This window comes from Erysipelatoclostridium sp. AM42-17 (assembly GCF_003480255.1).
In the GTDB taxonomy this organism is placed as follows: Bacteria; Bacillota_I; Bacilli_A; order Erysipelotrichales; family Coprobacillaceae; genus Faecalibacillus.
On the sequence record NZ_QUIN01000003.1, the window covers coordinates 4,159 to 61,829 of the forward strand.

Here is a 57,671-nt window from a genome sequence, read left to right on the forward strand (position 1 = left end):
GTTTATTCTATAAGGTTTTTATATTTTCTTACAATATGACTTAAACGCCCTACAATAATTAAATTCATTACACCATAAATAACTAATAATCCCCCAATAACATAAGAAACTGACATAATCGTATCAGGTGCCATAAAGAATAATACAATACCACAAATAATAACAATCCAAGATAATAAATAATCTATTTTAAATGTTTCTTGTATAAAGGATCTCATAAATACATAGGCTTCTAAACAATAGATACCATCAATAATAATAAAGAGACTTAACATATATGAAAATAAAATTGTCATCGCTGAAATATGTGTCAAAATAAATATTCCAATTACACATTTTATAATCCCATTTAATAATGTACTTGTAAGAAAGAAAGGTTCTAACCAAGAATGATAATAATAAACTAAATCTATCATTCCTTTTACAACAATATATATACCACAAATCATTGTAATGATTGTAAAAGAGTCATGAGGATTTACAATAAATAATAAACCTATTATCAAAGCAAGAATCGCATTCATTGCAAAACTCATTTTAATTTTATTTAATGTTTTCATTTTAAACATCTCCTTCTACTTTTAATATAGTCTTTTTTATTCAAGATGAAATAGATAATTTTAATGAAATAACTAAAATTTAGACAATCAGTATTAAAATGTCTAATTTTTGGTTATATTCGTTTTTTTGTCTATTGTTGTTATTTTAAATATGACTATAAAATAGTCATGTAAAAAGAAATAATTCATATAATGATGTTTGAGGAGGAGTTAACATGAATGCATCAAATACTATCAAAAAATACGGATTAGAAAAAGCTTTTCAATATATTTATAAAGATCCTGAACATAATATGATGAAAATTATGGATTGGGTTGATCGTTTTGCTGGCAATGAATCTGAATCACAAAGAAAAATGGTACGTGAAGCCATGAATAATCCTGATCATCCTTATTATTCATTTATTAGAAAAATTATTAATGATGTTGATCCTCATGTCATGCAAACACTTGCTAGTAATTTCTTTATTAATGCAGGTATTGATGGTTGGAAAAAACAAGAAGCATGTCGTAAAAAATATCAATGTAATATTCCTTGGACTATTTTATTAGATCCTACTTCTGCTTGTAATTTACATTGTACTGGTTGTTGGGCTGCTGAATATGGAAACAAATTAAATCTCTCTTTTGATGAAATTGATGATATTATCAATCAAGGTAAAAAGCTTGGTATTTATATGTATATTTATACTGGTGGTGAACCCCTGGTTAAAAAGAAAGATATCATTCAATTATGTAAAAAACATGATGATTGTATCTTCTTATGTTTTACTAATGCAACTTTAATTGATGAAGCATTTGCTGATGAAATGTTAGAAGTAGGAAATTTTGTTCCTGCTATTTCTATTGAAGGATTTGAAAAAGCTACAGATGATCGTCGTGGTGCAGGAGTCTATCAAAAAGTTATCAAAGCCATGAAATTACTTCATGATAAAAAATTAGTTTTTGGTATTTCATCTTGTTACACCAGTGCAAACTTTGAATCTATAACATCTGAAGAATTTTATGATAGTTTAATTGAAATGGGAGCCTACTTTATTTGGTATTTCCATTATATGCCAGTAGGTAATGATGCTGCCCCTGAACTTATGCCTACTCCTAAGCAAAGAAAAGAAACATATGAACGTATTCGTCATTACCGTGCTACTAAACCATTGTTTGCTATGGATTTTCAAAATGATGCTGAATATGTAGGTGGATGTATTGCTGGAGGTCGTCGTTATTTACATATTAATGCTCATGGAGATATTGATCCTTGTGTTTTTGTTCATTATTCTGACTCTAATATTCGTGAAAAAACATTACTTGAAGCTTTACAATCACCTATGTTAATGGCTTATCATCAAAATCAACCATTTAATAAAAATATGTTACAACCATGCCCCATGTTAGAAAATCCTCAAATGTTAAGAAAAATGGTACATGATACACATGCTCAGTCAACTGATTTACAATCTCTAGAATCAGTAGACCATTTATGTAGTAAATGTGATGAATATGCTAAAAACTGGGAACCTGTTGCTGAGGAATTATGGAATAATAACAAAGAAGATTCAATTTAAGATGACTCCTTAAATTGAATCTTCTTTGTTTGTATTTAACTATTGCCTAGGAAATCTTTCAAATAATTGACATATATTTTTAACAAATAATGATAAGTCATAATTTGTATCACTTTCTAACCAATCTAAAATAATACCTATTAATAGACATTTATATAGATGAACGATCATTTCCTTTTCTTGATTTGATATGGATATATAATGTGAATCTTGTTTCATGTATAAACGAACAACATGATAAGCCAAATGATCCGTATAACGCATAAAGTCATCTCTTTGAGATGAGAAATAAAGGTGTTTAAATGCTTCTTTACGTTTTATAAATTCTTCTGTTAGCGGAATTAAACATGTCAACGGTGAACCAAATTCATAATGTGTTTCGATGACTTCATCAACCCATCTTTTTACACTTTGTTGAGCTAAAGTAGGGATATCTTGAAAATGGTAATAAAACGTATTGCGATTAACTTCACAGCGTTCCACAATATTTTGAACTGTTATTTTATTAAATGGTTTTTCTTCTAATAATTGCCAAAATGATTCTATGATAGCTTCCTCTGTTCTGTTCATTTATTTACCTCATTCTTTATTAATGACTTCCATATGGGGATAAGGAATTTCAATTCCTGCTTGATTAAACTCATGAATAATTTCTTTTCTTAAATCAGATAACATATTAAAACCGGTAATATTATTTTTAGAATGAATTGTTGCTCTTAAAGCAATACCACTATCTTTAAAATCAATAATATGTACAGCAACTTTAGGTGCTCCCTTTCGTTTTTCTGCCTTTGTTCTACCATCTATTGATAATGGATGGGCTTCAGCTAATTTTTGAATAATAGAAATAGCTTGATCAATATCACTTTCATAAGCAATATCCACAAACAAATGGTTAGCTTTTGTACGTTCTACCTGACTAATATTTTCTATCACTTCTTTATTCATAATTGTATTAGGAATAATGACTTGTGTCTTTTCTAAAGTTTCAATTACTGTATGTCTTAAACTGACATCAATGACTTTACCAGAGATATTTTGTTGTGGTAAATGAACAAAGTCTCCCTCTTTAAATGGTTTATAAGAAATAACCATTAACCCATTAATTAAATTACTTGCTGCTTCTTGACTGGCCAACCCAATCACGACTGCTAAGATTCCTCCTGAAGCAAGTAAAGCTTTAGCTAAAGAACTTAAAGCCTTAATCTCTCCTGAAATAATCGCAATCATAATAAATACAATAATTGTTTTTTTCATTCTCATTTGCGTATTATGATTTTCTGGCCATTTCTTACAAATAAATCGATTACATAATTTATTGATTCCAAAAATAATAACACTTGCAAATAAGATAGCCATTAAACCATTGATCATCCCATTAACAAATAATCCATCAATTTGATTATAAATATTAATCATAACTTCACCTACTTCTTTGATAAATAATATTTAGATAATAAATACAAGACAACACTTTGAAGCGCTGATACAATAAAAATCATCATACATGCATAAGTAATCCAATACAAAATCGTATTTCCTGTATTAATAGCATTAATAATGATAAAAATGATAAAACTCATAATAGCTAGATTTCTTAAATATTTAAAAAATCTTAAAAAGCGATAACCTATTGCTTGATTTGTTTTCATCTTATTTACCTATGCAGAATCTTTTAAAGAGTTCATCTAAAAGATCCTCTTTTGCCTGCTCTCCTAATATTTCTTTTAAGTTTTCCCAACTGTCATATAAATCTTCAACAATTAAATCTGTTGGAATAGATTGATGCATAGCATCAATCGCTATTTGTAAAGATTGTTTTGCTTTTTCTAATAATTGAATTTGTCTAGCATTAGCTAAAATATCTTCAGTACCTGAAGTAATTTTACCTAAAGCAAACATTTCTTTCATTTTATCAATGAGTGGTTGAATATGATTTTGTTTAGCACTGATAGTAATACCATCTAAATCATTATTGGTTCCTTGATCTTCTTTATTTAAAACAATAATTCTTGTTGTATCTTTTGATAATTCTAATAATTCTTCATCCTCCTTAGTTAAAGGCTTTGAACCATCAATCACTAATAAAACAAGATCAGCTCTTTTAATAAGTTCTTTAGACTTATTAACCCCGATACTTTCTACTACATCATTGGTTTCCCTAATTCCTGCAGTATCAATCATATTTAACACAATATTATCTAAACGAATTGATCCTTCTACAATATCTCTTGTTGTTCCAGCAATATCAGTCACAATTGCTTTATCTTCTTGTAATAAAGCATTAAGTAAACTTGATTTCCCTACATTGGGTCTACCAATAATCACGGTAGAAATACCATCTTTTAATAAATGAACATTTTTAGAAGCATCTATAATTTTATCCATCTTAGCTTGTAATTGTTCACTGCGTGGTAAGAGTTTTTGTGCTGTTAATTCTTCAACATCTTCATATTCAGGATAATCAATATTGACTTCTATTTGGGTAATAATTTGAATTAAATCTTCTCTTAAGTCTTCAATAAAATGACTAATATTTCCTTGAATTCCCTTTAAAGCTAACTCACTGGCATAATCATTTTTAGCACTAATCAAATCACTAATTGCTTCAGCCTGTGATAAATCAATTCGCCCATTTAAAAAGGCTCTTTTGGAAAATTCCCCACGCTGGGCTAATCTAGCACCATATTTTAAACATACATTTAATACTTTTTGAGTAATAAAAATACCACCATGACAGTTTATTTCTACCATTTCTTCACCCGTAAAAGTCTTTTTACCACGATAAATATTAACGAGAACTTCATCTACTTTTTTCCCTTGATCTTGAATATAACCATAAGTAATGGTATGACTTTCTTTATTTATTATTTTTCCCGTAAAAAATTGTTGAACAAATTCAATACTTCCTTTACCAGACAATCTTATCAGTGAGATTGCTGCTTCTAAACGTGATGTAGCTATCGCTACAATGATATCTTCATTCATTTAAAAACCGCCTTTCTTCAAAAGATTATAACTTATTTATATATTAATATACAATAAAAAAATACATCTCTTACTTTGGTGTTTAAGTAAGAGATGTAGGATTAATTCAAGGCTTGTTTTAATTTATATTTCTTATTTTTCTTTCTTTTATCTGATGATAAATATCTGACAAGACATGATAGTAAGAAATTAACAATGAAGTATACTAAGACAATAATAGCATAACATGCGATTTTATCTTGTACAGTAATATAATTTGCCATCACTGCTCTTGCTTGATACATAAAATCTGCAATAGCAATGGTACTTAAATAAGATGTATCTTTAATAATAGTAATAAGAGTTGAAAGTAATTGAGGAATCAACATTTTTACTGCTTGAGGAATAATAATATATCTTAATGTTTGTACAAAAGTAAATCCTTGTGATTGAGCTGCTTCAAATTGACCAACGGGAATAGAGTTAATACCGGAACGAATTTGTTCACATAATATGGAAGCAAAGAAACATACAAACATGGCAATAACAGCAGTATAGGGTTGGATCCCAAAGGCTCTTGTAAGAGCAAATCTAGCAAATAACAACCATAATAATAAAGGTGTATTTCTAAATATTTCAACATAAATAATAACTAACGATTTAATGATTTTAGAACCATAATTTCTAGCAATCGCTAATATTAAACCTAAGATAAAACTAAGAAGAATATTGATTATCGAAAATTGTAATGTAAGTAATAAACCTTTAAGTAAATAATTAATATTAGCGGATGTTAAGATATGGGAAAAACTATGAAGCATTCTCAACACCTCCTGGTATTTTTTCTTTTCTTACTTTTTTAACTTTTTTTGTAGCATATCCTTCTTTAACCTTGTTTTCTAAATAACGAGATAAACAAGTTAAAGGATAACAAGCAATAAAGTAAATCATAGCGGCAATAATATAAGCAGGTCCACAATGTCCTGAATAAGATGTCCATACTTCTGCTTGATACATCAAATCAGCTACAGCAATACATTGTAAAATTGATGAATTTTTGACAATCCCTACAATTTGAGTTGTAAGTGATGGCACCATTTTTCTTAAAGCTTGTGGTAAAATAATATAACGCATTGTATCTACATAACTAAATCCTTGTGATAACGCTGCTTCACTTTGTCCTTTAGGTATTGATTCAATACCAGAACGAACAATTTCACACATATAAGCTCCATGATAAACTCCTAAAACAATTGTTCCTATTGTCATAGCGTCAACTGTTTTACCAAAGATATAAGGAGAAAAAGCATATAAGAAGAATAATAATATTAAAATTGGCGTGTTTTGGAACAATTCAACAAAGGCTCTTGATATTCCTTTTAATAGAATATGTTTACTTGTTCCCATTAAACCTAGGATAACACCAATGATTAAGGAAATGATCATCGCAAATAAGGATGCGACTAAACTAACTTTTAGAAAAGATCCAATAAATGCTGGTAATTGCCCTAATGCATCTGAAAACCCTGATAATAAGATTTGCATAAGCTTTTACTCACTTTTTCCATGATGATATGGACCATATTTTAAATCTAAATCAGTTGGTGCTTTTTGTGAAGGATATCCACAAGCTTTAAACCATTTATTCATTTGTCCTGATTTCCAGAATTTTTTAATTTCAGATTGAATAAAGGCTGTAAATTCTTTATCTTCTCCATCTGTCGCTGTTTTATAACGAGTGATAATACCTAAAGGTTGTGGTTCAAAATTATCTCCTACAGTTTCACCTAAGATTTCATATTTATTTGTTTTATAAGCAAATAATTGCGTATAATCACAACAATATCCATCTACCACTCCTGAATCTAATGCGATTAAAACTTCATCATTCGTATTAAATTCTTTAAATTCAACATTGTTTTCAAAATTAGTTAAACCTAATGTTTCTTTAGCGTATTTAATTAAGGCATCTTTAGATGTTGTTCCTAAAAGAACCCCAATAATAACTTTAGACCCTTTATCTTTAAATCCTTTAACCCCTGTTGGAAAAGCCCCTTTCTTTGTCATAACAGATACTGGATCATTAAAGTATGAACTAGAGAAGTTCCATGATTTGGCTCTTTCTTGTGTAATTGTTACACTTGCTGCTGAAAAATCTAATGTTCCTTCATCTAACATAGATGTACGTGTTTTAGCGTTAACCTTAGTAAAATCTACATCTATTTTATCTACTTTTTCTTTCTTGGCGATATCTTTAGCGATTTGTTCGCTTATCATGATTTCTAAACCATCTAGTTTACCGGTTTTAGTATTTTCTAAAGCGAAACCTAATTTATTTTCTGATACCCCTACTTTTAATGTTCCTCTTGATGCAATTTGTTCTAAAACTGATCCCCCTGAACTACTTGAACTACTACATCCAACAATAGATAACATCATTACTCCTACTGTGATTCCTGTTGCTAATTTTTTAGTCCACTTCATCATATTTTCCCCCTTAATTTCTAATAATTTTACTTAAAAAGTCTTTAGCTCGATCAGTTTTAGGATGAGCAAAGAATTCTTTAGGTGTTCCCTCTTCAATGACTTGACCATCATCCATAAAAATGACTCGATCTGCAACGGCTTCTGCAAACCCCATTTCATGGGTTACACAAATCATTGTAATATTTTCTTTAGCTAGATTGACCATGACATCTAATACCTCTTGAACCATTTCTGGATCTAGAGCACTTGTTGGTTCATCAAATAAAATAATTTTTGATTTTGTACATAATGCTCTGGCAATAGCGACTCTTTGTTGTTGACCACCAGATAATTCTTCTGGATATGCATGAGCTTTATTAGCGAGACCAACTTTTTCTAGCATCTGCAATCCTAATTCTTCAGCATCCCACTTACTCATCTTTTTGAGTTTCATTGGTGCTAATGTTAAATTATCTAAAACTGTCATATGTGGATAAAGATTAAACTGTTGAAATACCATTGAGATATTATCTCTGACTAATCTTGTTCTGGTTTTCTTTGTCATTTCTTCACCGTTAATAAAAATCCTTCCTTCTGTTGGTTCTTCTAAAAAATTAACACAACGAATAGTTGTTGATTTACCTGAACCAGAAGGACCTAAGATAACAAGTTTTTCCCCTTCTTTAACACGTATATTGACATTTTTTAAAACATGATTGTCTCCAAAATATTTATCGACCCCTTCTATTTTAATCATGTTATCACCCCTCTTTTTTTTATTTAAGTTCATTATACAAGAGGAAATTATTTTGTCAATAATTATTTATCACTTTGATAAATGATTATAACATTAATTATTATATTTATACTAATCTATATCTTTATGATCCTCATTATCCTTTATGTTGCTTGATATAGCTTATTTTTATTATATAGATAATATTTTATTAAAATGATAATTAGTTGTTAATACATACTGATTATGATATACTTTTCGATAAATAAAGGAGGGAGAAAATGGAAATTAAAAAAATAGGTTTAATTGGCTTAGGGGCTATAGGCTCTTCTTTAGCAGTATCTTTTCATACTTATTTTAAGGACCAATTTTATATTATTGCTGGGGGAAGCCGTAAAGAACGTCTAGCAAAGGGTGTAAGTATTAATAATCAAGTTTATCAGTTTAACTTTATTGAACCTCAAAATGATGAACCTTTAGATTTAATTATGATTTGTACTAAATTTAACCATTTACCAAGTGTTATTGAAGATATTAAAAATCATGTGAGTGATCATACAAAAATTATTTCTTTTTTAAATGGTGTAACATCTGAAGGTATTTTGATTGACGCTTTTGGTAAAGATAAGGTTATTTATGGCTTTACCCGTATTTCTGCTGTAAATATTGATCATCAAATCGTTTATAAAAATAGTGGTACTTATTATTTTGGTCATCCTAAAAACACCATTATGCAAGATGATATTAAAGCCATTGATCAGCTCTTCACTGCCGCTCATATTCATCATGAAATACCAGAAGATATGTTAGCTCATCAATGGTTTAAATATTATTGTAATGTAAGTGAAAACCAAGTCAGTGCTGTCTTAGATATTCCTTTTGGAGCATGGAAGGTAAGCGATGATGCTGATCACTTACGAATGATGGCTGGTCATGAGGTTTACTTAATAGCTAAAGCGAAAGGGATTGATATTAAACAAGAGTGGATTGATCAACAAAGAGCATTATTATCCCGTATTCCTTATGATAATGTTTGTTCAATGGTTCAAGATTTAAGACAAAAAAGACATAGTGAAGTAGATATGTTTTCTAAGGAAGTCATGAAAATGGGGAAAGAATTAAATATTCCTACTCCTGTTAATGAAACACTTTATCATATGATTAAAGTATTAGAAGCCAAAAATGATGGCGATATATAAAAAAATCGAGATATGTTATCTCGATTTTTCCTTATACGCTATTAATAATTGTTGGCATACTTTTTCTAATTGTGAGCTGGGCAAAGCTAAGTTAAACCTTTCAAATCCTGCTCCCCCAGTACCAAAAATATATCCTTCATCTAACCATAGATGCGCTTTATGTAACATAAATTCTTCCAATTCTTGATGTGTCATATTCATGGCTGTAAAATCTATCCAAGCTAAATATAAGCCCTCATGATCCATCATTTTTATTTCTGGCATATTTGTTTTTAAAAATTGATCTAGATAGATAAAATTATCATTAATATATTCTAACATTTCATCTACCCATAATTCACATTCATTATAGGCACTCATACAAGCAACCATACCAAATAATTGGGGATCATTAATACCATTAGCTTCCTTGACTTCTATAAATTGTTTTCTCATATTTTCATTTGCGATAATGATGTTGGAAGTTTGTAATCCGGCAAGATTAAATGTTTTACTAGGTGCAGTACAAATAATAGAAAAGTCTTTAAATGATTCATCAACATTATAAAATGGGACATGTTCATGATCACCAAATACAAAATCTTGATGTATTTCATCAACAATCACTTTGACTTGATATTTTTTACAAATCATGCCAATTTGATAGAGTTCTTCTTGCGTATAAACTTTACCAACAGGATTATGAGGATTACATAAAATCATAAGCTTGACATCATTTTCTTTTATTTTTGTCTCTAAATCTTCTAAGTCTATTTCATAATGATTTTCTTTTCTTACAAGTGGACATTCTACAAGTTTTCTTTTATTTAATTCAATTGAAAAATCAAAAGGATGATATACTGGTTTAAACACTAAAACAGCATCATCTACTTGGCTATAGGCTTGAACAGCAATTTTTAAAGCAGTAACAACCCCTGGCGTAAGCACTATCCAATCTTTATCTACTTTGAATTGATGTCTTCTTTCCATCCAGCTTATGATAGCTTCATGATAACTTTCAGGAATAGTCGCATACCCGTATATTCCATGCCTCACACATTTTTCAATCGCTTTTTCAATGGGTTGAGCTACTTTAAAATCCATATCCGCTACCCATAATGGAATTAAACGATCATCATTTATTTCCTCAGGTTGACTATCCCACTTTGCACAATAACTCTTTTTTCTATCAATGATTTCATCAAAATTAACCATAACTATTCCCTCTTTTTTATAATATTAAGTCTCGATAATATAAATCATCTCTTATTTTAAAGTTCATTTTTTCCCAAAAGGCATTACCCAATTGGTTATCCTTATAAACAACTAAGTTTACTTTTGTAATTTTTAGTTTTCTTAATTGTTTTATTGTGTGTAATACTAATCTTCTAGCTATTCCTTGTCCTTGATATGCCTCATCAATCATCACATGATAAAGAGTGACTCTTCTGCCATCATAACCCGCAAGCAATGTACCAATAATTTTATTTTGACTTTTAACTACAAAACATGTTTGTGGATTACGATGTAAGAATACTAAAAATCCATCATATGAATCATCAATATGGTGAATACCAATACCTGGCTGATTATTCCATAACTGTATTATTTCTTGATAATCAGATTCTTTTATACTATTGATAGTTATCATGATTGATATAATTGATGGGTGATTTCACCTAGCATTGTAATCCCTTTTACTATTTGTTCTGGTGGTTCACTGGTAAATGATAATCTAAAGCCCCTATTAGAATAATCGGTACTAAAACAACTTCCGGGTACAATCGCAATATGCTTTTTCAAAGCTTCATCTAAAAATTGATCAGCATTAATAGCTTCAGGTAAAGTAAACCATACAAACATTCCTCCATCCGGTGCATGGAAATCAATACTTGGATGGAACGTTTCTTTCATTGTTTCTATCATTAATGTACTTTTTTCTTTATAAATATGACTTACTTTTTTAATATGTTCTTCCATATCTACTGTATTTAAGAATTTTGTAATGATATATTGAGACCAGTTAGTCGCAGCTCCTGCACTGGCTCCTTTCATTGTTGCAAATTTATCTACGATTTCTTTATTAGCCACTACCGTTCCAATACGGATACCTGGTGAAATGATTTTTGATAAACTAGCAAGATATACAACAATATTTTCAGTATCAAATGATTTAATAGATGGTACCATTTCTCCTTTGAATCTTAATGTTCCATAAGGATTATCTTCAAGTATTAATACCCCATACTTGACACATAAATCATAAATTGCTTTTCTTTTTTCTAAAGAAGTTGTAATACATGTTGGATTTTGAAAAGTTGGAATAATATACAACAATTTAGGTGTAGGCTTAGTTTGGAATGCTTTCTCTAGTAGTTCTAGATTTAAACCATCTTTTTCTAATGGCACCCCTATTAATTTTGCATTATTACTTTTAAATCCATTTAACGCTCCTACAAAACTAGGATCTTCTACAACAATGGTATCTCCTTCATCACAAAATACTTTAGCAGCCATTTCTAGTCCTTCCCCTGAACCAGAAGTAATCATAATATCATCTTCCTCTTTAACAAGAGGTTCTAATGAATTAAAGAATTGTTTTACTGATTTAACTAAGCCTGGATAGGCTGGTTTCATCGCATATTGTAAGATTTCATAAGCATCTTCATCTAATATTTCATTTGATAATTTTTTGATTGTCTCGACATCAAATGTTTTTTTATCAGGAAAACCTGGTGAAAAGTTAATCATATCATCTCCTGCTGCTTTAATTAAAACATCTCTAATCATACTTGGTGTAAATTGATCAAATCTTTTTGAAAACTGATATTTCATAAATAATCCCCCTTTTATTATGTTGTTAGTATTATAACAAAGTAAATAAAATAATCAATAATTATTTATTACTATGAGACATATTTATTACATAAGGGTATTAAAAAAACCGCATAAGCGGTTTTCTATTCTACATATGAAATTGTCATGTATCGGTTTTTACCTTCACCTTTTGATTCAGTCTTTAAGTGTTCCATCTTAGCGATTTCTTGATGCATCACTTTTCTTTCATCTGCAGGCATTGGGTCTAATTTTAAATCTGTTTTTGTTCTTAAGACTGTTTTTCCAAAGCGTCTTGCCATAGCTGCTACTTTTTTATAACGTTCTTCTTTATAACCATTAATATCAACACTTAATTCAATTCTTTTCTTAAAAGTAGTTTGTACTGCATTTTTAACAATCAAATTAATTGCTCTTAAAATAACTCCTGCTTTTCCAATAAGAATAGAATTATGATCAGTATTAATATTACAATAAATACGACCATCTTGAACATAAGAAACAGTTTCTACTTCAAATTCCATATCAGTTAAAATCTTTCTGATATAGTCTTCAATATATTGTTGAACCATTGGTATTGTCCAACAAGCAATTTCTGCTTTTTTTGTAAATAAACCTTTTGTTTCTAATGTTACTTCATAATTTAATTGATCTGTGGTAACTCCTAAATCCTGACAAGCATGATTAATTGCATCTTGTACTGTTTTTCCAGAATAAGTTTTCATTATGTCACCTTCTATTTATTTTGTCTTTTTGTTAGATAATTTGTATCAGCTTGATCTACTTCTTTTTGTGCTCTTTCAACATGATGTACATAAATATACCAAGTTCTTACAACGTTAATAATATTCGTTGTAATCCAATATAATGACATGGCTGATGGCATAATGGCAGCAAAATAAATAATAAATACTGTCATAAAGTTATTCATCATGTTCATTGATTTCATTTGTTGACTTGGACGATAACGTGGGTTACGTTTAGCCATAATTTCATTAATCTTCATAGCGAAGAATTGTGTTGCTGCAACAACAACTAATAATAAAATATAAGCAATATCAAACTTGAAGATATGATCCATAGGTTTATCACCTAAATTGAATCCAAAGAATGTTGTTTGATATAAAATTTGAATACGTTGAACTGCTTGCCACATTGCTAACATAATAGGTAATGTTAAGAATGTCGCAAATGATGACATCATACTAATATCATGTTTTTTATAAAGATTTTGAATTTCACTGCTCATACGCATTTGTGAAGTTTGATCTTTACGTCCTTGATATTTACGTTGAATCTTTTCAATTTCTGGTTGAATTAATTGCATCTTTTGAGTAGATACAGTTGATTTAATCATAATTGGTAATGTAATAATATTGATAATGATTGTGACAATCACAACCCCAATCGCTACATTTCCAAGTAAACTATCTCCTAAATATAAAATCCCTTTAGCAATCGGAATAACTAATAAGAAATCAAACCATCCTTTACTAAATGTCCAAGGAGTATTAAGTGTGATTCCTCTACCCTTAATTAATTGACCGCTACTGTCTAAGTTTTGTGTACACCCTGTAAGAACTGCCACAAATAAAACTAAACAAATAATCTTAAGATATTTTTTAGTTTTGTTGTCTAATACCATTCTTGCCTACCGTCCTTTTTTCTATTTTTGAATAAAGATAAGTAAGTTCTGATAAATTCTTATGATAGTCATACTTTAAGAAATTTTTTCTTACAATAATTATATAATCATAACTTTGATTAAAATCGAAAACTTCTTGAACCATCATTCTTACTTGTCTCTTTATTTTATTACGAACTACTGCATTTCCTAATTTCTTACTTACTGAAAGACCTACACGTCCATGATCAATAGTGTTTTGACTTTTATAAATAATAAAACATCGATTAGAAAGACTATTTTTCTTAGCAATAATCTTACTAAAATCTTCATTTTTTCTTACTCTAAGTTCTTTTTTCATATAGTTTTAGAAAAAAAACCCACCGTAAAGTGGATTTTTGATTAAGCAGATAATACTTTTCTTCCTCTTTTACGGCGACGTGCGATGACTTTTCTTCCTCCTACAGTTGCCATTCTAGCTCTAAAACCATGAGTTTTTGATCTTTTTCTTTTATTTGGTTGATATGTTCTTTTCATTAATTACACCTCCAAAATTTTATTTACTTTTATACAAATAACATATGCCCTACTATTTTATATGGTTTAGCGGTTTAAGTCAATGTCAAAATCAAATATTTCCCTATTTTCTCTACTTTTTTTCATTTTTAGTTCTATTTTGCGTTTAATTTATGCACTTATAATCTCACAAGTTATTCCCTATATGAATTAATATAGTCACATAGGTGCAAAACTTAAAATTATGTCTATATATGTTTCTTTTTTGTTGTGAACATGTTGTGGACACTACAAATGACTTCATATCTTGCGCTCTATTTTCACATTCACACCTATTCCATGTGCACACCAAAAGTTGTGAATAAAGTGAATAACTGGTGAAATAAGCATAGATATTCAATATTTTTGTGAATAGAATTGTGAATGAAGTGTGGCTTTGTTTTTTTACCTTTTATTTTCATATTTTTCTTTATATAATGAGTTCGTTAAGGGGTGAAAATATGCACGATTTATCAACTATTTGGCAATCAGCCATTGATTCGCTAGAAAAAAATCATATAGTTGACGATAACATTTGGTTAGATACATATTTTAGACCAGCTACTTTAGAAGAAGTTGATGAAGATAAAGTCATTATTACAACAGAATTTGATTGGAATAAACAACCTATATTAGAAAAGAAGGTAGAAATTGAATCTATTTTATCAAATTCATTTTCTAAACCTGTTCATATCGAAGTTATGGCTAAAGGTGATTATCAAAAGAAAGTCCAAAGAACAAAAGTTCACTTTAAAGATAATCTTCGTCCTGACTTAACATTTGATAATTTTGTTGTTGGAAGTTGTAACCGTATGGCGCAAAATGCGGCCTTACTTGTTTCTAGTAATCCAGGTAATAACTTTAATCCTTTATTTATATATAGTAATCCTGGTCTAGGTAAAACACATTTATTAAATGCGATTGGAAATTACGCTAAAAAGAAGAATCCTGATTTAAGAGTTTATTATGTTACTTCAAAGGATTTCGTAGATGAAATTATTTCAGCAATGAAAACAAATAAATCTGATCAGTTATATGAAAGATATAAATCTATTGATATTCTATTAATTGATGATATTCAATTCTTATTTGGTAAAGAGAAAAGTAGTGAAATGTTCTTCCATATCTTCAATGAAATTATTAATAATAACCGTCAAATCGTTATTACCAGTGATAAAATGCCTGAAGATTTACAAGGAATTGAAGATCGTTTAATCAGCCGTTTTAAATCAGGGTTATCTTTTGGAATAGATCCACCTGAATTTGAAACAGCTAAAGCTATTTTAGAAAAGAAAATAGAAAACTTAGATAATTCTTCTCTTAAAATTAATGAGGATGTTATTGATTTTATGGTTATGAATTACTGTAATGATATTCGTAGTCTAGAAGGACAATTAAAGAGATTAATTTTCTGTTCTATTATGAACAATACTGATTATGTAGATATGGATTTTGCATCAGAAATCTTTAAAGATCAAAAAATGACGAAAAAACCTAAAGAAGAATTAACTTCGGAATATATCTTAAAAACAACTGCTGAATTCTATTATTTAACAATTTCTCAGTTAACATCTAAAAATAGGACCCAAAAGTTAACAACACCTAGAGAAATATGTATGTATTTAATAAGAGAACTATTAGACATTACATTTAATGAAATAGGAATGATTTTTTCTAACCGTGATCATTCAACTATTATGAAAGCTTGTAAAAGAGTTGAAACAAAAATAAAAAAAGATAAAGATTATAAATTAGCTATTGATAAACTAAAACAAAAGTTAGGCACAAACCAACAAAGTTAACCACAAGTTTATCCACATAACGTCCACATAGAAAACATTGATTAAATCTACGTTTTTTACGATTGTTCACGTTATGCACACACTAATAATAGTAATAACTTTTTTATAAATTATAAATATAAAGGAGAAAAATGATGCATTTTAAAATTAAAAGAATTAAATTATTAAATGCTTTATCAAAAGCAACCAAAGCTGTTTCTGTTAGAAGTCCGTTACCGGTTCTTACAGGAATTAAATTTGATTTATTAGAAAATCGTTTAGTGCTTACAGGTAGTGATAGTGATTTAACAATTCAAACAGTCATTAATGAAGATGATGATTTAGAAATTATTGAAGAAGGATCTGTTGTTTTAAGTAGTCGCTATATTTTAGATATTGTAAGAAAGATTAATAGTGATGATATTGAAATTGAAATTATTGATGGTTTACTTACAAGAATTAAAGGTAATCAAATTGAATATAGTTTAAATGGTACTGACGCTATTGATTATCCTCGTATTGATTTAAGTAAAACAGGTACTCATTTTATTATGAATGCTCTTCATTTAAAGAACATTATCAGTGAAACTAAATTTGCTGCAAGTGATAAAGAAAATAAACCTATTTTAACAGGAATTAACTTTAAAGCTAAAAACAATACGTTAGAATGTGTTGCTACTGACAGTTATCGTTTAGCTAAAAAGATCATTTCTTTAGATGAAGATGTCACTTTCAATATTACAATCCCTAAACTAAGTTTAGATGAAATTAGTAAAATTATTGAAAAAGATGAAGACATTGAATTATATGTTTCTGATCGTAAAGTATTATTTGTTTTTGATCAAAATATTATTCAAACCCGTTTAATTGATGGATCTTATCCAGATACTGCACGTTTAATTCCAGATCATTTTGATTATGAATTAGATATTGATACTGTAGATATTTTAAATGCGATTGATCGTGTATCTTTATTATCAAATGAACAAAATAACATTATTAAATTAGATTTATCTAGTGATAAAGTCATGTTATCTTCTTACCAACAAGAAATTGGTTCGGTGGAAGAAAATTTATCTACTTCTTTCTATAAAGGAGAACCTTTAAGTATTTCATTTAGTTGTAAATATGCTAGTGACGCTATTAAATCATTTAAAGGTACTAAAATTCGTATTTTATTAACAGGTGAAATGAAACCATTTATTATTAAAGATATTGAAAAAGATGATCTTATTCAATTAGTCTTACCTGTTAGAACTTATTAAGAAAGCATTTTGCTTTCTTTTTATATTTCATTGTTTTTTTTAGATTTAAGCAATTTTTAATAAAAATGATATAAACATATCATTTTTTATTTTTTACGTTATAACGCTTTATTTTTTGAGTTTTTTAAAAATTGTGCTATAATTAAGGAGTATAATTATAAATAAAAGAAGAGGTCAATCATGAAAGAAATACAAATTAGAGATGAATATATTACTCTAGGCCAATTTGTTAAATTTGTTGGGATTGTTGGTAGTGGTCTAGATGCAAAGATGATTATTAATGATGGTTTAGTTAAAGTAAACGGTGAAGTAGAAACAAGAAGGGGAAGAAAACTTTATCGTGGTGACAAGATTCAATATGATAAAGATACTTATGTAATTAATGAGGATTAATTCTTTAGAACTTGTTCAGTTTAGAAATTATCATCATTTTTTTATTGAGTTTCATCAGGGAATTAATATTCTTATTGGTGATAATGCTCAGGGGAAAACGAATTTAATCGAAGCTATATATTTATTATCGGTTTGTAAATCGTTTCGAACACATATTAATGATCAAATGATTCAATTTGATCATGATTTTGCAAGAGTAAAAGGAAATATTTTTGCAAATAATAAACAACATCTTTTAGAAGTTGTTTTATCCAAAGAATTTAAAAAAGCAAAAGTTGATCAAAAAGATATTTTAAAAATAAGTGATTATGTAGGATATTTAAATGTTGTGGTCTTTGTACCAGAAGATCTTTCTTTAGTTAAAGGATCACCTAGTATAAGAAGAAAATTTCTAGATTTAGAACTTTCTAAAATATCACCCATTTATGTTTTTCATCTGACTAAATATAATAAATTATTAAAAGAAAGAAACCAGTATTTAAAGTTACTCGCTAAAAATAATGGTTCGTATGATGATTATTTATTAGTTTTGGATGAACAGTTAGCTAAAATTCAAATTGAAATTATGAGGAAGAGAATAGAATTTATTCATTCTTTATCTCAATATTATCAAGCAATTTATCCACAAATATCTTCTAAAGATGAAACTGTTGATATTGAGTATGGTTGTTTTATTAAAGAATTAAATGAAGATCATATTTTAAATCTTTATAAAAAAGCATTTCATCGTGATTTAAAGTATCAACAGACACATTATGGAATTCATAAAGATGATCTAAAAATATATATTGATCATAAAATTGCAGGGCAATTTGCTTCTCAAGGACAACAGCGTTCTATTGTTTTAAGTTTGAAGATTGCTTTAATTTATCTAATTAAAGCAGAGATTGGAGAATTTCCCGTTCTTTTATTAGATGATGTTTTAAGTGAATTAGATCCTATTCGTAAAACGAATTTATTAAATATATTAAATGATAAAATACAAACTTTTATTACGACCACTTCCATTGATGATATTCATCATGAAGTGATTCAATTAGCTAAAAAGATTTATATTAAGGAGGAAAAATAATGGCAGAAGAAAACAAAGTAGAACATAGTTATGATGAGTCTGACATTCAAGTCTTAGAAGGTTTAGAAGCTGTAAGAAAAAGACCAGGGATGTATATTGGGACAACATCTTCAAGAGGGTTACATCATTTAGTATGGGAAATTGTTGATAACTCAATTGATGAAGCTTTAGCGGGATATGCAAGCCATATTCAAGTTGTACTTAAAGATGATGATGTTGTAGAAGTCATAGATGATGGTCGTGGGATGCCAACTGGAAAACATCCAAAGACTGGTAAATCTACAGTAGAAACTATTTTTACAGTGTTACATGCCGGAGGTAAATTCGGTGGTGGCGGATATAAGGTATCTGGTGGTTTACATGGGGTAGGTGCCAGTGTTGTTAATGCCTTATCATCTTGGCTAGAAGTACATGTTTATCGTGAAGGAAAAGAATATTATCAAAGATTTGAAAATGGGGGAACACCAGTTTTTCCATTAAAAGAAGTAGGATCAACTGATAAACAGGGAACATCGGTTACTTTTAAAGCAGATGCTAGTATTTTTCAAGAAACAACAGTTTATGATTATGAAGTTTTAAGACAAAGAATAAGAGAATTAGCTTTCTTAAATAAAGGGTTACGTATTAGTTTAATTGATCAAAGAGATCATCAAGATCGTAAGCATGTTTATCATTATGAGGGTGGAATTAAAGAATATGTTGAATTTATTAATAAAAATAAAACCCCTATTCATAATGATGTTATTTATGTAGAAGATATTCAAAATGATATTAAGATTGAAGTAGGAATGCAATATAATGATGGTTATCAATCAAATATCTACTCATTCTGTAATAATATTAATACTCACGAAGGGGGAACGCATGAAGAAGGTTTCCGTTTAGCCCTAACAAGAGTTATTAATAACTACGCTAGAAATCATAATTTCTTAAAAGAAAAAGATGATGCTTTAAGTGGAGATGATGTAAGAGAAGGATTAACAGCCATTATTTCGGTTAAACATCCTGATCCTCAATATGAAGGACAAACAAAAACTAAATTAGGAAATGCAGAAGTAAGAAAGATTGCTTCAAATATTATTTCTAAATCATTAGAAAAATTCTTATTAGAAAATCCCGATACAGCTAAAATTATTATGGATAAAGCGATTGTGGCTTCACGTGCTCGTTTAGCAGCTAAAAAAGCACGTGAAATGACAAGAAGAAAAACGGGAATGGAAGTAACAGCTTTACCCGGAAAACTTGCAGATTGTTCAAGTAGAGATGCGAGTGAATGCGAAATCTTTATAGTCGAAGGGGATTCCGCTGGTGGTAGTGCTAAAATGGGACGTGATCGTCGTATTCAAGCTATCTTACCATTACGTGGAAAAATCTTAAATGTTGAAAAAGCAAGATTAGATCGTGTTTTATCAAGTGATACGATTAGAAGTATGATTACGGCTTTTGGTACGGGTATTGGTGAAGATTTTGATATCAATAAATTAAGATATCATAAGATTGTTATTATGACCGATGCCGATGTCGATGGTGGGCATATTCGTATTTTAATGTTAACGTTCTTATATCGTTATTTAAGACCACTTATTGAACAAGGATTTGTTTATGCAGCGCAACCACCACTTTATTTATTAAAGCATGGTAAAGATGATCACTATTTATATAGTGATGAAGAATTAGAAGATTTAAAAACAAAATTAGGTGAAAATGCGAAGTATTCAATTCAACGTTATAAAGGTTTAGGAGAAATGAATGCTGATCAGTTATGGGAAACAACAATGGATCCAGAACATCGTATTTTAAATCAAATTGATTTAGATGAAGCTGTTGAAGCAGATATGATATTTGATGTTTTAATGGGTGAAAAAGTTGAACCTCGACGTGAATTTATTCAAGAAAACGCTAAGTACGTTACAGACTTAGATATTTAATAAAGGAGTAGAGTATGGAAAATAATAACCAACGTGGTATTAGAAAAGTTAAATTAACATCTGAAATGAAATATTCCTTCATGCAATATGCAATGTCTGTTATTGTTGCGCGTGCTTTGCCAGATGTTAGAGATGGTATGAAACCTGTTCAAAGAAGAATTATTCATGGAATGAATGAACTGGGATGTTATAGCGATAAAGCCTATAAAAAATCAGCTCGTATTGTTGGGGAAGTAATGGGGAAATATCACCCTCATGGTGACTCTTCAATTTATGAAGCATTAGTAAGAATGGCTCAAGATTTTAGTTATCGTTATATGCTTGTTGATGGACATGGTAACTTTGGTTCCATTGACGGCGATGGTGCTGCAGCCATGCGTTATACTGAAGCCAGAATGTCAAAAATCTCAATGGAATTAGTAAGAGATATTAATAAAGATACAATTGATTTTATTCCAAACTATGATGGTGAAGAAAAAGAACCATCAGTATTACCTTGTCGTATTCCTAACTTATTGATTAATGGATCAACAGGAATTGCAGTAGGGATGGCGACGAATATTCCACCACACAATTTAAATGAAGTTGTGGACGCTATTATTGCAGTGAGTGAAAATCCTGATATTAGTATTTTGGATTTAATGGAAAATTATTTACATGGACCTGATTTCCCTACTGGAGGATATATTTTAGGTAAAAGTGCCATTAAAAAAGCCTATGAAACTGGTAATGGATTAATTGTGATGCGTGCTAAAACTGAAATTGAAGAACATAAAGGAAAACCTCGTATTGTAGTTAATGAAATTCCTTATCAGGTTAATAAAGCAAGATTACATGAAAAGATTTCACAATTAGCTCGTGATAAAGTTGTTGAAGGAATTACAGATGTTCGTGATGAATCAAATAGAGAAGGAATTCGTTTAGTTATTGAGTTAAAGCGAGATGTTCAAGCAGAAGTTGTATTAAATCAGTTATATAAACTTACTTCTTTACAAACAACATTTGGAGTTAACAGTATTGCTTTAGTTAACAATGAGCCTAAAACATTAAATATTAAAGAATTAATTACTTTATATTTAGAACATCAAGAAGAAGTAATTCGTCGTCGTACACAATTTGAATTAAATAAAGCGGAAGCGAGAGCGCATATTTTAGAAGGTTTAAAAATTGCTTTAGACCATATTGACGCTATTATTAATTTAATTCGTTCTAGTCGTACAACAGAAGAAGTACAAAATAGATTGATGGAAGAATTTAATTTATCTGATCGTCAAGCACGTGCTATTCGTGAAATGCAATTACAACGTTTGGCAGGTTTGGAAAGACAAAAGATTGAAGATGAATTAACTGAAATTTTAAAAGTGATTGCTGATTTAAAAGATATTTTAGCTAATCAATCTCGTATTTTAGATATTATTAAAACAGAATTAATTGAAGTGAAAAATAAATATGGTGATGCTCGTCGTACTGAAATTATTCAAGGTACTTTTGATATTGAAGATGAAGATTTAATTCCGGTTGAAGATATTATTATTTCACTTACAAATAATGGTTATGTAAAGAGAATGCCAGTAGATACTTATAAATCTCAAAATAGAGGTGGTCGTGGTATCAAAGGTATGGCAACGAACAATGATGACATTGTAAGTAGTTTAATTCATATGTCTACGCATGATGATTTATTATTCTTTACTAATAAAGGTAAGGTATATCGTTTAAAAGGATATAATATTCCTGAATTTGGTAGAACAGCTAAAGGATTACCGGTTGTTAATTTATTGAATTTAGATAAAGATGAAAGTGTTAAATCAATGATTAACATTGATAAAAAGGATATTCAAGAACAACCAGAACAATATTTATTCTTTGTTACAGAAAAAGGTTTAGTAAAACGTGTCGCTATTGATGAGTTTGAAAATATTAGACAAACTGGTAAGATTGCGATCAAGTTAAAAGAAGAGGATCAATTAGTTAATGTTAAATTAACTCAAGGTCATGATGAAGTTCTTATTGCAGCAAGTAATGGAAAACTTGTTCGTTTTAATGAAGAAAATGTAAGACCAATGGGTAGAAGTGCCAGTGGAGTTAGAGGAATCAATGTTGATGGTTCTAAAGTTATTGGTATGACAACTGATAAAGAAGGAAAACTTATCATGGTTGTTACAGAAAAAGGATATGGTAAGATGTCACCAATAGATGAATATCGTTTATCTAACCGTGGTGGTAAAGGTGTTAAAACAATTAATGTTACTGAACGTAATGGTGATATTGTCGCTATTAGAGCTGTTAATGGTGATGAAGATTTATTAATTATTACTAATGATGGTATTGTCATTCGTTTACCAATGGAACAAGTTAAAACAGCAGGACGTGCTACTCAAGGGGTACGTTTAATTAAAGTTCATGATAGTCAAGTCTCTTCGGTAGAAGTTGTAGAAAAAACGAAAGAAGGTGAAGAAGAAGCTTAAGCTTCTTCTTTGTTTATGAATGATTATGATGATATTTTAAATCGTCTATCTCATTCTCGTTTTAGAAGTTCATTTCATTTAAAACCTAAAGATAAACAATATGTTATTGATAAAGGCTATGATGTGATTGAAAGTCATGCTCATGATTTTATTGCTAAAAGATTAGCACCGGCAGTTATTAAAAATGATGGTAAACAGACACCAATGAAAAACCATCCAGTTTTTATAGCTCAACATGCAACAGCATGTTGTTGCCGACAGTGTTTGATGAAATGGCATCATATTCCTTCAGGTGTTCAATTAACATCTCATCAACAAGATATGATTGTTGGACTGATTATGGAATGGATCAAGAGAGAAATGAGATAAATAATTGAATAAAGATAGTGGTTGATGTATAATTTAGTTCGTATTAGTAACAATAAAGGGAGATAATTATGATTGATATTGCATTAATTAGAGAAAATCCTACGCTTGTTAAAGAAAACATGAGAAAGAAATTTCAAGAAGATCGCGTAGAATTAGTTGATGAAGCTTATAAATTAGATAGAGAATATCGAGAAGTTCTTACTAAAGCAAGTGATATTAGAAGTATGCGTAATAAGTTATCAAAAGAAATTGGTGCTTTTATGCGTGAAGGTAATAAGGAAGCAGCAGAAGAAAATAAAAGAAAAGTAACTTCTATGGCTGATGAATTAAAAGATTTAGAAGCTAAAGAAGAACAATATGGAAAAGAATTAAAAGAAGTTATGATGAAGATTCCTAACATTATTGATGATTCAGTTCCTATTGGTAAAGATGATAGTGAAAACGTAGAAATTCAAAAATATGGTGATCCTGTTGTACCAGAATATGAAATTCCATATCATGCTGATATTATTGCTCGTTTTAATGGATTAGATAAAGATGCTTCTGGTAGAACAAGTGGTAATGGATTCTACTATTTAATGGGAGATATTGCTCGTTTATCATCAGCAATGTTATCTTATGCAAGAGATTTTATGATTGATAAAGGATTTACTTACTGTATTCCTCCATTTATGATTCGTAGTGATGTTGTCACTGGAGTCATGTCTTTTGAAGAAATGGATGCCATGATGTATAAAATCGAAGGAGAAGATTTATACTTAATTGGTACAAGTGAACATAGTATGATAGGTAAATTTAAAGGACAAATCGTAGAAGAAAAAGATTTACCAATTACTATGACTTCTTATTCTCCTTGCTTTAGAAAAGAAGTTGGTGCTCATGGTATTGAAGAACGTGGTATTTATCGTGTTCATCAATTTGAAAAACAAGAAATGGTTGTTTTATGTAAACCAGAAGAAGCAATGGAATGGTATGATAAAATGTGGTCTTACACTGTAGAATTATTTAGAAGCATGGATATTCCAGTAAGAACACTTGAATGTTGTTCTGGTGATTTAGCTGATTTAAAAGTTAAATCTTGTGATGTTGAAGCATGGTCACCACGTCAACAAAAATACTTTGAAGTTGGATCATGTTCAACTTTAGGTGATGCACAAGCTAGACGTTTAGGTATTCGTGCCAAAGGTGAAAATGGTAATTATTATGTATCTACTTTAAATAATACTGTACTAGCAAGTACACGAGCAGTCATTGCTTTTATTGAAAATAATTATAATGAAGATGGTTCTATTAATATTCCTAAACCATTACAAATGTATATGGGTGGAAAAGAAAAATTAGTACCTGTTAAATAATACGTATCTTCGATACGTATTTTTTATGGAGGAAAATATGGAATTATTTGTAAGTGAAGCAGAAGTAGAAGATGCAGATATGTTAATTGATTACTTTAATCAAGTAGGTGGAGAAAGTGATTTTTTAACTTATGGATTAAATGAGTGTAAGATGAATGTTTTATCAGAGATGGAACTTATAGAAGAAATGCATGAACAAGAACAATCTTGTTTATTTCTTGGTTTTATTGATGACGAACTTGTATCAGTAGCTTCTTTAATAGGTGAAACACAAACAAGAATGAGTCATACTTGTGAGCTAGGGATCTCTGTTAAAAAAGATTATTGGCATATGTCGATAGGGTCTTCAATGATGGAAGAATTAATTTTATATGCTAAGGAGCATCAAATAGATGTTATCTATTTAGAAGTAAGAAGTGATAATATGTCAGCTATGGGATTATATAAAAAATTTGGTTTTATAGAAACTGGGAAGATGCCAAAACGTTTTAAGATAGATAATCATTATTATGATGCTACAATGATGGCTTTAACTCTTTAATAAAATATATTGCTTAATTATCTAAAATAAGATATAATCATAATTGCCATTACAATAGGCGGCTTCGAACCATGTCAGGACCGGAAGGCAGCAGCATTAAGAATCACCGTCTATGTGTAGTGGCTTTTTTTAAGGAGAAAAAAGAATGAATGATGAATATTATATGCAAAAAGCTTATCATGAAGCATTAAAGGCTTTAAAAATAGATGAAGTACCTGTTGGGGCAGTGATTGTTAGAGATGGTAAAATTATTGCGAGAGGTCATAATCAAAGGGAATCTAAAAATATGGCTACAGCTCATGCTGAAACAATTGCTATTCAAAAGGCTTGTCGTAAATTAAATTCATGGCGTTTAGATGATTGTACGCTTTATACGACATTGGAACCTTGTTTGATGTGTACTGGGGTCATTATTCAAAGTCGTATTCAAAGAGTTGTATATGGTGCCCATGATACAAGATGGTTAGCTTTTGATAAAATCATTCATAGTCAATATCCTGTAAATCATATTCCTATGGTAACAAAGGATATTTTAATTGATCAATGTTCTAAAATTATAAAAGATTATTTTAAACAAAAACGATAGGATAACTATCGTTTTTAATGTATAATAAAGGGGATTGGAGTGGATTGATTATGGCATATAAAGCGTTATATCGTACTTATCGTCCGCAAAGTTTTGAAGACTTAGCAGGACAAGATCATGTAAAAAAGACCTTACAAAATGCAATAAAAGAAGGGAAAATTGCGCATGCTTATTTATTTGCTGGACCTCGTGGTACAGGGAAGACAACTGTTGCAAAAATATTTGCTAAAGCAATCAATTGTAATGGAGATCATGTGCCATGTAATCAATGTGATAGTTGTAAAGCTATTACTGCCGGCGAACATCCTGATGTCATTGAAATTGATGCTGCCAGCAATAATGGTGTAGATGAAGTAAGAGATTTAATTGATAAAGTTAAATATGCACCGATAAGTGCTAAATATAAAGTTTATATTATTGATGAAGTTCATATGATGTCACCAGGAGCTTTTAATGCTTTACTAAAGACATTAGAAGAACCACCTGCTCATATTGTTTTTATTCTAGCAACAACTGAACCTCATAAAATACTACCAACAATTATTTCTCGTTGTCAAAGATTTGATTTTAAAAGGGTAGAAGATCAAGATATTGAACAACGATTGACTTATGTATTACAATCAGAAAATAAACATTTTGAACCTGAAGCATTAGAGATTATTGCTCAATTAGCTGATGGAGGAATGCGTGATGCATTAAGTATTCTAGAACAATGTTTAGCTTTTAATGATGATTTAACAGTAGCCAATATTAATCAAGTTTATGGTTTATTATCTATTCAAGATAAGATTAAATTTATTAAATTATTATTAAATAAAGACATGAAAGCTGTATTAGAGTCATTAGATACAATGATGTCAGCCAGCATTGATATGAAACGTCTTACATTTGATTTGATAGATATTTTAAAAGATATTATTATTTATAAAAATACTCAATCAGTAGATGTTTTATTTGTTTTACGTCAAAGTCATTTAGATTCGATTATTCCTTATATTTTAGTAGATGAAGCTTTTGATATGATTCAAATATTTATTGAAGCAAGTGAGCATTATAATCAATCAACAAATGCGCATACATACTTTGAACTTGCAGTATTAAAAATATGTAATCATATAAAAGAAGATCATAAAATCCAAAATGAGGAAGTTATTCAACCAATAAATACGCAAAATAAACCTGTAATTGATGATCAAGAAGTCATCAATACTCAACCAGTAGAATCTGCTTTACATAGTCATAGTTATGAAAAATTAGATATTGAAGAAGTTATGAGTGAATCAGTACAACCTGTACAAGTTCAAGAAACAATAAAACAACCTGTTGTAGAAGAAATAATCGAAGATAATATTGAGGAACCACAAGAAGATGATCATGAAGAAAATATTGATCATATAGAAGTTTCATTTGATGATATATTAAATATTTTAGTTCAAGCAAAAAGAACAGTTTTAAATGATATTCAAGATCGTTGGCAAGTTATAAGCAAGTATCGTTATAATTTAAATACTGCTAAATTTGCGACAATGTTATGTGATGGAAAACCAGTAGCAGCAGGAGAAAATGCATTTATTTTAACGTTTAAACATCTTCCAGATGTTAATAATGTTAATTATTCAGATAATTATCATTTATTAAAACAATTTTTAAAGGAAGTGTTAGGTCAAGAATTTGATTTTATAGCGGTTTTAGAAGATGATTGGCCACAAATGAGAAATAAGTTCATCGAATTAAATAGAAGTGGTCAATTACCAAAACCACAAGCTATTATTTTACATCATATTAAAGAATATCAAGAACCTAAACCTCAATTAACAGATGCCCAAAAATTGGCTATTGAGATGTTTGGCAAAGATATTGTAGAAATAGAAGAATAGGAGGAAAGTATGAATTATCCTAAAGCTTTTGATGATTTGGTTGAATGTTTTAAAAGATTACCAGGAATTGGTGGAAAAAGTGCAGAACGTTTAGCTTATCATGTTTTATCAATGGACAAAGAACATGTACAAGAATTTGCTTCTGTATTATCAACTTTTCAAGATAAAATTCATTATTGTAAGATATGTGGACATATATGTGAAGGTGATACTTGTGATATTTGTAATGATCCAACAAGAGATCATTCAACTATCTGTGTTGTCGAATCGCCTAAAGATGTTTTTGCAATGGAAAAAGTAAAAGAATATCATGGTCTTTATCATGTTTTACATGGCACTATTTCTATTATTGATGGTAAAACGATGGATGATTTAAATATTCAATCTTTATTTAATCGTTTAGATGATCAAATAAAGGAAGTCATTATTGCAACGAATCCTACCCGTGAGGGGGAAACAACAGCTTTATTTTTAAGTAAATTATTAAATAAAAAGAATATTACGACAAGTCGTATTGCTAATGGATTACCAATAGGAAGTAATATTGATTATGCTGATGAGCTAACTTTGTTAAAATCATTAGAAGGAAGAAAAAAAATGTAAACATCTCATATAGTTATATGGGGTGTTTTTTATTAAATTAATAAAGAGAATCATGTTATCTTTATTATTAGTAATCATTACTAATAATATATTTTCAACCATTCATTTTCCATTTATTTTATGTTTCATTTTTTTCTTTATTTTTGGTATATATGGATTGATAATTTTTGTTATCATCACTATCATGAGATAATTAGACTTTATGTTCTATTTTAGATATAATATTGAATTAGAGGTGAGATTGTAATGAAGGGAAAATTTATAACATTAGAAGGTCCTGAAGGTAGTGGAAAGACAACAGCATGTCAAAATGTTGCGGAAATATTAAAACAACAAGGATATAAGGTTTTAATGACAAGAGAACCTGGCGGTGTTGATATTGCAGAACAAATTAGAAATATTATTTTAGATAAAAATAATACGAAAATGGATTATAAAACAGAAGCTTTACTGTATGCTGCAGCGAGAAGACAACATCTTGTTGAAAAAGTATTACCAGCTTTAAAAGATGGATATATTGTTTTATGTGATCGTTTTGTAGATAGTTCACTTGCATATCAAGGTGTTGCTAGAAATTTAGGAATAGATGAAGTATACCAAATGAATTTATTTGCAATTAATGATGTCATGCCAGATAAAACTATATTTTTTGATATTAATTATTTAGATGGATTAAAACGTATTCAAGATAATCAAAGAGAAACAAATCGTTTAGATTTGGAATCTACACAATTTCATAAACAGGTATATGAAGGCTATTTAGAAATCTGTGATAAATATCCTGATCGTATTGTTAAGATTGATGCGAGTTTATCACGTAATGAAGTGACACATCAATTATTAGAGGAAATTAATAAAATCTTATGATAAAAGATTATTTAATTGAAAATCAACCCATTTTTTATCAAATAATTAAAAATCAATTTGAAAACAATAAAATTCCCCATGCTTTTATTTTATCAGGCAACAATACTGAAAAAGCATTACAATTTCTAGCCATGTCTTTTATTTGTGATCAAAAACTTGCTTGCGAGCAATGTGTTGATTGTCAAAAAGTTTTGAATCATAAATATGCGGATATGATCGTATTTGATGGTTTAGAGTCTTCAATCAAAAAAACAAATATCGAATACATACAAGAAACTTTTAATAAAACATCTTTAGAAGGGAAAAATAAATTATATATATTAAAAAATATTGAATACTCATCTAAAGAAGCTATGAATACATTGTTAAAAATGTTAGAAGAACCAACACCAGGTATATATTCTATTTTTACAACAAAAAATATGAATAAGGTTTTACCAACAATTCGCTCACGATGTGAAGTGATTGAACTTAAACCTGATAGTCAATTAGAATTTATCAATCGACTCATTGAAAAAGGTATTGATCAAGAAAAAGCAAATATCTTATCTGATTTAAATAGAGATGTAGATGCTATTGACCAGTATGATGATGAAAAACTCGATTATATTATTTTACAAGTGATTAATTTTGTTGAAGATTTATTTACTAAAAGAGAAAATCTTATTATTAATACACAAACTAATCTTTTAAAGACATATAAAGATAAGGAAAGTATAAAATTATTTTTACGTTTATTAACGCTTGCGTTAAAAGATATGTTTCACGTGAAACATAATCAAGAATTTATATATTATGTTAATCATATAGATTTATTTAAGTCGCTAGAATTTGACAATGATGATATAATTAAGAAGATTGAATTAGTATTAGAAACTTTGTATCTTATAGATACAAATGCAAATATTCCATTACTTATGGATAGTATGATGTTTAGATTATAGAAAGGATATGCATATGGCTGAAAAAAAACTAGCAAGTGTAAAATTTAAGAACGCTGGTAAAGTATATTATTTCTCTACTGATCTATTATTAGATAAAGGTGAAAATGTAGTTGTTGAAACTGCTAGAGGTCTTGAGTTAGGGGAAATATCTCAAGAATTAAAAGATTTATCAGAGTTCGATTTAGATACAGAACTTAAACATATTTTAAGAAAAGCAACAAAAAGAGATATTGATAATTTTGAAAAAAACTTAATTGATGCTCAAAAAGCATTAGAAACATGTAAAGAAATCGTTTCTCGTTATGATATTAACATGCAATTAACTAAATGCGAATATACGTTAGATAAGGCTAAGATTATCTTTATGTATACATCAGACGATCGAGTTGACTTCAGAGAATTACTTAAAGAATTAGCTACTGTATTTAGATGTCGTATTGAGTTAAGACAAATTGGTCCCCGAGATAAGGCTAAGGTTGTTGGTGGAATTGGTACATGTGGTTTACCACTTTGTTGTTCAACAATGCTTGGCGAATTTAATGGTGTTTCTATTAACATGGCAAAAAATCAAATGCTTGCGATTAATATTGATAAAATATCAGGTGCTTGTGGTAGATTATTATGTTGTTTAAAATATGAGGATGATATTTATACTCAAGAAAAGAAAAGATTTCCTAAAATTGGATCAAAAGTGAAATATGAAGGAAATGATGTTAAAGTATTAGGACTTAATGTTATTAGTGATTTAGTAAAGATTGATTCAAAAAATGGAGTTATCTTTGTTAGTTTAGATGAGATTACATTTGATAAAAATAATAATCATAACAATAATCATCATGTACATAAAGGTAAAAAAAATGAACGATAATGAAATACTTAATTATTTATTAGCACATAAAGATCTTAAGATTATCCAAAGAAAGGACATGTTCCATTTTTCTTTGGATACTGTTTTACTTGCAAACTTCTGTACAATTAATAAAGATGTAAAGGAAATTGTTGACTTTGGTACTAACAATGCTGCAATTCCTTTATTGTTATCAAAAAGAACTCATAAACACATAACAGGAATCGAAATACAAGAAGAAGCAGCAGATTTAGCTAAAAAAAATGTATCAATGAATCAACTAAATGACCAAATTGAAATCATTCATGATGATATAGCAAATCATGTTATTGATTGTAATACAAAAGCTCAATTAGTTGTTTGTAATCCACCATTTTTTAGAGTTGATGAGGATAGTAATTTAAACGAAAATGAATATCTAACAATTGCAAGACATGAAATCAAAATTGATCTTGAAGGTATTATAAAAAGTGCTGCACGAATATTAGATAACAAGGGACGTTTGGCAATGGTTCATCGACCAGATCGCATGATTGAAATATTGAATCTTATGCAAAAGTATGATATTGAGCCTAAAAGAATACGTTTTGTATATCCTAAAGTAAATAGAGATTCTCATGTACTTTTAGTTGAAGGAATGTTTAAAGGTAAAAAAGGAATAAAAATAGAACCACCTTTATATGCTCATAATGACGATGGAAGTTACAGTAATGAAGTAAGAAAAATGTTTGGAGAGATTATTGATGAATAGACAAAAAAGTTTTGAAAACAATTTATCTACATTATATATTGTTGCTACACCAATAGGTAATCTAGATGAAATGACAATCAGATCATTAAAAATATTAGAAGAAGTCAATTATATTGCTGCAGAAGATACACGTAATACTATTAAGTTGCTTAATCATTTTAATATTTCAACAAAACTTATTTCTCATCATGAACACAATATAGAGAAGTCAATACCTAAATTAATTTCATTATTAAAAGAAGGTAACGATATAGCTTTGGTAAGTGATGCAGGATATCCAGCTATTTCTGATCCTGGATATGAGTTGGTTAAAGCTTGCATTAACGAAAACATTAATGTAGTACCAATCAGTGGTGCTAATGCATGTTTAGATGCTTTGGTAGTTTCAGGTATTACGCCACAACCGTTTATGTTTTATGGATTCTTAGATCATTTAGACAAGAAAAAAAAGAAAGAATTAGAAAGTTTAAAAAATTATAAAGAAACAATCGTATATTATGAATCACCACATAGAATTAAAAAGACATTAAATTTAATGCATAAAATTTTAGGAGATAGACATATTTCATTATGTAGAGAACTAACTAAGAAACATGAAGAAATTATTCGTGGAACAATCTCAGAAGTATTAGAAATTGTAGATGAATTAAAAGGTGAAATGGTAATTGTTGTTGAAGGAAATAATGAACAAGAAGAAGTCATTGAATTTGAGACAACAATTAAAGAAGATGTTGATATGTATATTGAAAAGGGTATGTCAACAAAAGATGCAATCAAGGAAGTTGCAAAACAAAGAAGTCTAAATAAAAATGCTGTTTACAAAGAATATCATCAATAATGTTTCACGTGAAACATTATTGGTTAAAATAATAGTGTTAACAAGCATAAAGTTGACTTTTAAATTAGAGTTTGATAAAGTTTAATAGTATGAAAAATGCAAAGATTGGAAAATGATAAAGTAATACTTTTTAGAGAACTAGTGGTTGGTGAAAACTAGTAGTTAGCTTTATGTGATGGGCCATGAGCAGTTATCCTGAATAGTTAAGGATAAACGTTAACTGCGTTAAAGTTTTGAGTGACATACATTGTATTGTATGTAAAAAAGGTGGTACCGCGATTATTCGTCCTTTTACAGAAGGACGATTTTTTTATTGGGAGGAAAGTATGAAAGAAAAAAAAGATTTTTATTTAACAACTGCAATTACTTATACATCAGGTAAACCTCATATTGGAAATACATATGAAATTATTTTAGCTGATGCAATAGCGAGATTTAAAAGACAAGAAGGTTACAATGTTTATTTTCAAACTGGTACAGATGAACATGGACAAAAAATTGAAATTAAGGCCAATGAAGCAGGAATTGAACCTAAAGCTTATGTTGATAAAGTAGCTGGTGAAGTAAAACGTATTTGGGATATGATGGATACAACATATGATCGTTTTATGCGTACAACTGATGAATATCATGAAAAACAAGTTCAAAAGATTTTTAAAAAATTATATGATCAAGGTGATATTTATTTAGGACATTATGAAGGTAAATATTGTACAGCATGTGAATCATTTTTCACAGAATCACAATTAGTAGATGGTAAATGTCCTGATTGTGGTGGACCGGTACATGATGCAAAAGAAGAAGCTTATTTCTTTAAATTATCCAAATATCAAGATCGTTTAATTAAACATATTGAAGAACATCCAGAATTTATTCAACCTGTATCAAGAAAAAATGAAATGATGAATAACTTCTTAAAACCAGGTTTACAAGATTTATGTGTATCTCGTACATCATTTAAATGGTCTATTCCAGTTGACTTTGATCCAAAACATGTTGTGTATGTATGGATTGATGCCTTAACAAACTATATTACAGGATTAGGTTATGACGTTGATGGAAATCATGGTGACTTATATAAAAAGTATTGGCCTGCAGATTTACATTTAATTGGTAAAGATATTGTTAGATTCCATACAATTTACTGGCCAATTATGTTAATGGCATTAGATATTCCTTTACCAAAACAAGTATTTGGTCATCCTTGGTTATTACAAGGTGAAAGTAAAATGTCTAAATCAAAAGGTAATGTTATTTATGCTGATGACTTAGTTGATTTATTTGGTGTAGATGCAGTTAGATATTATGTATTACATGAAATTCCATATGATAATGATGGAAGTATTACATGGGATTTATTAGTAGAAAGAATTAATAGTGATTTAGCTAATGTATTAGGTAACTTAGTTAATCGTACAATAGCTATGTCTAATAAATATTTTGGGGGTATTGTTGAAAATAAAAACGTATCTGAAGATGTTGATCAAGAATTAAAAGATCTAGCACTAGCAATGCCAGCAAAAGCCATTGAAAAAATGGATGAATATAAAGCATCAAATGCATTAGATGAAATCTTTAATTTATTAAGAAGAACAAATAAATACATTGACGAAACTATGCCATGGGCATTAGCTAAAGATGAAACTAAAAAAGATCGTTTAGCTACAGTTTTATATAACTTAATTGAAGCTATTCGTTTTAGTGCAGTTATGTTAGTTCCATATATTCCATCTACAGCTCAAAAAATCTTAGATCAAATTAATACAGATGCTAGAGATTTTGATAGTTTAAAAGAATTTGGTGTATATAAATCTGGTACTAAAGTAGTTGAAAAACCAAAAATGTTATTTGCAAGATTGGATCCTAAAGAAATTGCTAAAAAAGTATCTGAAATAGAAGCTAAACAAAAAGCATCTATTAAAAAAGCAAAAGAAAAATTAGAAACAAAAGAAGAAATTACAATCGATGATTTCTCTAAAATAGAATTAAAAGTAGGAACAGTATTAAAATGTGAAAAACATCCTAATGCTGATAAATTATTAGTAAGTCAAATTGATATTGGTGAAGATCAACCAAGACAAATTGTAAGTGGTATTGCTGAACTATACAAACCAGAAGAATTTGTAGAAAGAAAAGTTGTAGTAGTATCTAATTTAAAACCTGCAAAAATTAGAGGTGTAGAATCTCAAGGTATGATTCTTGCAGGTGGAGATAAAAAAGTATTAGGTGTATTAGATGCTGGAGACTTACCTAACGGTACAACAATTAGATAGTAAAAAGAACGCATGAAACCATGCGTTTTTTTAATTATGACTATATTTTTAAAAAGATATATATTATAATAGGCAAGTACAAAGTAAAATTGAATAATATTTATAGGTTTCAATATATTTACACTATCTTGAATTAAGAAGGAATCAGGTGAAATACCTGAACGGTCCCGCCGCCGTAATGTGGAGAATAAGCAAAAGTCACTGGAAAACTGGGAAGACGCTTAAACAATGAAACAGAGTCGGAATACTTGCCTATATCTAAGGATACACTTTACGGAGTATAAAGTAGTTCTTCTAGATTTTAACTAGGATAACTATGCCTAGTTTTTTATTTAGAAGTTATTTAATTTGAAAGGGGAAAGAACATGAAAATGAAAAAAATTATTTGCAGTCTTATGATATCTGTACTATGTTTTATGACTGCAATATCTGGTGTATCAGCAGCAAATACATATGATACAAACAAATTGTTAGATGCAGCAGATAAAGTAAAAGCTTATTATAAGAAAAATGGTTTAACAAAATATAGTACTTATGAATATTATGGGCAAACTTATAATAATTTAGGAGATTATCTCAATGATATGATTGCTTATGAAGCTTTAGGTGGAGAAGTAGAAGATGATTTTGATATTTCTGATTTTGAATCAAATTTAAATGGGAATATATCAACTGTAAATGCACTTGCCAAAGAAATCATTGTTGCAAAATTATTAAAGAAAGATCCTACAAATTTAACTATTAATGGTTCATCAGTAAATTTAGTAAATGAATTAGAAAGCAAAATAGATGATAAGGGATGTTTTGGTAAAAAGTTAGGAAGCAACATTGATATTTGGGGATTACTTGCTTTAGAATCAGTTTCATCATCTAAAGTCCAATTAGTTGCAAACCATATCGCCTCAGATATTAATGAAGATGGTGGATTTTGGAATTTTGACTACTATGATTCAACTAAAAAGAATTCAGGATGTGATGTTACTGGTTGGGGTATTGAAGCTTTAAGTATTGCAGGGAAAAAACAATATTCTTCAACTATTCAAAAAGCAATTGGATATTTAAAAGAACAACAAAATGATGTAGGATTTCCTGATTATGGATCAGTTAACCCAGATAGTCAAGCTTGTGCAATTGAAGGATTATCTGTATATAATAGAGATGACTTATTAAATGGTTTATACAATAAAAATAATTCAAATCAAATTGATGTTTTATTAAATTATCAAAATACTGATACAGGATCATTTTGGTACAATAATGCAGGAGAAGAAAATAGATATGCTACTCAAGATGCTGCAAGAGCAATGGGTACTATTATTAACGGTAGCGTAATTTATAAAGCAATCGGTTATGGAAATCCTGATTCAACATTAACAAGAGTAGAAGTTAAACCTGCTCAAACTCCAACTCAAACAGAAAATAAAAACGATAGTCAATCACCAAAAAAAGATCAAACAGCTACTGCTGTAAAAACTGGAGATAATACAAGTGTTACTGTATTTGTTTCATTATCTATGATTTCAGCAGGATTATTCTTAGTATTAAGAAAAGAAAATGAAAAAGCTTGTTAATAAATTTAAAGCATTATATTTAAGTAAAAGAATTGTAATAATTTTTATTACAATTTCTTTTGTTTTTATAGGTGGTTTTTCATTTTACAATGGAATCACAGGAAATTATCAAAATCAATCGATAGTACAAAAAGATACTATAAGTCAAAAGAATACTAAGAAAAAGAAAGAAAAAAAAGAAGATACTAATCAACAAGAAAATGAGGAGAGTAAAAATGTAGATTCTCAAAGTAATGTTGTTAGTAACGAGGCTAATCAAAGTACTTCCAAAAGTACAACATCATCATCAAGTAATAAAAGTAATGAAGCAAACAAATCGAGTCATAGTGAAACCAGTACATCACAAAATAACCAAGTACAATCTGGAAGTCAATCAACAAACAATAATCAATCAAATCATCAGTCAACATCTCAAACCCCAAATGAAGAAGCAATAAATGTGAGCATTCAAGTTTATGGAATGGGAAACTTAATGATGAGTGGAAATGTTAATGTTGAAAAAGGAACAAGTGTTTATGATGTTTTGACTAAAGTTGCATCACAAAATGGACTAGGTGTTTACGGAAGTAAAATATATGTAAAAGGTATTGGCGATTTATTCGAAAAACAACATGGTAATATGTCGGGATGGATGTATAGTGTTAATGGAGTATTTCCCAATAAATCATGTGGTTATTATAGTTTAGAAAATAATGATAAAATTGTATGGCGCTATGTCAATTATAATTAAAGGAATAAAAAATGAATTCAGATAAAGTAAAGGAAATAAGTTTAATAGGAATATTAGCAGCAGTGAATATTGCTTCAAGAATATATCTTCAAGCATTACCGAACATTAAACCAGTAACATCCATTATTATTATTTCTGTTATGTTATTTGGTTTATCTTTTGGAGTAAAATTAAGTATAGTGACGACAGTTGTTTCTAATTTGTTTTTAGGAATGGGAACATGGACGTTCTTTCAAATACTTGCATGGGTTGTTATTTGTTTAATAACGCAAATTTTATTAGATTTTTTAAAGAAAATAAATAAGGAACCGAAAGTGTTCCCTATGGCGATATTTTCATTTTTTATGGGTTATGCATTTGGAATAGTTGTTTCATTAGAACAGCTTATGTTAGGTGGTCCAGCTTTATATATTGTTTATTATACAGCAGGTCTTTTATTTGATACGTTTCACGCTGTTGGAAATTTCTTCTTCTATTTAATATGTGCCCCTATACTGATGAAGGTATTAAAAAAAGAGTCAGAAAGAATAAAATTAAAACAAGGTTCAATGTGAACCTTGTTATTTTTTTGGAGCTAATTTATCAAGTAAACCAGATTTCTTTAATGCTGGTTGAATAGCTATATATAATAATGAAGCAACGATAACACTAATAATTGCATTTGTTGAAGTTGTGATACCATTCCATGCTGCAAGTGCTTTTGCTGCATCTGCTGGTGCACCAAGAATGACACTGTTATAGAAGTATCCAAATAATGGTTCTCCAACAACATTGAAGAATAAACCAGCAATACTTGAAACAATTACTGCAATATATAATCTTTTTCCTTCTAATTCCTTCACGTGAAACACATGATGAGCAACAAGTCCAGTGACAACCCCAATCATTAATTTTAAAATAATTGTCTTAGGCGCATATGTAACATAAATAGGATCTAGTAAATCCCCAATTCCCATACCAATAGAACCAGCAATTCCACCAGGTACACCACCTACTAATAAGGCAGCTAAAACAACAAAGGTATTTCCTAAATGGAAAGAAGTATAACCCCCAGGTGTTGGAATCTTTATTTGCAAGAATGTAAAACTAATGTAAGCTAAAGCTGCCATTAACCCTACGGTTGCAATCTTTAAAGTTTTATTATTCATTTTTATTTTCCCCCTCTATAAAACTTGAACCTATGTTATCACTATACTGTCATTAAAAAAATAGCCAATTTGCCTAAAAAATAATGGACAGTTTATAAAAAACAAAACCTAGACAATAACCCTGGTTTCGTTTTACAATAGATAATGATTAAAGGAACGGTGATAATATGATAGTAAATGAAACAGCAGTAAAACAAATACTTAATGAAGTACAACCAGCAACACTTGTTGCAGCAACAAAATATGTAGATGAAAAAGAAATCGAAAAGTTAGAAGCATTAGGTGTTCAATGTTTTGGAGAAAATAGAGTACAAGCTTTTCTAGATAAATATGAAAAATATCATGGTCAAGGCGATTTTCATTTTATTGGGACATTACAACCTAATAAAGTAAAATACATTATTGATAAAGTTAAGTTAATTCATGCTGTAGATCGTTATTCGTTAATGAAAGAAATTGAAAAACAGGCAGCAAAACATGATTTAGTGATGCCGGTATTAATTCAAGTCAATATTGCTAAAGAAGAAAGTAAACATGGTTTTGAAGTTGAAGAAATAGATGAAGTTTTCCAACAAGTTCAACAGTATAAACATATTGATGTAAAAGGACTCATGATGATGGCACCTAACATTGATGAGACTGAAACAGAAAAGTATTTTGCACAAACACAAGCATTACTTCAAAGATTACAAAAAGATTATCCAATGTATGAACTTAATCAGTTATCAATGGGAATGTCTAATGACTATCATCAAGCATTAAAACATGGAGCAACATATATTCGTATTGGTAGAGCATTATTTAAAGATGAGTAGACAATTTTGTCTACTTTTATTTTGGCTTATTTATTGACATTAAGGAATAAAAAAGTATAATGTTAGCGACCTAACAAAAGGAGAAAAAAATGCATAAAGGTGTCGGATTAGAAATTATGATTCTATCAAGATTAATTGGTAGAAAGTTAAATGGAATTTGTAATCAGCCAAATGAAAAAATATCAGGACCGCAAGGATTAATCCTTGCTTATTTATTGAGTAGTGAAGAAGATGTTTTTCAAAAAGATATTGAAAGAGAATTTGATATTCGTCGTTCAACTGCTACAGGTTTACTTCATTCATTAGAACAACAAGGTTATATTATAAAGGAAGAAGTAAACTATGATGCAAGGTTAAAAAAATTGGTGGTTACGGAAAAAGCGTTATGTATAAGTCAAAGTATTACAGAGAGAAAAAAAGATATCGAATTAAAATTAATTCAAGGATTGAATCCAGAAGAGATTGATTGTTTTTTTAATGTGGTAAATAAGATGAAAAACAATCTCAATAAGGAGGAGAAAAATGGATAAGAAGTATTATATGGGGATTGACGTAGGAAGTACGACAGTCAAGATTTATTTAGAAAATGAACAAGGTGAATGTGTTTTTTCAAAATATATGCGCCACTTTTCTGATGTAAAAGCAACAATTGAAACCTTATTAAAAGAAGTCAAAGACCAATTTGGTGATTTACCAGTTAATGTTGTGATGACTGGATCAGGTGGTTTATCATTATCAAAATACTTAGATGTTGAATTTGTACAAGAAGTGATTGCTTGTACTAAGACAGTAGAAACCTATATTCCTGAATGTGATGTAGCAATTGAATTAGGTGGTGAAGATGCAAAAATTACTTATTTTGAATCTTCATTAGAACAACGTATGAACGGTACATGTGCCGGAGGAACAGGAGCATTCATTGACCAAATGGCATCTTTATTACAAACTGATGCAGGAGGTTTAAATGAATTAGCTAAAGATTATACTCAGATTTATCCAATAGCATCACGTTGTGGGGTTTTCGCTAAAACTGATATACAACCTTTAATTAATGAAGGGGCTAATAAAGAAGATATTGCAATGAGTATTTTCCAAGCTGTTGTCAATCAAACTATTAGTGGTTTAGCTTGTGGAAAACCAATTCGTGGAAAAGTTGCTTTTTTAGGAGGACCATTATATTTCTTAGATCAATTACGTCAACGTTTTATAGATACCTTAAATCTAAAAGATGAAGATATTATTTTCCCTCAAAATTCACAATTATTTGTGGCGATGGGAGCATGTATTTTATCTAAAGAAGATAAAATTAAAACAACATCATTAGCACATCTTGTTACTGAATTAGAAAATCTAAAAGATGGTATTCATGATGAAACTCAAACATTAAAACCATTATTTGAATCTGAAGAAGATAAAAAAGAATTTAGAGAACGTCATTATCATACAAAAGTAAAGAAAAATGATTTAAAAACATATCAAGGTAAAGCTTATTTAGGAATTGATGTAGGATCTACAACATCTAAAGCTGTATTAATTGATGATCAAGGATCAGTCTTATATACTTTCTATTCTTCTAATGAAGGAAACCCTATTCAAGTTGTAGTTAAGATATTAAACGAATTATATGATGTCATGCCTGAGGGTGTTGAACTCGCTTATGCAGGATCAACAGGGTATGGTGAAGCTTTAATTAAAGCAGCATTTAAATTAGATACCAGTGAAGTAGAAACAATTTCTCACTTTACAGCAGCTAAATATTTTAAAGAAGATGTTTCTTTCATTCTTGATATTGGTGGTCAGGATATGAAAGCAATTAAAATAGAAGATGGTATTATTCAAGATATCTTATTAAATGAAGCATGTTCATCAGGATGTGGTTCATTTATCGAAACATTTTCTAAATCATTAGGATATAACGTACAAGATTTTGCTAATCTAGCATTAGAATCAACAGCCCCAATTGACTTAGGATCACGTTGTACGGTATTTATGAATTCTAAAGTAAAACAAGCACAAAAAGAAGGTGCTAAGATAGAAGATATCTCAGCCGGTTTAGCTTATTCAGTTATTAAAAATGCACTATATAAAGTTATTAAATTAAGATCACCAGAAAGTATTGGTCAATCAGTATTAGTTCAAGGGGGAACATTCTATAATGAATCAGTATTACGTGCCTTTGAACAAGAAACAGGTATTCATGCTATTCGTCCTGATATTGCAGGATTAATGGGAGCATTTGGAATTGCTTTACTAGCAAGAGAACGTGATGAAGGAAAAGGCTCAACAATTTTAAATCGCCAACAATTAAATGAATTTACATATGATAGTTCTATTCGTTATTGTCAAAAATGTACTAACCATTGTATGTTAACAGTTTCTACATTTAATGATGGTAGTGAACATATCAGTGGTAATAGATGTGAAAGAGGAGCAAACTTACCTCCAGTATCTAAAAAATTACCAAACTTATATGATTATAAATATCGTCGTATCTTTAACTATCGTTCTTTATCTAATGAAAAGGCATATCGTGGTACGGTAGGTATTCCTAGAGTATTAAATATGTATGAAAACTATCCTTTCTGGCATACATTATTTACTGATTTAGGATTTAGAGTTGTTTTATCTCCTCGTTCAAGTAAAAAGATATATGAAAAAGGAATTGAAACAATTCCTTCAGAAAGTGTATGTTATCCAGCTAAATTAGTTCATGGACATATTGAGTCATTGATTGAAAAAGGAATTAAATACATATTCTATCCATCAGTAGCTTATGAAAGAATAGAAAATATTCATCAAGGAAACCATTATAACTGTCCAGTTGTCACTTCTTATCCTGAAGTTATTAGAAATAACGTAGATCATTTAGAAGAAGATCAAATTATTTTTAGAAATCCATTTATGGATTTAAGTAATAAAAAGACAATGTTTACTAACTTAAAAGATGAATTTAAATCATTCCAAATTAAAGATAGTGAACTAAAAAAAGCAATTGAACATGCTTATCAAGAATTACAACAATGTCGATTAGATATTAGAGAACAAGGAGAAACTGTTTTAAAATATCTAAAAGAAAACAATATGATGGGGGTTGTTTTATCAGGTAGACCTTATCATGTTGACCCAGAAATTAATCATGGTATTGCTGATTTGATTACTGGTGAAGGAATGGCGGTTCTTACAGAAGACAGTGTTTGTCATTTAGATCAAGAACTTGATGAATTGCGTGTTGTAGATCAATGGACATATCACTCAAGAATGTATCATGCAGCTTCATTTGTTTCTACCCAACCACAATTACAATTAATCCAATTAACATCATTTGGATGTGGTTTAGACGCAGTGACTGCTGATCAAGTTGCTGAAATCTTAAATGCTCGTCATAAAATCTATACTTTAATTAAGATTGATGAAGGAAGTAACTTAGGAGCTATTCGTATTCGTATCCGTTCTTTAAAAGCAACAATCTTAAAACAAGAACAAACGGAAACTTTACCACCACGTTATCAGCCAACTAAAGTCCCATTTACAAAAGAAATGAAAGAACAAGGATGGACTATTTTATGTCCTCAAATGTCACCAATTCATTTCCAATTTGTAGAAAAAGCAATGCAAAACAGTGGTTATAATTTAGTTGTCTTACCATCAGTAGATAAAGGTGCTATTGAAGCTGGTTTAAAATATGTAAATAATGATGCATGTTATCCAAGTATTTTAGTAGCTGGACAAATGATGGAAGCATTAACAAGTGGAAAATATGATATCAATAAAACAGCAGTTATTATCTCGCAAACTGGTGGAGGATGTCGTGCTACCAACTATATTGCCTTTATTAGAAAAGCATTAAAAGATGCAGGAATGGAACAAGTTCCGGTTATCAGTGCTAACTTACAAGGAATTGAATCTAACCCAGGATTCAAAATTACATATAGTCTAGCTAAAAAGGTTATTATTGGGGCAATGTATGGTGACTTATTTATGCGTGTTCTTTATCGTGTAAGACCATATGAAGCTAAGAAAAATAGTGCTAATGAATTATATGAATCATGGTTAGAACGTTGTAATCAAAATGTATGTAATGGAAGTTTAAAAGAATTTAAAAAGAATGTTTATCAAATTGTTAAAGAATTTGATGAATTACCTTTATTAGATATTAAAAAACCAAGAGTTGGTTTAGTAGGAGAAATCCTAGTTAAATTCCATCCAACAGCAAATAATCAAATTGTTGATATTATTGAAAGAGAAGGTGGCGAAGCAGTCATGCCAGATTTAATTGACTTCTTCCAATATTGTTTCTATAGTACACAATTTGAACACGAACATTTTAATGCTACTAAAAATGCAGCCCGTTTATGTAACTTTGGTGTTAAAGCTGTTGATTACTTAAGAAAAGATATGATTAAAGCATTGAAGAAATCTAATCGATTTGATCCACCTGCTTCAATTGATCATTTAGCTAAAAAAGCAAATGAAATTGTTTCAATCGGTAACCAAACAGGAGAAGGTTGGTTCTTAACTGGGGAAATGATAGAGTTAATTGAATCAGGAGCACCAAATATTGTATGTATGCAACCATTTGGTTGTCTACCTAACCATGTTACTGGTAAAGGAGCGATTAAGGCTTTACGTAAAAAATATCCTGAAAGTAACATTGTAGCAATTGACTACGATCCAGGTGCAAGTGAAGTTAACCAGTTAAACCGTATTAAACTTATGTTATCAACAGCCTTTAAAAACTTAAATAACGAGAAATAGTCAAAACTATTTCTCTTTTTTTTGCTCATTTATTTCCTTGGAAATATGAATATAGACATAAGTCAATAAATAATATACAATATTTTATAATGAAAAAATTAACGAAGATTCTTTTAAACATAAGGTATACCAAGACTCTTAAATTTTGTCCATTTGTCCAAGTGACAAACTTCAAATTCAATAAATTGTAACTGTATGTAAGGGCTTGTATAGTAAGAATTGTAAAGAGAACAACTACAGAAAGGACAAAGGAAAATGAAAGAAAAAGTACAAAAATTTGGTCGTACATTAAGTGCGATGGTGATGCCAAATATTGCTGTTTTCATTGCTTGGGGTTTAATTGCCTCGTTCTTTATTGCTGATGGATGGTTTCCTAATAAAACACTGGCAGCATTAGTAGAACCAATGAATAAGTTCCTCTTACCAATTCTTATTGCCTATACAGGAGGTCATAATGTCTATGGTCAAAGAGGTGGAATCGTTGGAGCGATTATGGCAATAGGAGTCTTAGTAGGAGCACCTATTCCTATGTTTATTGGAGCCATGATTGCAGGACCATTAGGAGCCTATTTAATGAAAAAAGTAGATGGTGTTTTAAAAGACCATACACCTCAAGGCTTTGAAATGTTAGTCAATAACTTTTCAGCAGGAATCTTAGGATTCATTCTAGCAATAATTGGTTGTCTAGCAATTAACCCAGCATGTATTGCATTGAATGATGTTTTATACTCAGGGGTTCACTTCTTTGTAAAACATGGTTTATTACCACTGTTATCAATTATTGTTGAACCAGCTAAAGTATTATTCTTAAATAATGCAATTAATCATGGAATCTTTTCACCAATTGGAATTCAAGAAGCAGCCGCAACTGGAAAATCAATTTTCTATTTAATAGAATCTAATCCGGGACCTGGTTTAGGAATCTTATTAGCTTATTGTTTCTTTGGTAAAGGATCATCTAAAGCATCCGCTCCAGGAGCAGCTATTATTCATTTCTTCGGTGGAATTCACGAAATCTATTTTCCATATATTTTAATGAATCCATTATTGTTAATTGCTGCGATAGCCGGTGGAGCAACAGGAATCTTAATTAATACAATTTTTAATTCAGGACTTGTTTCGGCAGCATCTCCAGGAAGCATCATTGCTATATTAGGAATGTGTTCATCTGATAGTTATTTAGGTGTGATTATCAGTGTCGTTGCCGCTACAGCCGTATCTTTCTTTGTTGGATCATTTATCTTAAAGATTTCCAAAAGTGAAGATGAAGATTTAGAAGAAGCAAAAGAAAGAATGGAAAGTATGAAAAATAAACCTGAAGAAAAAGTTGCTTATAATCAATTAAGAAAAATTGTTTTCGCCTGTGATGCCGGAATGGGATCAAGTGCTATGGGTGCAACAATCTTAACAAAAAAATTAAAAGCAGCCGGAATTGATGTTGATGTACCACATTATGCTATCAACGATATTCCTCAAGATACAGAAGTCGTTGTAACTCATCAATCATTAGTTGAACGAGTTAACAATTTACTTCCAAATGTTGTTGTATTCCCTATTACTAATTTTATGGGTGGTAGTGAATATGATGAAATTGTAGAAAAGTTAAAATAGGAGGATAAGAATATGTATTCATCTCGACAAGCAAAAATTATCATGTTTTATTTATGCAGGGATGAGTACGTCACTTATCAAGAAATATCAAAAGAATTACAAATCAGCTCAAGAACAATAATGAGAGAATTAAATCAAATCAAGGACTCTTTACAAAAAAATCATTTACAAATTCATTCCTTAAAAGGAAAAGGTATTCGTCTTATTGGTGAGGATGCTGATAAACAAAATTTAATGATGGATATCCAAGGATCAAAAATTGATTACATGGATAAAGAAGAAAGACAAGAACTCTTATCTTTAGAACTATTAAGAAATAAAGAAATCCAAAAACTATTTTATTACAGTAACAAATTTCAAGTATCAGAGGCGACTATATCACATGATTTAGATGATCTTGAAACATTCTTTAAAACATACCACATACAGCTAATTAGAAGACCTGGATATGGAGTTGGTGTCACTGGTGATGAAACGCATATTCGTCAAGCTATTTCAGTTATTATTAATAAAACAGTACAAAGGCAAATTGTTGATATTGACTTTGATCGCTATGATATCGAAGATGTAACAAATAATATTCTTTCAAGCCAGAATAATCCAGGACTTAAAAAACTTATCGACACTCAAATACTAACAAAAATACTCGAAGTCTTTAAAGCACATCATGAAGAATTAGAACTTGATACTATCGCTAAAAGCTCATATATGGGATTACTTATACATCTCATGATTGCAGTCAATAGAATTCAAGAAAATAGGCCAATGAGTGATAATCAAGAAATCTATAATCTTATCAATGATGAAAATGCTTATGCAAAAGCTAAAAAATTAATGACTTATCTATCTCAAGCATTTGATATTACTTTTGAAAAGACGGAATGTGCATTTATTGCTATTCATCTACAAACAGCGAAACCTGCTGTTATTGATCAAGAATCTTCAACAGAAGAATATAGTGATATCATTTATAAAATGCTGATGGTTTTTAATGAAGCAGGCTATAACTTACTATCAGATTATGAATTATATCAAAGTTTAACTGCTCATTTAAAACCAGCCCTTATTCGTTTAGAATACGGTTTACCTATATATAATCCAATGTTAAAAGAAATCAAAGAAAACTTTACTGAAATATTTAACATTACTAAACAAGCCAGTCGTGTTATTGAAAGTACATATCATCATGCTATGAATGATGATGAAATCGGTTATTTAGCCTTACACTTTGCAGCCGGTATTGAAAGATATAAAACTACACATTTAAGACCTATACAAGTGGGTGTTATTTGTAGTAGTGGTATTGGTTTATCATCTTTATTGATTGCAAGAATAAAAAGAATCGTTGATTACAATGTGCATCTTGTTCCATTATCAATCACTGATATTGAAACAAGTCAATGCGAATTATTAATTTCTACATTTGATATTGAAAATACATTATACGTGACGCCTTTGCTTAATCAAAATGATGTCGTTTCTATTTTAAAAGCCATAGAAGAAAAAAGAAAACATAAGCAAGTAAAACAAACAAAAAAAGAAAAATATGACTTATTAGAAATTGCTGAAACAATCAAAAATATAATTCAACAAATGAAACTGATCATTTTAAATGCTAATACAAACAAATATGATCTTATTCTTTCAGGATGTAAGCAAGTTACTCAAAACCCTATACTCATTCAACAAATCTTAAAAAGAGAAGAAAAAGGAAGTAATATTTATCATTCATTTCATTTTGCTTTATTACATACAACAACTTCTCTTGTTAATGATTGTATCGTCCATATTATTCAACCTGACCAACACTATTTCATAAATGAAGAACTTCATGATATTGAAATAGCACTCCTTATGCTTATCCCTGAAAATGGTAAAGAATATCAAAAAAGATTAATGTCATATATATCAGCCCAACTATTAGAAAATGCAGAATTTATAAAACAATTACACGATCATAATGAAAATCAAATAAAAGAAATGTTTAACACATTACTTCAAAACTGGATGTTAGATTATATAAAGGAGGAAGAAAAAATTGGCACATATTAATGTTTACTTTGCCTGCGATGCAGGAATGGGATCAAGTGCCCTAGGAGCAACCCTATTAAAAAAATTTGTTAACCGTGAGATATTTGTTTCCAATTGCTCAGTGTATCATATCCCTTTAAATTGTAATATTGTTATATGTCAAAAAAGCTTACTTCAACAAATAGATAGAAAGTATAGATTTTTAAAGATATATGAAATAGATAATTTTCTTGATGAAAAAAGACTTCAATTTATATCAAAGGAGATTATGGAAATGGTAGATACAAATCAGATTCTAGCAAAAGAATCAATTATTCTTGACTGCTCATCATGTACAAGTGATGAAGCCATTACGGCAGTAGGAAAACTATTAGTAGAAAAAGGATACGTAGAAGAACCTTATATTGAGGGAATGTTAAAAAGAGATCATGATTTAACAACTTATATAGGTAATGATTTAGCTATTCCTCATGGAGAATACGATGTAAAAGATTATGTAAAAACAACAGGTATGGCTGTGATGATTTATCCTGATGGTGTGGAATGGAATGGCAATAAAGCAAGAATCGTTATTGGTATTGCTGCTAATGGTGATGCCCATATGGAAATTCTATCCAATATAGCTTTAAAATTATGTGATATGGATACAGTAAATCAAATTGTAGAATCAAAAGATATTAATTATATCTATGATGTTCTAACAAAGGAATAATAAAATGATTATTACAGTAACTTTAAATCCAGCAATTGATAAAACTGCACAAGTCACAAAAATGGTTTGTAATGGATTAAACCGTTTAGACAATGTGATGTTGGATGTTGGTGGTAAAGGAATTAATGTTTCTAAAGCCATCAAAGAATTAAAAGGAGAATCAATCTGTACTGGATTTGTTGCTGGTGATAATGGTGTTTGGATTGAAAAGAAATTAGATGAATTAGGATTAAAGTATGACTTCAAACATGTTGAAGGAAATACAAGAATGAATCTAAAAGTTTTAGACGAAGATATGAACTTGACAGAGCTAAATGAAATCGGAACAGAAATTAAATCTGATGATTTATTAGCGATGAAAAAACAATTATTAGAAATGACTTTACCGGGAGATATTGTTGTCTTGTCTGGAAGTGTTCCTAAAGGTGTACCTCAAGATATTTATAAAGAATTAACACAGTTATTAAAAGATAAAGGAGCTAAAGTCATTTTAGATGCTGATGGTGATTTATTTACCGCAGGTATTGAAGCAGGACCACATTTAATAAAACCTAATAAATATGAATTATGTAAATACTTTGAATTAAGTGAAGATGTCAATGATGTTGAATTAATCGACCATGCTAAAAAACTATTATACAAAGGTATTGAAATGGTTGTGATTTCACTTGGAGCTGATGGTGCTATCTTCATTACTCATAATGAAGTAGCACGTGTAAAAGGTTTAAAAATTACACCACATTCTTCAGTAGGTGCAGGAGATTCCATGGTTGGTGCATTAGCTTATGGAATTGATCACGATTTTGAATTAGTTCGTTTAATTAAATGGGCAGTAGCTACATCAGCAGGAGCTGTGATGACAAAGGGAACAAAAGCCCCACATATTTCAGTTATTGAAAAATTAGTCAATGAAGTATCTATAGAGTTTAAATAATAAGGAGACAAACATAATGAAAACAAGAGCAGTACGTTTATATGACGTTGATGATATTAGATTAGAAGAATTTGAATTACCAGAAATTAAAGATGATGAAATCTTAGTAAAAGTCGTATCTGACAGTATTTGTATGTCAACATATAAAACTGTAAAACAAGGAGCAAAACATAAACGTGTTCCTAATGATGTTTATGATAATCCAATTATTATTGGTCATGAATTTGCTGGAGATATCGTAAAAGTAGGAAAAAAATGGCAAGATAAATTTAAACCAGGACAAAAATTCGCCCAACAACCTGCCATTCCAGGACAAATGGAATCACCAGGTTATTCTTATAGATGGTGTGGAGGAGATACAGAATATTGTATTTTCCCTAATGATATTATTGAAGCTGGTTGTTTATGGACATTTGAAGGAGATAGCTACTTTGCTGCTTCTGTAGCAGAACCTATGTGTTGTGTTATTTCTGGATTCCACAGTCATTATCATACTGTACCAGGATGTTATGATCATGTTATGGGTACTAAAAAAGATGGTGATATCATTATTTTAGGTGGTTGTGGACCAATGGGATTAGGTGCTGTAAGCTATTCATTAACTTATGAAAATAAACCTAAACGTGTTGTTGTTACAGATATTGATGACGCTAAAATTGCTCGTGCTCGTTCAGTTATTTCGGAAGAATATGCAGCGAGTCATGGTGTAGAATTACATTATGTCAATACAGCAAAAATGGATGATCCAGTTAAAGAATTGATGGCTATAACAGGTGGTAAAGGATATGATGATGTTTATGTTTATGTACCTATTCCAGCAGTATGTGAAATGGGAGATCAATTACTTGCATATGATGGAAACATCAACTTATTTGCTGGACCTACAGATGCTAAGTTTGCTGCACCAATGAATTTATATAATTGTCATTATTCAAGACATCGTATTTTAGGAAGTACCGGTGGAACAATTGATGATATGAAAGAAGCAATTGATAAAGATGCTCAAGGTTTAATTCAAACTGCTGTTATGATTACTCATATTGGTGGTTTAGATGCTGTAGTTGAAACAACAAAGAACTTACCAACTATTCCTGGAGGTAAAAAATTAATTTATACTCATATTAATATGCCTTTAACAGCAATTGCTGATTTTGAAGAATTAGGAAAAACTGATCCTTTATTCAAACAACTTGCTGATGCTGTAAGTAAAACAAATGGTTTATGGAATAGTGAAGCAGAAAAAATCTTATTAAATGCCAAACAATAAAAGGACTCATCAGTCCTTTTTTCATAAACAAAAGTTTAAATTTAAATGAAAATCAAGATTTATATTTACAGGTGATATGATAAAAGAAGACATGATAAAAAGCATAATATAAAGGAGATGGTTTTAAGTTATATGAAAACAATGGAAGATAAATATATGGCACTTTTAAATAAAGAATATCCTACAGATTCTATTATTATTCAAGAAATAATTAAACTAGAATCAATCTTAAATCTTCCTAAGGGAACAGAACATTATATCTCTGACTTACATGGTGAATATGATGCTTTTAAACATTTAATGAATAATTGTTCAGGAGTCATTAAAGAAAAAGTCATTTTTCTTTTTCAAAAAGAAATGAGTAATCAAGAGATTAATGATTTTTGTCAATTAATCTATTATCCAGATCTATATTTACCTAAAAAGGAAACGAATGAATGGTACTGTCAATGTTTATTAAGACTAATTCGACTAGCACGTTATATTACTTCAAAATATACAAGAACAACAATTAGAAATTATCTTCAACAAGATTATGCCGATATTATTGATGAATTAATTCATGCTCAATTAGATGAAATGGATCAAAAATATATTTATCATTTAAAGATTATTAATATGATTATTGAACTTCACCAACAAGATGATTTTATAAAAACAATCATTAAATTAATTAAACACTTTGCCGTCGATAAATTACATATTTTAGGTGATCTTTATGATCGTGGGAAAAATCCTCATAAAATCATTAATGATTTAATAGAGTATAAAAGAGTAGACATTCAATGGGGTAATCATGATATCTTATGGATGGGAGCGTATCTTGGTCAAGAGGCTTGTATTGTAACTGTGGTCAAAAATTGTGTTCATTATCAAAATTTAGCTTTGTTAGAGAGATACTATGGTATTCCCTTAAGAAATTTAATGTTAGAAGCAACGAAGTGTTATCCTCAAAAAGAAACGAATAAAGCTATGGAGCTATATTGTTTAGAATTAATCAAGCAATGTGAATTAAAACTCATTAAGCAATATCCTCATTGGCATATGGAATATCGTATTCAAAACCAAAATCCAGCTCATCTATCACCATCACAAATAGCCATTATTAAAGAATTAAAACATAGTTTTACTCGTAGTATGCCTTTAAAAAAGCATATGGACTTTATCTTTCAAAAAGGTTCGCTTTATTTAAAAACAAATCATAATTTATTATTACATGGTTGTATTCCTTTAGATGAAAATGGACAGCTTTATCAGTATCATCACTTTGATCAAATATTAAAAGGTAAAGCTTATTTTGATTATGTTGATCACTATATTAATGAATGCTATCAAAAGAAACAACAACCAGATTATTTTTGGTATTTATGGTGTGGTCAGTATTCTCCATTATGTGGCAGAAAGATTATCCTAGATCAACCAGGAATAGAATTAAAAAATAGTTATTATCACTATATTGAAGATGAAAAAATATGTCTTACATTATTAAGAGAATTTGGATTATACGGGTCAGATTGTCATATTATTAATGGACATACACCAATCAGGGTAAAAGATGGTGAAAGTCCTTTAAAAGGAAATGGAAGATTAATTATGATTGATGGTGGATTTTGTAAACAAAATCAAAAGAAAACGGGAGTAGCCGGATATACATTAATAAGCAATTCTCATGGAATGCGTTTAAAAACACATCATGTACATGTAGGGTCTTATCGTCATGATGTAGAATATGATTCAATGATTATCTATACAGCTAAAAATCAAGAATATATCAAGGATACAAAGCGTGGATTAGAAATCATAGAACAGATGAATGATTTAAAAAAATTACTCGAATTAAAGCGTCAAAATGAAATATAAGATACCTTGCATTTCTTATTTTAATATCATATAATTAAATTAACGAAGGGGTGTTGTTTATGTGTTTGGGTATTATATTAATGTTGGTGGGAGTAAGCGTAGTTTATATGGGACTACAATATTTCAAATATGCGATGGAAGATTAATAATCTAACGAAAGTTAGATTATTTTTTTTACTTTAAATGTATGTTATGATTAAGACAAATTGTAGGTGATAAAATGAAAAAAATACAAGAAATTGTTGTTGTCGAAGGAAAAACGGATACAGCTACATTAAAACAACTTTTTGATGTAGATACTATTGAAACCCATGGTTTAGCTTTAAGTGATCAAACTTTAGAACTCATTAAAGAAGCAGGAAAAATCAGGGGTGTGATTGTTTTAACTGATCCTGATTTTCCAGGTATGAAAATAAGAAACCAAGTAAGTGAAGTTGTACCTGATTGTAAACATGCATTTGTCGAAAAAAAGGATGCCCGTGGTAAAAAGAAATTAGGTATTGCAGAAGCGAGAAAAGAAGCGATTGTCGAAGCATTAGAAAATGTGGTCACTTTTCACCAACAACAAGAATCTATTACTTGGAAAGAATTCTTATCTTTAGATATTATTGGTGATAGTCAAAGAAGAAAACAAGTTTATCAATTATTTCATTTAGGATATGGAAATGCTAAAACATTATTTAAAAGATTAAACATGGTCGGTATCACAAAACAAGATATACAACATGCGTTAAAAAAGGAGACACAATGAAACCCATAGCAAGTATTTCAACAACTCAATATATATTAGACCACTATCATTTACAGGCTTTAAAAAAATATGGACAGAACTTTTTAATTGATGTCAATGTCGTTGAAAAAATTGTAGCCTGTGGAAATGTTGACCAAAATACTGCCGTGATTGAAGTAGGTCCCGGAATTGGGGCTTTAACTCAAATTTTATCTCAATATGCTGGTCATGTTTATAGTTATGAAATTGATGAAAGATTTAAACCGGTCTATCATGACTTTATTGATCAAGAAAAAGTGGATATTATTTTTGAAGACTTTTTAAGTAGTTCATTAGATAAAATTGAAAAGATAAAAGAGAAATATCCAAGAGTCATCTTAGTAGCTAATTTACCCTATTATATTACAACTCAAATTATTGAAAAAATTGTTTATAGTCAAGTAGCTATTGATGAAATGATTGTGATGGTACAAAAAGAAGTCGCTAAAAAGTATTGTGGTGATTATAAAAGCCCCCTTACCATGATGATTCATTATCGTGGTATGATAGAATACATGTTTACTGTATCAAAAAATGTTTTTATACCTCGACCTCATGTAGATAGTGCCATTATGAAAATATCACTTAATCGTCATTATCATCCTCAATTAAAAGAAGTATTAGATGTCAGTTTTAAACAAAGAAGAAAAACAATCTATAACAATCTAAAACAGCAATATTCACAAGCTCAAGAAATATTAGAAGCGTGTGGAATTAATGAAAAAACAAGAAGTGAACAATTAGAGATCGAAGATTTTATAAAAATCACAGATTATATAAAAGAACATAAAATATAATGGTGATGATATGAAAATTGGTGATCATGTTTGCCGTAAAAAATATGGCAAAGACATCTGTTTTGAAATAGTAGATATTAAAGATGATATTTATTATTTAAGAGGTATTGAATATCGGTTAGTTGCTGACAGTGATGAAAGTGATTTGGAAATAAAAGAGAGTAACGAACCTCATGAAGATATTCAATTAGATAATCCTCGTTGTTTAAAAGGATCAGTATTACACATTGATGGCGATCCTTACTATTTAAAAATGTGTTTAAATAAATATCATGAGTATGGAATACGCGTGATAGGTTATTATTATAAGGAAGAGGAAATAAAAGATCATATCATTCCTTTATTAGAAAAACATAAACCAGATTTATTAGTGATTACAGGTCATGATGCTTTGAAAAAAGATAGTAATCAAAAAGAAAGTCATAATTATCTTCATAGTCAAGATTATGTTCAAGCCATCATGAAAGCAAGAGAATATGAAGATGATAAAGATGCTTTAATTATTTTCGCTGGAGCATGTCAATCATACTATGAACTATTATTAGCGGCTGGAGCGAACTTTGCTTCTTCACCCGCTAGAAAAAATATTCATGCATTAGATCCGGTGGTAGTCATTTGCCAAATCGCAAATGCAAGTGTAAAGGAATATGTAGATTTAGAAAAAATTATAGATAAAACCTCGCATAAACAACTTGGTATAGGTGGTATTGATACTAGAGGCGTGGCGAGAAATTTATATCCGAGGTAACAGTTATGAAAGTAAAAGCATATGCAAAAGTGAATCTAGCTTTAGATGTTGTACGAAAAAGAGAAGATGGTTATCATGATTTAGAAATGATTATGGCACCAATTACTTTACATGATTTAATTTATGTAGATGTCATTAAAGAAGGGATAGAAATTAAATCTAATAGTAAAGTCATGCCCACAGATCAAAGAAACATTATGTATAAAGTCGCTAAACTCATGCAAGAAAGATATCATTTGAAAAAAGGAATTAAAATTTTTGTTTACAAACATATTCCTACTCAAGCAGGATTAGCGGGAGGTAGTGCTGATGGAGCAGCAATTATTAAAGCTATGAATCATTTGTTTAAATTAAATTTATCAATGGAAGAAATGGCTGCTCTAGGTAAAGAAGTAGGGGCTGATATTCCTTTTTGTATTTATGAACAAACAGCTTTTGTAGAAGGAGTAGGTGAAAAATTGCAATTTATTCAAACTCCATTTAATGCACATTTATTATTAGTTAAACCAAAAAAAGGTGTTTCTACTAAAAAAGCATTTAATCAATTAGATTTAAGTCAAGTTGTTCATCAAGATTGTCGTACAATGAAACAAGCGATAGAAAATAAAGATTATCAAGGAGTAATTGATAACTTACAAAATACCCTAGAAGGACCATCAATTAAAATGATTCCTGATATTAAAAAAATAAAAGCAGAAATGATTGAATTAGGTTTTGATGGGTCTTTAATGTCTGGTAGTGGTTCTTGTGTATTTGGACTTACTCAAGATGAAAAAGTATTAGAAGCAGGTTATGAATACTTTAAAGGAAAATACTATTTTGTTAGAAAGACAGATATTCTAAATAAATGACAAAAAGTGAGGCTTTTTGTCATGTTTTATCTTTAATTTATGTAAATATTTTGTTAGAATGTTGACCGTAGAGAGGTGACGCAATGAAAACATATGCAGTCGTTATGGCAGCCGGAAAAGGAACAAGAATGAAATCCGACAAGCCTAAAGTTGTTCATGAAGTTTTATATAAACCCATGATTTGTCATATTGTTGATGAATTAAAAGGTTTAGGCGTAGATGGTATCTACGTTATTGTAGGACATAAAGCGCAAGAAGTTGAAAAATTAGTTGATGGCGTTGAGTTTGTTTTACAAAAAGAACAGTTAGGAACTGGTCATGCTTTAATGCAAGCAAGGAGTGTTTTAGGTGATAAAGAGGGTACAACTATTGTTTTAAATGGAGATGCACCACTTATTACTAAAGAAACATTAAAGGGGTTAATTCAATATCACAATGATCATCATTTACAAGGTACAGTAATGACATGTGATTGTGATCTTGATAAGAAATTTGGTCGTATTATTAAAGAAAACGATCAAGTAACAGGAATTGTTGAATACAAAGATTGTTCACCAGAACAAATTCAAATTAAAGAAATGAATGTTGGTGAATATTGTTTTGACAACCAAGCATTATTCAAAGCATTAGAAAAAGTAACCAATGATAATGCCCAAAATGAATATTATATTACAGATGTATTAAAAATTATGAATGATGATCATTTAAATGTAGGTGGTTATAAAATTGCTGATTTAGCTGAAGTAGGTGGTATTAATGACCGCGTAGAACTTGCTGAAGCAACAAAACAATTACAACTTAAAGTCAATAAAAAACATTTACTAAATGGTGTTAACATCATTGATATTAATAATACTTATATTGGTGTTGATGTTGAAATCGGACCTGATACAACAATCGAACCAGGATGTATCATTAAAGGAAAAACAACAATTGGTAGTCATTGTCATATTGGACCATATTGTGAATTTGATAATGTAGAAATCAAAGATCATGTAGAAATTAAATTCTCAGTTATCGCTGATTCAATTATTGAAAATGGTGTTGATATTGGACCATATGCAAGACTTAGAAATCATTGTCATATCTTAGAAAATGTTCATATGGGTAACTTTGTAGAAATGAAAAAAGCCACTTTTGGTAAAGGAAGTAAAGCAGCTCATTTAAGTTACATTGGCGATGCTACTGTAGGTAGTGATGTTAATATTGGATGTGGAACAATTACAAGTAACTATGATGGAAAAAATAAATTCCAAACAGTGATTGAAGACAATGTCTTTGTCGGATGTAATTCCAATTTAGTTGCACCAGTTACTGTTGGTAAAAATGCTTTTATTGCTGCAGGATCAACAATTACTGATGAAGTTCATGAAGATGCTTTTGCTATCGCAAGAAGTAGACAAGTGAATAAAGAAGGATATAGTAAAGTATTAGAAGAAAAAAGAAATCAAATAAATAAAAAATAAAATAGAGGTAGAAAAGGAAATGAAAAACAAAATTACAGTATTTGCATTATCATCAAGTGTCAAATTAGCTAAAGACATTTGTGACAATTTAGGATGTCAATTAGGTAAATCTAAAGTTCATCATTTTGCTGATGGAGAAATCTTAGTTGAAATTGATGAATCAGTTCGTGGTAAAGATGTATTTATCGTTCAATCAACATCAAACCCAGTAACTGAAAACTTAATGGAAATTTTAGTTTTAGCTGATGCTTTAAAAAGAGCATCTGCTAAAGAAATTACAGCAATCATCCCATATTTTGGATATGCTAGACAAGATCGTAAAGCTAAACCAAGACAACCAATTACTTCAAAATTAGTTGCTGATT

The 57,671-nt window shown here is 29.6% G+C and carries 55 protein-coding genes, 1 other RNA gene, 1 riboswitch and 1 other annotated feature (1 of these 58 running past the window's edge); of the genes, 39 read left to right on the forward strand and 17 right to left on the reverse strand.

The genetic code is table 11. From position 1 onward, the window contains the following. Positions 1–2 precede the first annotated feature (2 nt). Complete coding sequence (locus tag DW911_RS02070; RefSeq protein ID WP_158575430.1) at positions 3–560, reverse strand: DUF308 domain-containing protein; 558 nt, start codon at positions 558–560, stop codon at positions 3–5. A 215-nt stretch (positions 561–775) separates the two neighbouring features. On the opposite strand from DW911_RS02070, the gene DW911_RS02075 reads away from it, so the two are divergent. Continuing rightward, positions 776–2,122, forward strand: a complete 1,347-nt coding sequence (locus DW911_RS02075; RefSeq protein WP_118607399.1) for a radical SAM protein — start codon at positions 776–778, stop codon at positions 2,120–2,122. A gap of 39 nt (positions 2,123–2,161) precedes the next feature. Here the strand turns inward: DW911_RS02075 and DW911_RS02080 are convergent, their stop codons facing one another. The 8 genes from DW911_RS02080 to DW911_RS02115 form a co-directional block, all read right to left on the reverse strand. Continuing rightward, entirely contained in the window at positions 2,162–2,692 is a 531-nt protein-coding gene (locus tag DW911_RS02080) for a TetR/AcrR family transcriptional regulator (protein ID WP_118432996.1), read from the reverse strand. A gap of 9 nt (positions 2,693–2,701) precedes the next feature. Next, positions 2,702–3,541, reverse strand: a complete 840-nt coding sequence (locus DW911_RS02085) for a mechanosensitive ion channel family protein (RefSeq protein ID WP_118432995.1) — start codon at positions 3,539–3,541, stop codon at positions 2,702–2,704. Positions 3,542–3,549: 8 nt separating this feature from the next. Next, entirely contained in the window at positions 3,550–3,774 is a 225-nt protein-coding gene (locus DW911_RS02090) for a hypothetical protein (protein WP_118432994.1), read from the reverse strand. Between the two features lies 1 nt (position 3,775). Then, a complete protein-coding gene (gene mnmE, locus DW911_RS02095; protein WP_118432993.1) occupies positions 3,776–5,110 on the reverse strand; it encodes a tRNA uridine-5-carboxymethylaminomethyl(34) synthesis GTPase MnmE in 1,335 nt (444 codons plus the stop codon). A 101-nt stretch (positions 5,111–5,211) separates the two neighbouring features. After that, positions 5,212–5,910, reverse strand: coding sequence for an amino acid ABC transporter permease (locus tag DW911_RS02100; RefSeq protein ID WP_118432992.1), 699 nt, complete (start codon positions 5,908–5,910; stop codon positions 5,212–5,214). Next, on the reverse strand, positions 5,900–6,634 hold the full coding sequence (locus tag DW911_RS02105) for an amino acid ABC transporter permease (protein WP_118607400.1): 735 nt from the start codon (positions 6,632–6,634) through the stop codon (positions 5,900–5,902). Before DW911_RS02105 ends, DW911_RS02100 begins: the two co-directional genes overlap by 11 nt. A 6-nt stretch (positions 6,635–6,640) precedes the next feature. After that, positions 6,641–7,576, reverse strand: a complete 936-nt coding sequence (locus tag DW911_RS02110; protein ID WP_118607401.1) for a transporter substrate-binding domain-containing protein — start codon at positions 7,574–7,576, stop codon at positions 6,641–6,643. Between the two features lie 10 nt (positions 7,577–7,586). Beyond that, the gene (locus tag DW911_RS02115) at positions 7,587–8,312 is read right to left on the reverse strand and encodes an amino acid ABC transporter ATP-binding protein (protein ID WP_118432989.1); all 726 of its coding nucleotides are present in this window, start codon (positions 8,310–8,312) and stop codon (positions 7,587–7,589) included. A 260-nt stretch (positions 8,313–8,572) separates the two neighbouring features. Between DW911_RS02115 and DW911_RS02120 the strand changes: the two genes are divergently transcribed. Further along, entirely contained in the window at positions 8,573–9,490 is a 918-nt protein-coding gene (locus DW911_RS02120) for a ketopantoate reductase family protein (RefSeq protein ID WP_118607402.1), read from the forward strand. 15 nt (positions 9,491–9,505) lie between these two features. On the opposite strand, the gene DW911_RS02125 is transcribed toward DW911_RS02120, so the two are convergent. The 7 genes from DW911_RS02125 to rpmH form a co-directional block, all read right to left on the reverse strand. Then, a complete protein-coding gene (locus DW911_RS02125) occupies positions 9,506–10,684 on the reverse strand; it encodes a MalY/PatB family protein (protein WP_118607403.1) in 1,179 nt (392 codons plus the stop codon). Positions 10,685–10,700: 16 nt separating this feature from the next. Beyond that, a complete protein-coding gene (locus DW911_RS02130) occupies positions 10,701–11,120 on the reverse strand; it encodes a GNAT family N-acetyltransferase (RefSeq protein ID WP_118432986.1) in 420 nt (139 codons plus the stop codon). Continuing rightward, complete coding sequence (locus DW911_RS02135) at positions 11,117–12,304, reverse strand: aminotransferase-like domain-containing protein (RefSeq protein ID WP_118607404.1); 1,188 nt, start codon at positions 12,302–12,304, stop codon at positions 11,117–11,119. Before DW911_RS02135 ends, DW911_RS02130 begins: the two co-directional genes overlap by 4 nt. A gap of 125 nt (positions 12,305–12,429) precedes the next feature. Further along, on the reverse strand, positions 12,430–13,029 hold the full coding sequence (locus DW911_RS02140) for a Jag family protein (protein ID WP_118432984.1): 600 nt from the start codon (positions 13,027–13,029) through the stop codon (positions 12,430–12,432). 11 nt (positions 13,030–13,040) lie between these two features. Beyond that, the gene (locus DW911_RS02145) at positions 13,041–13,949 is read right to left on the reverse strand and encodes a YidC/Oxa1 family membrane protein insertase (RefSeq protein ID WP_118607405.1); all 909 of its coding nucleotides are present in this window, start codon (positions 13,947–13,949) and stop codon (positions 13,041–13,043) included. After that, a complete protein-coding gene (rnpA, locus tag DW911_RS02150; protein ID WP_118432982.1) occupies positions 13,927–14,289 on the reverse strand; it encodes a ribonuclease P protein component in 363 nt (120 codons plus the stop codon). The genes DW911_RS02145 and rnpA overlap by 23 nt, the downstream gene beginning before the upstream one ends. Positions 14,290–14,330: 41 nt before the next feature. Continuing rightward, a complete protein-coding gene (gene rpmH / locus DW911_RS02155) occupies positions 14,331–14,465 on the reverse strand; it encodes a 50S ribosomal protein L34 (RefSeq protein ID WP_118432981.1) in 135 nt (44 codons plus the stop codon). Between the two features lie 479 nt (positions 14,466–14,944). On the opposite strand from rpmH, the gene dnaA reads away from it, so the two are divergent. The 22 genes from dnaA to DW911_RS02265 all read left to right on the forward strand — a co-directional run bounded on the left by dnaA (position 14,945) and on the right by DW911_RS02265 (position 38,096). Beyond that, entirely contained in the window at positions 14,945–16,285 is a 1,341-nt protein-coding gene (gene dnaA / locus DW911_RS02160; RefSeq protein WP_118607406.1) for a chromosomal replication initiator protein DnaA, read from the forward strand. A gap of 134 nt (positions 16,286–16,419) precedes the next feature. Further along, positions 16,420–17,529, forward strand: coding sequence for a DNA polymerase III subunit beta (gene dnaN / locus DW911_RS02165; protein WP_118432979.1), 1,110 nt, complete (start codon positions 16,420–16,422; stop codon positions 17,527–17,529). A gap of 180 nt (positions 17,530–17,709) precedes the next feature. Further along, complete coding sequence (locus DW911_RS02170) at positions 17,710–17,922, forward strand: RNA-binding S4 domain-containing protein (protein WP_118432978.1); 213 nt, start codon at positions 17,710–17,712, stop codon at positions 17,920–17,922. Further along, complete coding sequence (recF, locus tag DW911_RS02175; RefSeq protein ID WP_118432977.1) at positions 17,912–18,994, forward strand: DNA replication/repair protein RecF; 1,083 nt, start codon at positions 17,912–17,914, stop codon at positions 18,992–18,994. Before DW911_RS02170 ends, recF begins: the two co-directional genes overlap by 11 nt. Further along, positions 18,994–20,922 (forward strand): DNA topoisomerase (ATP-hydrolyzing) subunit B, encoded by a 1,929-nt coding sequence (gene gyrB, locus DW911_RS02180; RefSeq protein WP_118432976.1) that lies wholly within the window; start codon positions 18,994–18,996, stop codon positions 20,920–20,922. Before recF ends, gyrB begins: the two co-directional genes overlap by 1 nt. Positions 20,923–20,936: 14 nt before the next feature. Continuing rightward, positions 20,937–23,390, forward strand: coding sequence for a DNA gyrase subunit A (gene gyrA / locus DW911_RS02185; RefSeq protein WP_118607407.1), 2,454 nt, complete (start codon positions 20,937–20,939; stop codon positions 23,388–23,390). Between the two features lie 15 nt (positions 23,391–23,405). After that, positions 23,406–23,759 carry a DUF4186 domain-containing protein gene (locus DW911_RS02190; RefSeq protein ID WP_118432974.1) on the forward strand — a complete coding sequence of 118 codons (354 nt, stop codon included), beginning with the start codon at positions 23,406–23,408 and terminating at the stop codon, positions 23,757–23,759. A gap of 68 nt (positions 23,760–23,827) precedes the next feature. Continuing rightward, positions 23,828–25,114, forward strand: a complete 1,287-nt coding sequence (serS, locus tag DW911_RS02195) for a serine--tRNA ligase (protein ID WP_118432973.1) — start codon at positions 23,828–23,830, stop codon at positions 25,112–25,114. 37 nt (positions 25,115–25,151) lie between these two features. Further along, positions 25,152–25,655, forward strand: coding sequence for a GNAT family N-acetyltransferase (locus tag DW911_RS02200; RefSeq protein ID WP_158575431.1), 504 nt, complete (start codon positions 25,152–25,154; stop codon positions 25,653–25,655). Between the two features lie 42 nt (positions 25,656–25,697). After that, an RNA gene (ffs, locus tag DW911_RS02205) (signal recognition particle sRNA small type) lies at positions 25,698–25,785 on the forward strand. Positions 25,786–25,800: 15 nt separating this feature from the next. After that, entirely contained in the window at positions 25,801–26,241 is a 441-nt protein-coding gene (locus tag DW911_RS02210; RefSeq protein ID WP_118432971.1) for a nucleoside deaminase, read from the forward strand. Between the two features lie 50 nt (positions 26,242–26,291). Then, positions 26,292–28,118, forward strand: a complete 1,827-nt coding sequence (gene dnaX / locus DW911_RS02215; protein WP_118607428.1) for a DNA polymerase III subunit gamma/tau — start codon at positions 26,292–26,294, stop codon at positions 28,116–28,118. Positions 28,119–28,127: 9 nt separating this feature from the next. Beyond that, positions 28,128–28,721, forward strand: a complete 594-nt coding sequence (gene recR / locus DW911_RS02220; RefSeq protein ID WP_118432970.1) for a recombination mediator RecR — start codon at positions 28,128–28,130, stop codon at positions 28,719–28,721. Positions 28,722–28,967: 246 nt separating this feature from the next. After that, the gene (tmk, locus tag DW911_RS02225; protein WP_118432969.1) at positions 28,968–29,588 is read left to right on the forward strand and encodes a dTMP kinase; all 621 of its coding nucleotides are present in this window, start codon (positions 28,968–28,970) and stop codon (positions 29,586–29,588) included. Then, complete coding sequence (locus tag DW911_RS02230; RefSeq protein WP_233542986.1) at positions 29,585–30,532, forward strand: hypothetical protein; 948 nt, start codon at positions 29,585–29,587, stop codon at positions 30,530–30,532. Before tmk ends, DW911_RS02230 begins: the two co-directional genes overlap by 4 nt. Positions 30,533–30,545: 13 nt before the next feature. Further along, positions 30,546–31,400: a PSP1 domain-containing protein gene (locus DW911_RS02235; RefSeq protein ID WP_118607409.1), complete on the forward strand. Its 855-nt coding sequence runs from the start codon at positions 30,546–30,548 to the stop codon at positions 31,398–31,400. Further along, positions 31,390–32,130: a tRNA1(Val) (adenine(37)-N6)-methyltransferase gene (locus DW911_RS02240; protein ID WP_118607410.1), complete on the forward strand. Its 741-nt coding sequence runs from the start codon at positions 31,390–31,392 to the stop codon at positions 32,128–32,130. The genes DW911_RS02235 and DW911_RS02240 overlap by 11 nt, the downstream gene beginning before the upstream one ends. Continuing rightward, positions 32,123–32,968: a 16S rRNA (cytidine(1402)-2'-O)-methyltransferase gene (gene rsmI / locus DW911_RS02245; RefSeq protein WP_118432966.1), complete on the forward strand. Its 846-nt coding sequence runs from the start codon at positions 32,123–32,125 to the stop codon at positions 32,966–32,968. Before DW911_RS02240 ends, rsmI begins: the two co-directional genes overlap by 8 nt. Positions 32,969–33,060: 92 nt before the next feature. Further along, positions 33,061–33,262 (forward strand) — a binding site (T-box leader). Beyond that, positions 33,250–35,241 (forward strand): methionine--tRNA ligase, encoded by a 1,992-nt coding sequence (gene metG, locus DW911_RS02250; protein WP_255415282.1) that lies wholly within the window; start codon positions 33,250–33,252, stop codon positions 35,239–35,241. It overlaps the preceding feature by 13 nt. Positions 35,242–35,328: 87 nt before the next feature. Then, a riboswitch (cobalamin riboswitch) is annotated at positions 35,329–35,511 on the forward strand. Positions 35,512–35,606: 95 nt separating this feature from the next. Then, complete coding sequence (locus DW911_RS02255; protein ID WP_118432964.1) at positions 35,607–36,812, forward strand: prenyltransferase/squalene oxidase repeat-containing protein; 1,206 nt, start codon at positions 35,607–35,609, stop codon at positions 36,810–36,812. After that, positions 36,796–37,542 (forward strand): DUF4430 domain-containing protein, encoded by a 747-nt coding sequence (locus DW911_RS02260; RefSeq protein WP_118607412.1) that lies wholly within the window; start codon positions 36,796–36,798, stop codon positions 37,540–37,542. Before DW911_RS02255 ends, DW911_RS02260 begins: the two co-directional genes overlap by 17 nt. Positions 37,543–37,553: 11 nt before the next feature. Then, positions 37,554–38,096 (forward strand): ECF transporter S component, encoded by a 543-nt coding sequence (locus DW911_RS02265; protein WP_118432962.1) that lies wholly within the window; start codon positions 37,554–37,556, stop codon positions 38,094–38,096. 6 nt (positions 38,097–38,102) lie between these two features. Here DW911_RS02265 and DW911_RS02270 read toward each other — a convergent pair whose 3' ends face one another. After that, a complete protein-coding gene (locus DW911_RS02270; RefSeq protein WP_118432961.1) occupies positions 38,103–38,690 on the reverse strand; it encodes an ECF transporter S component in 588 nt (195 codons plus the stop codon). 167 nt (positions 38,691–38,857) lie between these two features. On the opposite strand from DW911_RS02270, the gene DW911_RS02275 reads away from it, so the two are divergent. From DW911_RS02275 to DW911_RS02345, 15 genes are all read left to right on the forward strand, one after another. Further along, on the forward strand, positions 38,858–39,505 hold the full coding sequence (locus DW911_RS02275) for a YggS family pyridoxal phosphate-dependent enzyme (protein ID WP_118432960.1): 648 nt from the start codon (positions 38,858–38,860) through the stop codon (positions 39,503–39,505). 89 nt (positions 39,506–39,594) lie between these two features. Beyond that, positions 39,595–40,035 (forward strand): MarR family winged helix-turn-helix transcriptional regulator, encoded by a 441-nt coding sequence (locus tag DW911_RS02280; RefSeq protein ID WP_118432959.1) that lies wholly within the window; start codon positions 39,595–39,597, stop codon positions 40,033–40,035. Beyond that, on the forward strand, positions 40,028–44,260 hold the full coding sequence (locus tag DW911_RS02285; RefSeq protein ID WP_118432958.1) for a 2-hydroxyacyl-CoA dehydratase: 4,233 nt from the start codon (positions 40,028–40,030) through the stop codon (positions 44,258–44,260). The genes DW911_RS02280 and DW911_RS02285 overlap by 8 nt, the downstream gene beginning before the upstream one ends. A 255-nt stretch (positions 44,261–44,515) precedes the next feature. Continuing rightward, positions 44,516–45,871: a PTS mannitol transporter subunit IICB gene (locus tag DW911_RS02290; protein ID WP_118607413.1), complete on the forward strand. Its 1,356-nt coding sequence runs from the start codon at positions 44,516–44,518 to the stop codon at positions 45,869–45,871. 12 nt (positions 45,872–45,883) lie between these two features. Beyond that, positions 45,884–47,923 carry a BglG family transcription antiterminator gene (locus tag DW911_RS02295; protein ID WP_118432614.1) on the forward strand — a complete coding sequence of 680 codons (2,040 nt, stop codon included), beginning with the start codon at positions 45,884–45,886 and terminating at the stop codon, positions 47,921–47,923. A gap of 253 nt (positions 47,924–48,176) precedes the next feature. Next, a complete protein-coding gene (locus DW911_RS10910) occupies positions 48,177–48,614 on the forward strand; it encodes a PTS sugar transporter subunit IIA (RefSeq protein ID WP_158568181.1) in 438 nt (145 codons plus the stop codon). A 4-nt stretch (positions 48,615–48,618) separates the two neighbouring features. Then, the gene (gene pfkB / locus DW911_RS02305; protein ID WP_118432616.1) at positions 48,619–49,548 is read left to right on the forward strand and encodes a 1-phosphofructokinase; all 930 of its coding nucleotides are present in this window, start codon (positions 48,619–48,621) and stop codon (positions 49,546–49,548) included. A 16-nt stretch (positions 49,549–49,564) separates the two neighbouring features. Then, positions 49,565–50,815 carry a zinc-binding dehydrogenase gene (locus tag DW911_RS02310; protein WP_118432617.1) on the forward strand — a complete coding sequence of 417 codons (1,251 nt, stop codon included), beginning with the start codon at positions 49,565–49,567 and terminating at the stop codon, positions 50,813–50,815. A 132-nt stretch (positions 50,816–50,947) separates the two neighbouring features. Beyond that, positions 50,948–52,675, forward strand: a complete 1,728-nt coding sequence (locus DW911_RS02315; protein WP_158575432.1) for a fructose-bisphosphatase class III — start codon at positions 50,948–50,950, stop codon at positions 52,673–52,675. Between the two features lie 220 nt (positions 52,676–52,895). Then, the gene (rnmV, locus tag DW911_RS02320) at positions 52,896–53,426 is read left to right on the forward strand and encodes a ribonuclease M5 (RefSeq protein ID WP_118607415.1); all 531 of its coding nucleotides are present in this window, start codon (positions 52,896–52,898) and stop codon (positions 53,424–53,426) included. Next, entirely contained in the window at positions 53,423–54,241 is an 819-nt protein-coding gene (gene rsmA / locus DW911_RS02325; RefSeq protein ID WP_118432620.1) for a 16S rRNA (adenine(1518)-N(6)/adenine(1519)-N(6))-dimethyltransferase RsmA, read from the forward strand. Before rnmV ends, rsmA begins: the two co-directional genes overlap by 4 nt. A gap of 10 nt (positions 54,242–54,251) precedes the next feature. Beyond that, positions 54,252–54,989 carry a sporulation peptidase YabG gene (locus DW911_RS02330; RefSeq protein ID WP_118432621.1) on the forward strand — a complete coding sequence of 246 codons (738 nt, stop codon included), beginning with the start codon at positions 54,252–54,254 and terminating at the stop codon, positions 54,987–54,989. 5 nt (positions 54,990–54,994) lie between these two features. Next, a complete protein-coding gene (ispE, locus tag DW911_RS02335; protein WP_118432622.1) occupies positions 54,995–55,840 on the forward strand; it encodes a 4-(cytidine 5'-diphospho)-2-C-methyl-D-erythritol kinase in 846 nt (281 codons plus the stop codon). 83 nt (positions 55,841–55,923) lie between these two features. Then, on the forward strand, positions 55,924–57,306 hold the full coding sequence (glmU, locus tag DW911_RS02340) for a bifunctional UDP-N-acetylglucosamine diphosphorylase/glucosamine-1-phosphate N-acetyltransferase GlmU (protein WP_118432623.1): 1,383 nt from the start codon (positions 55,924–55,926) through the stop codon (positions 57,304–57,306). Positions 57,307–57,325: 19 nt separating this feature from the next. Beyond that, positions 57,326–57,671, forward strand: partial view of a ribose-phosphate diphosphokinase gene (locus DW911_RS02345; protein WP_118432624.1) — the beginning only. Its footprint extends 611 nt past the window's final position; only the first 346 of its 957 coding nucleotides appear in the window; it begins with the start codon at positions 57,326–57,328; its stop codon lies off the right edge, out of view.

Coding starts and splice junctions, on each gene's coding strand:
- DW911_RS02200 (WP_158575431.1), top strand. CDS start 25,152: ATGGAATTATTTGTAAGTGAAGCAGAAGTAGAAGATGCAGATATGTTA.
- DW911_RS02315 (WP_158575432.1), top strand. CDS start 50,948: ATGAAAACAATGGAAGATAAATATATGGCACTTTTAAATAAAGAATAT.
- tmk (WP_118432969.1), top strand. CDS start 28,968: ATGAAGGGAAAATTTATAACATTAGAAGGTCCTGAAGGTAGTGGAAAG.
- DW911_RS02090 (WP_118432994.1), bottom strand. CDS start 3,774: ATGAAAACAAATCAAGCAATAGGTTATCGCTTTTTAAGATTTTTTAAA.
- DW911_RS02120 (WP_118607402.1), top strand. CDS start 8,573: ATGGAAATTAAAAAAATAGGTTTAATTGGCTTAGGGGCTATAGGCTCT.
- DW911_RS02135 (WP_118607404.1), bottom strand. CDS start 12,304: ATGAAATATCAGTTTTCAAAAAGATTTGATCAATTTACACCAAGTATG.
- rsmA (WP_118432620.1), top strand. CDS start 53,423: ATGAAACCCATAGCAAGTATTTCAACAACTCAATATATATTAGACCAC.
- mnmE (WP_118432993.1), bottom strand. CDS start 5,110: ATGAATGAAGATATCATTGTAGCGATAGCTACATCACGTTTAGAAGCA.
- dnaX (WP_118607428.1), top strand. CDS start 26,292: ATGGCATATAAAGCGTTATATCGTACTTATCGTCCGCAAAGTTTTGAA.
- pfkB (WP_118432616.1), top strand. CDS start 48,619: ATGATTATTACAGTAACTTTAAATCCAGCAATTGATAAAACTGCACAA.
- DW911_RS02240 (WP_118607410.1), top strand. CDS start 31,390: ATGAACGATAATGAAATACTTAATTATTTATTAGCACATAAAGATCTT.
- DW911_RS02260 (WP_118607412.1), top strand. CDS start 36,796: ATGAAAAAGCTTGTTAATAAATTTAAAGCATTATATTTAAGTAAAAGA.
- DW911_RS02100 (WP_118432992.1), bottom strand. CDS start 5,910: ATGCTTCATAGTTTTTCCCATATCTTAACATCCGCTAATATTAATTAT.
- DW911_RS02070 (WP_158575430.1), bottom strand. CDS start 560: ATGAAAACATTAAATAAAATTAAAATGAGTTTTGCAATGAATGCGATT.
- glmU (WP_118432623.1), top strand. CDS start 55,924: ATGAAAACATATGCAGTCGTTATGGCAGCCGGAAAAGGAACAAGAATG.
- rnmV (WP_118607415.1), top strand. CDS start 52,896: ATGAAAAAAATACAAGAAATTGTTGTTGTCGAAGGAAAAACGGATACA.
- DW911_RS02130 (WP_118432986.1), bottom strand. CDS start 11,120: ATGATAACTATCAATAGTATAAAAGAATCTGATTATCAAGAAATAATA.
- DW911_RS02085 (WP_118432995.1), bottom strand. CDS start 3,541: ATGATTAATATTTATAATCAAATTGATGGATTATTTGTTAATGGGATG.
- DW911_RS02310 (WP_118432617.1), top strand. CDS start 49,565: ATGAAAACAAGAGCAGTACGTTTATATGACGTTGATGATATTAGATTA.
- recF (WP_118432977.1), top strand. CDS start 17,912: ATGAGGATTAATTCTTTAGAACTTGTTCAGTTTAGAAATTATCATCAT.
- DW911_RS02275 (WP_118432960.1), top strand. CDS start 38,858: ATGATAGTAAATGAAACAGCAGTAAAACAAATACTTAATGAAGTACAA.
- rpmH (WP_118432981.1), bottom strand. CDS start 14,465: ATGAAAAGAACATATCAACCAAATAAAAGAAAAAGATCAAAAACTCAT.
- DW911_RS02105 (WP_118607400.1), bottom strand. CDS start 6,634: ATGCAAATCTTATTATCAGGGTTTTCAGATGCATTAGGGCAATTACCA.
- DW911_RS02080 (WP_118432996.1), bottom strand. CDS start 2,692: ATGAACAGAACAGAGGAAGCTATCATAGAATCATTTTGGCAATTATTA.
- rsmI (WP_118432966.1), top strand. CDS start 32,123: ATGAATAGACAAAAAAGTTTTGAAAACAATTTATCTACATTATATATT.
- DW911_RS02265 (WP_118432962.1), top strand. CDS start 37,554: ATGAATTCAGATAAAGTAAAGGAAATAAGTTTAATAGGAATATTAGCA.
- gyrA (WP_118607407.1), top strand. CDS start 20,937: ATGGAAAATAATAACCAACGTGGTATTAGAAAAGTTAAATTAACATCT.
- DW911_RS02115 (WP_118432989.1), bottom strand. CDS start 8,312: ATGATTAAAATAGAAGGGGTCGATAAATATTTTGGAGACAATCATGTT.
- DW911_RS02140 (WP_118432984.1), bottom strand. CDS start 13,029: ATGAAAACTTATTCTGGAAAAACAGTACAAGATGCAATTAATCATGCT.
- DW911_RS02290 (WP_118607413.1), top strand. CDS start 44,516: ATGAAAGAAAAAGTACAAAAATTTGGTCGTACATTAAGTGCGATGGTG.
- DW911_RS02295 (WP_118432614.1), top strand. CDS start 45,884: ATGTATTCATCTCGACAAGCAAAAATTATCATGTTTTATTTATGCAGG.
- serS (WP_118432973.1), top strand. CDS start 23,828: ATGATTGATATTGCATTAATTAGAGAAAATCCTACGCTTGTTAAAGAA.
- DW911_RS02280 (WP_118432959.1), top strand. CDS start 39,595: ATGCATAAAGGTGTCGGATTAGAAATTATGATTCTATCAAGATTAATT.
- DW911_RS02235 (WP_118607409.1), top strand. CDS start 30,546: ATGGCTGAAAAAAAACTAGCAAGTGTAAAATTTAAGAACGCTGGTAAA.
- DW911_RS02170 (WP_118432978.1), top strand. CDS start 17,710: ATGAAAGAAATACAAATTAGAGATGAATATATTACTCTAGGCCAATTT.
- dnaN (WP_118432979.1), top strand. CDS start 16,420: ATGCATTTTAAAATTAAAAGAATTAAATTATTAAATGCTTTATCAAAA.
- DW911_RS02075 (WP_118607399.1), top strand. CDS start 776: ATGAATGCATCAAATACTATCAAAAAATACGGATTAGAAAAAGCTTTT.
- dnaA (WP_118607406.1), top strand. CDS start 14,945: ATGCACGATTTATCAACTATTTGGCAATCAGCCATTGATTCGCTAGAA.
- DW911_RS02190 (WP_118432974.1), top strand. CDS start 23,406: ATGAATGATTATGATGATATTTTAAATCGTCTATCTCATTCTCGTTTT.
- DW911_RS02330 (WP_118432621.1), top strand. CDS start 54,252: ATGAAAATTGGTGATCATGTTTGCCGTAAAAAATATGGCAAAGACATC.
- ispE (WP_118432622.1), top strand. CDS start 54,995: ATGAAAGTAAAAGCATATGCAAAAGTGAATCTAGCTTTAGATGTTGTA.
- DW911_RS02145 (WP_118607405.1), bottom strand. CDS start 13,949: ATGGTATTAGACAACAAAACTAAAAAATATCTTAAGATTATTTGTTTA.
- recR (WP_118432970.1), top strand. CDS start 28,128: ATGAATTATCCTAAAGCTTTTGATGATTTGGTTGAATGTTTTAAAAGA.
- DW911_RS02270 (WP_118432961.1), bottom strand. CDS start 38,690: ATGAATAATAAAACTTTAAAGATTGCAACCGTAGGGTTAATGGCAGCT.
- DW911_RS02210 (WP_118432971.1), top strand. CDS start 25,801: ATGAATGATGAATATTATATGCAAAAAGCTTATCATGAAGCATTAAAG.
- DW911_RS02230 (WP_233542986.1), top strand. CDS start 29,585: ATGATAAAAGATTATTTAATTGAAAATCAACCCATTTTTTATCAAATA.
- DW911_RS02110 (WP_118607401.1), bottom strand. CDS start 7,576: ATGATGAAGTGGACTAAAAAATTAGCAACAGGAATCACAGTAGGAGTA.
- gyrB (WP_118432976.1), top strand. CDS start 18,994: ATGGCAGAAGAAAACAAAGTAGAACATAGTTATGATGAGTCTGACATT.
- DW911_RS02125 (WP_118607403.1), bottom strand. CDS start 10,684: ATGGTTAATTTTGATGAAATCATTGATAGAAAAAAGAGTTATTGTGCA.
- DW911_RS10910 (WP_158568181.1), top strand. CDS start 48,177: ATGGTAGATACAAATCAGATTCTAGCAAAAGAATCAATTATTCTTGAC.
- DW911_RS02255 (WP_118432964.1), top strand. CDS start 35,607: ATGAAAATGAAAAAAATTATTTGCAGTCTTATGATATCTGTACTATGT.
- DW911_RS02285 (WP_118432958.1), top strand. CDS start 40,028: ATGGATAAGAAGTATTATATGGGGATTGACGTAGGAAGTACGACAGTC.
- rnpA (WP_118432982.1), bottom strand. CDS start 14,289: ATGAAAAAAGAACTTAGAGTAAGAAAAAATGAAGATTTTAGTAAGATT.